Consider the following 55,316-nt stretch of genomic DNA (forward strand, 5'->3'; position numbering starts at 1 on the left):
TCCTGAGCGACCTGCGCTATGGCGAGGGCCCCCTGTACGTCCGCTACGGCGGGTTCGCCGCACGGCGGACGCTGGGCGAGAACGGCAGGCTCGTCCTGGCCATCGAGGACGGCGAGGGAAAGCTCGTCCCCGACGTGCGCGGCACCGGATTCGCGCTGCCGTCCTGGGTGGAGCTACCGGCGTTCCTGCAGCCGCACCTCGACGCGCGTAACGCCGTCACCACCCTCGACCTGCCCTACCGCATCGAGAGCGTGCTGGCCTTCTCCAACGGCGGCGGCGTCTACCTCGCCACGGACACCCGGAACGGCGAGAGCGTCGTGCTCAAGGAGGCTCGCCCGCACGCCGGGCTCGACGCCGCCGAGCGCGACGCCGTCACCCGGCTCGCGCACGAGCGCACCATCCTCGAACGGCTCGCCGGCCTCGACGCCGTGCCCGCCTTACGCGACTCCTTCACGCTCGGCGACCACCACTTCCTGGCCATGGAGTTCGTCGACGGCAACCCGTTACAACGCAAGATCGTCCAGACCTACCCGCTGACCACCGGGGAGGACCTCACCGCCTACACCGCGTGGGCGCTGGACATGGTGGAGCGTGTCGACGCGGCCGTCGAGGCCCTGCACGGACGCGGAGTCGTCTTCGGCGACCTGCACCCCAACAACATCCTGGTCACCGCCGAGGGTCGCGTGGTCCTCATCGACTTCGAGGTCTCCACGCTGGTGGCCGACGACGCGGCGCTCATGCTGGGAAACCCCGCCTACGCGGCGCCGCGCGACTGGCGCGGCATCGACGTCGACAGGTACGCCCAGGCCTGCCTGCGGCTCAACCTCTTCGCCCCGCAGGCCACCATCATGCTGCCGCTCGACAAGGCCAAGGTGTTCCACCTGGCCGAGATGGTCAGCGACGTCTTCCCCCTCCCCGAGGGCTACCTGCGTGGGGCGGTGCGGACCATCGCCGGACAGCACTCGACGACCGGCCACTGGCCGTCCGTCCGCGCGGCGATGGTCCGCTCTCTCGCGGCGAGCGCGACGCCCGACCGCGACGACCGGCTCTACCCCGGCGACCCGGCCCAGTTCCAGCCCGGCGGCAGCCTCAATCTCGCGTACGGCGCGGCCGGCGTGCTCTTCGCGCTCGAAGCCTCCGGCGCGCCACGCCGTCCCGACCACGAGGACTGGCTGCGCAAGCACCTCACCGACGTAGGACCAGGCATCGGCTTCTACGACGGCGCGCACGGCGTCGCCTACGTGCTCGACCTGCTCGGCCACCGGCAGGACGCGCTCGACCTGGTCGAGGCGAGCCTGTGGGAGCAGTGGGAACTGCTGGAGCTCGGCCTGTTCTCCGGCCTGGCCGGGGTGGGGCTCAACCTGTTGCACCTGGCCGGCCGTACCGGAGAGAACGGGCTCGCCGACGCGGCCGCCCGCATCGTGGACGTCTGCGCCGACCGCCTCGGCGGCCCCGGCGACGTGCCCGAGATCAGCGGCGGCGACCACCCCAGGGCCGGGCTCATGTACGGCTCCGCCGGGGTCGCCCTGCTCTTCCTCCACGCCTACGAGCGCACCGGCGACAGCGGGCTGCTCGACAGGGCGGCCGACGCGCTCCGCCAGGACCTGCGCCGATGCGTCCTGGCCTCGGACGGCTCGCTCCAGGTCAACCAGGGCTGGCGCACGCTGCCCTACCTGGACGAGGGGTCCGTCGGCATCGCGCTCGTGCTCGCGAGATATCTGGAGCACCGGGCGGACGCGGAGTTCTCGACCGCGCTCGCCGACGCCAGGCGGGTCACCGACGGCGAGTATTTCGTCCAGTCCGGACTGTTCACCGGCCGCGCCGGCATGATCGCCGCGCTGGCGGCGCTGGGCGGCGGGCGGGACGACCTGGACCGGCTGGCGCGCGGGCTCGACTGGCACGCGCTGCCGTACGCGGGAGGCCTGGCCTTCCCCGGCAACCAGCTACTGAGACTTTCCATGGACCTGGCAACAGGAACAGCAGGGGTGATGTTCGCGCTGGCACGGGCCCGCGGCGAGCACACGGCGACCCTGCCCTTCATCGAGCCGCCCGGCGGCGGTCCAAGGCAAGGAACCGCCGGACGGCTTCGCGCCCACCAGCCACGAAAGGAGGTGTAACGACATGGTACTTCTCGACCTGCAGACCCTGGAAGCCCCCGGCGGCGGAGGGGGCGGCGGAGGCGGCAGCACCCTGACGGTGCTCGGCTGCGAGTCCCACCACCCCAGCAACCTGAGCTTGCTCCTGTGCCACTAGGCGCAGTCAACGCAACGTCCCGAAAAGCCACCAGTGGAAGGTAAGACGACATGGTACTTCTCGACCTGCAGACCCTGGAAGCTCCCGGCGGCGGTGGCGGCGGCGGTGGCGGCAGCACCCTGACGGTGCTCGGCTGCGAGTCCCACCACCCCAGCAACCTGAGCCTGCTGCTCTGCCACTAGCGGGTGCCTGAAGCCCGGGACCCACAGGTGATGGGTCCCGGGCCTTCGCACAGCACCCCCGGTCGGCCTTGCGGGGTTCGTCCCGGCGATCCGTACGGCCGGCACACCCGGACGACACCCGCCACCTCTGCCCTGGCGGAAGATGCGCGCGGCATCACCGCAGGCGAACCACCCACAAAGGGAGCCCCTTTGGGGGTGACTCCCCTTGGGGGTTGTTCCCTCTGTAAGAGGCTGTCCCCCTGTTAAGGGGTTGCTCTCGCCGAAGGGTTGGCTCGCTCCAACAGGGCGGGTGGTGGGTTGTCGGACGGGTGGTTGATCGCTGAGCTAGCCGGGTCGGAAAGGGGGAGCCGTGCGAGCGGCTGATCGGTTGGTGGTGCGCACGTTGCGCCAGGCAGGCGCCTGGCCCGCCGTACTCGCCATCGCCTCCGTGGCCGCCTCGGCGGCGGTGCTGGCGCTCCCGGCCCTCGTGGGGCGGGCCGTGGACAGCCTCATCGCCGGACCACCCACCCAGACCACCTGGATCATCCTCACCGCCGCCACAGCGGCAACGCTCGTCGTCTGCGATGGCCTGGCGGCCTGGGCCTCGGGCGCGGGCGGCGCGCGAGCCACCGCCTGGGTACGGCGGCGCGCGATCCACCACGTCCTCGGCATCGGCCCCCGCATGACGCGCCGCTTCACCGAGGGCGACCTGACCACCCGCATAGGACTCAACGCCGACGAGGCGGGCCGCGCCCCCGACGCGATCGTCACCGGGGTGAGCATGGTGCTCCCATCGGCCGGTGCGCTCGTGATGCTCGTCCTCATCGACCCGTGGCTGGCGCTGACGCTGGTCGCGGGCCTCGTGGTGATCGCGCTCCTGCTGCGCGCCTTCCTCAGGACCTCGACCGCGATCGCGAGCGGCTACCAGGAGGCGCAGGCGGACCTGGTGAGCAGGCTCCTCGACGCCCTGTCCGGAGCCCGCACCATCGCCGCGGCGGGAACCGCCGACCGCGAGGCCGACCGGGTGCTCGGAGTGCTCCCCCGGCTGCGCGTGCACGCCTTCGGCCTCTGGCGCGCCAACGCCGACGCGGGTGTGCGCGCCGGGCTCGTGGTGCCGGTCCTGGAGATCGCGGTGTTGTGCGCCGGTGGGCTGCGGCTCGCCTCGGGCGAACTCACCGTGGGCGAGCTGTACGCCGCCGCCCGCTATGTCGTGCTCGGCGCCGGGCTGGGCGCCGCGATCGGCCAGGTCGCCGGTCTCGCCCGCGCCCGCGCCGCCGCCGCCCGCGTGGTGGAACTGGCCACGGAACCCGTCCTCAGGTACGGCACGCAGCCCCTGCCCCCGGGCCCTGGGCGCCTGGACCTGCGCGGGGTACGCGCCCCCGGCCTCGACGGCATCGACCTCTCGGTGCCGGGCGGCGCGTGCGTCGCGGTGGTGGGCCGCTCGGGAGCGGGCAAGTCGCGGCTGGCGGCGGTGCTCGGCCGGTTGGCGGACCCGGACGAGGGCGAGGTGCGCCTGGACGGCACGCCGCTGAGGGTGCTGCACCGCGACGCCCTGCGCACCGCCGTGGCGTACGCCTTCGAACGGCCGGCCCTGCTCGGCCACACCATCACCGACACCCTCACCCTCGGCCTCCCCACCCCACCCCCAACCCCGAAGACCCCTCACCGCCAGAAAACCCCGAAGACTCCGAAGGACCCAAAGGACCCCAGGAGACCGGAAGCCCTCGAGACCCTCCCACCGCTGACCCCCGCAGCCCGCGTGGGCGGGGCCCGGCGTGCTGGGGATCGTGGGGCGGGCCGTACCGCACAGGAGGAAAAGGGCGGGCGGCACGCGGTGAAGCCCTCGGGCCCCAAGCAGTGGGTCGAGGCGGCGGCCAAGGCCGCGTGTGTGGACACGTTCGTCAGGCGGTTACCGCAGGGCTACGACACCCCCCTCGACGACGCGCCGATGTCCGGCGGCGAGCGCCAGCGCCTGGGCCTCGCCAGGGCGTTCGCGCACGGCGAGCGGGTGCTGATCCTCGACGACGCCACCTCCAGCCTCGACACCGTGACCGAGCGCGAGGTGAGCGCCGCCCTGACCGGCGAGCTGGCCGGCCGTACCAGGATCGTCGTCACCCACCGCGTGGCCACGGCCGCCGCAGCCGACCGGGTGGTCTGGCTGCAGGACGGCCGGGTGCGCGGCCACGACACGCACGGCGTGCTGTGGACGGACCCCGACTACCGCGCGGTGTTCCAGGCGGAGACCCCATGAAGAAACGTTCGCGCAGGGCCCATATGCGCCGCCGTACCTTCCAGAAGCCACCCCAGAAGCCGATGCCGATGCCGATCCAGCGACCCCCCAGGCGCAGGGAGCGCTGGGTGGAGTTCGTGTGGGAGTCGATCGCCCGCCGCCCGCACCTGCTGTCCACGCTGGCCGTCTGGTCGCTGGCCGAGTCGCTGCCCGGCTTCCTGCTCGGCCACGCCATCGCCCGCGCCGTCGACGACGGCTTCGCCGCGCACGACCCCCGCGCCGGGATGGTCTGGCTCGGGGTGCTCGGCGCCGCGTGGCTGGTCGGGGCGTGGGGCGCCAGGCAGACGGTCATGACGGTGGCCGCGATCGTGGAACCGTTCAGGGAGGAGCTGCTGACCCGGGTGGTCACCGGCGCCCTGTACGGCAGAGCGGACACAACGGCGGTGACCCGGTCGAACCTCCAGGTCGAGCTAGCCCGAGACGCCCTGGCCACGGTGATCACGGTGGTCAGGACGTTCCTGTTCGCCATGGTGAGCGTCGTGCTCGGGCTGGCGACGCTGATCCCCCAGCTGCTCGTGCTCGTGGTGCCGCCGCTGCTGATCGGGCTCGGCCTGTTCGCCGCCTCGCTGCCCGCGCTGGCCCGCCGCCAGCGCGACTACCTGCTGGCCGACGAGCGCACCACCCAGGCGGTCACCGCGATGACCGCCGGGCTGCGCGACATCACCGCGGCCGGGGCGGAGGAGCGCGTCGGGGCCGGGATCGCCGAGCGCGTCGACGGCCAGGCCGACGCGGGGACGCGCCTGGCCAGGATGACCGGGGTCAGGACGCTGGCGCTCGGCGTGGGCGGCTGGCTGCCGGTGATCCTGGTGCTGGTCGCGACGCCATGGCTGGTGGAGGGCGGCGCGACGGCCGGGGTGATCCTGGGCGCGCTCGCGTACGTGTCCCAGTCGCTGGTCCCGGCGCTGAACAACCTGTTCGAGAGCCTCGGGGTGAGCGGGGTACGGCTGGGCGTCTCGCTGGGCCGGGTGCTTGAGTCGTCGCCGCTTCCCGGGCCGCGTGCCGTACGGGAGCGTGGGCGTGGCGGCGGGGTGCGGCTGCGCGGGCTGCGTTTCGCGTACGGCGAGCGGGCGGAACCGGTGATCGACGCCCTCGACCTCGACGTGCGCGACGGCGAGCACCTGGCGGTCGTGGGGCCGAGCGGCATCGGCAAGTCGACGCTGGCCTCGCTGATCGCCGGGGTGCTGACCCCGCAGCGCGGCTGGGTGCTGGTCGGCGGGGTGCGCGCAGACCTGGCCGACCCGCGCGAGCGCACGCTGGTGCCGCAGGAGGCGTACGTCTTCAAGGGCACGCTGATGGAGAACCTCACCTACCTGGGCGACGGCGACGTGGCCGCCGCGGTGCGCGCCGTGGGCGCCGAGGCGCTGGTGGAGCGGCTGGGCGCCGAGGTCGACCCGGCCGAGCTGTCGCCGTCGGAGCGCCAGCTGCTCACCCTGGTGCGCGCCTACCTGTCCCCGGCCAGGCTGGTGATCCTCGACGAGGCGACCTGCCACCTGGACCCGGCGGCCGAGGCCCGCGCCGAGGCGGCCTTCGCCCGGCGCGGCGGCACGCTCGTGGTGATCGCGCACCGGCTCAGCTCCGCGCTGCGCGCCCAGCGGGTGCTGGTCATGGACGGCACGGGCGTCACCTTCGGCACCCACGACGAGCTGCTGGAACGTTCGGCGCTCTACGCAGACCTGGTCGGCCGGTGGAGTCCCGCGGAGACAAGGGAGCCTGTCCCGTGATCTACCCACCGGCCGACCGGCACAACGGCGACGACCCGTACCAGTGGCTGGAGGACGCCCACGCCCCGGCCACGCACGTCTGGTCGGACGCCCAGGACGAGCTGTGGGACACCTACGCGGAGACCCTGCCCGGCAGGGAGGCGGCGCTGGCCCGCGTGCGCGAGCTGTCGTCAGCCGGGATGGTCGGCGCGCCGGTGTGGCGGGGCTCGCACTCCTTCCACGTGCGCCGCGGGACCAGGGAGAACCACGCGGTGCTGCACCGCGACAACGCGCCACTGCTCGACCCCAACCTGCTCGACCCGACGGGGGCGACCGTGCTCGACGACTGGCAGCCCGACCTGGAGGGCCGGCTGATGGCCGTCCAGCTCTCGCGCGGCGGCAGCGAGCGCTCGGTGATGTACGTCGTGGACACCGGCTCGGGCGGGCTGGTCGAGGGGCCGATCGAGGGGTGCCGCTACTCGCCGGTGGTGTGGCTGCCCGGCGGTGGCGCGTTCTACTACGTGCGCTCGCGTGAGGTGTGGCTGCACCGGGTGGGCACGCCGGTGGCCGAGGACCTCTCGATCATGGCGGGCGACGCCTCCTACGGGCTGGCCTCCAGCGCGGACGGCCGCTGGCTGGTGGTCTCCGCCGCCTACGCCACGCGCAACGACGTGTGGCTGGCCGACCTCGACGAGTCCGGGCCTGAGCGGCCCCGGCTGCGTGCCGTACTCGAGAGCGGGACGCCGGCCAGGACGGCGCCCTGCGTCGGCAGGGACGGGCGGCTCTACGTGGTCACCGACCTGGAGGCGCCGTGCGTGCGGCTGTGCGTGGCCGACCCGGCCACCCCCGGCGACTGGCACGAGCTCGTGCCCGAGGACCCGGAGGCGGTGCTGTCGGGTTACGCGGTGCTCGACGGCCCGGCGCTGGAGCGGCCGCTGCTGCTGGTGTCGCGGCTGCGCGACGCGGTGGCCGAGCTCGCGCTGCACGACCTGGCCACCGGCGTACGGCTGCGCGAGGTGGATCTGCCGGGTCTCGGCTCGATCGGGAACCTCGGCACCAGGCCGGAGGGCGGGCACGAGGCGTGGTTCACCTACACCGACCACGTGACGCCCTCGACGGTGTTGCGGTTCGACGCGGCCGACGGCTCGCTCACCGTGTGGGAGGAGCCGCCCGGCGCGGTCAAACCACCGGACATCGTGACGACCAGGATGGAGTACGCGTCGGCGGACGGCACGTCCGTCCCGATGGTCGTCCTGTCCCGCTCCGGCGACACCGGCCCGCGGCCTGCGATCCTGTACGGCTACGGCGGTTTCGGGAAGTCGCTCGCCCCGGCGTACTCGACCTACATCCTGCCCTGGCTGGCGGCGGGCGGCGTGTTCGCGCTGGCCGGGGTGCGCGGCGGCGGCGAGCGCGGCGAGAGCTGGCACCAGGCGGGACGCCGCGAGCTCAAGCAGAACAGCTTCGACGACTTCCTGGCAGCCGCCGAGACGCTGATCGAGCGGGGCTGGACGACGTCCGAGCAGCTCGGGGCGTGCGGCGAGTCGAACGGCGGCCTGCTCGTGGCCGCCGCGATCACGCAGCGGCCCTCGCTGTTCGCGGCCGCGGTCTGCTCGGCGCCGCTGACGGACATGGCCAGGTACGAGCTGTCGGGGATGGGCGCGTCGTGGCGCGCCGAATACGGCACCGCTGCCGACCCGGTGGACCTGCGGCGGCTCATGGCCTACTCGCCGTACCACCGGGTGCGTGCGGGCGCGCGCTACCCGGCCACGCTGCTGACCGTCTTCGACGGCGACACCCGGGTGGACCCGATGCACGCGCGCAAGATGTGCGCGGCGCTGCAGTGGGCCACCTCGGGACCCGGCCCCGTGGTCCTCCGCCGCGAGGAGCACGTCGGGCACGGCGAGCGGTCGGTGAGCAGCGGCGTCAGGCTGGCGGCCGATCTTCTGGCCTTCCTCGCCGCCCACACCGGCCTACGGCTTTCTTGAGCGCCACCGGTCGAGCGCCGCCGGCCAGAGCCACCCCGCCTCCCTGGCGATCTCGATCGCCTCGATGCGGGTTCTGGCGCCGACCTTGGTGAGGATCCGCGCCATGTAGTTGCGGACCGTTCCACCGGAAAGGCAGAGCCGCTCAGCGACATCCTCAACGGTCGCCCCCTCTGCGACCACGCCGAGCACGTCCAGCTCGCGCGGCGTCAGCGGGTTCTCCGGCGCTTTGAGCGCGGCGACCGCCAGCTCCTGGTCGATGACGCGCTCGCCGGAGCTCACCCGCCTGATGCCGTCGACGAGCTCGGCAGGGCTGATGTCCTTGACGATGAATCCGCTGGCGTTGGCCGCCAGAGCGCGGCGCAGCGCCGTCGGGGTGGCCATTCCGGTGAGGATGACCGTGCGGCAGGAGGGTAGCTCCCTGTGCAGGTCGGCTGTGGCGGTGAGCCCGTCTGTGCCCGGCAGTCCGATGTCGACGAGGGCGACGTCCGGGCGGTGACGTAAGGCGGCTTCGACGAGATCGTCGCCGTTGGCCACCTCCTCCACCACGCGCATGTCGTCCTCGCGGGACAGCAGAGCGTTGAGCGCACCCCTGATGAGATGCATATCCTCGGCGATCAAGATGCTGATGTCCGGCAACCTGTCCCCCTTGTCCCGTAGGCCCTACAAGAATGCAGGCCTACGGGGGCTCTTGGGAACACACAGCGCCCAACTGGTGACTATCAGCTATTTTCGGCGGCAATAACGGCGTTCCGGAACAGCATCGCGACCGTAGTCGGCCCGACCCCGCCGACGCGCGGCGTGATCGCCCCGGCGACCTGCTCGACGGACTCGTCGACGTCCGGGAGAAGCTTTCGTCCCTCGTAGCGCACGCCGCCGCCGATGACGACCGCGCCCGGCTTGACATGCTCTGGCTGGATGATTCCTGGAACTCCAGCCGCCGCGATGAGGATGTCGGCGCGTTGCGTATAACGGGCCCAGTCGGGGACGCCGGTGTGCACGACGGTCACGGCCGCGTTAGCGGTGGGTCGCTTCTGGCTCAGCATCATGGCCAGCGGACGTCCCAAAGTCGCCCCGCGGCCCAGGATGACCACCTCGCGACCGGACACCGGGATCTCGTAATGGGCCAGCAGCGCCTCGATGCCGGCCGGGGTGCACGGCAGCGGGCCGGGCATGCCGAGGGCGAGGCGGCCCATGTTGAGCGGGTGCATGCCGTCGACGTCCTTGTCGGGGTCGACGGCCTGCAGGGCGGCGTCGTAGTCGAGGTGGCCGGGCACCGGGTACTGCACGAGCAGCCCGTGCACGGCCGGGTCGTCGTTGAAGGCGGCGATGGCCTGGTGCAGGTCGTCCTGGGTGGCGTCGGCGGGCAGGTGGGCGTGCGGGGAGACGAAGCCCAGCTCGGCGGCCTGCCGCTGCTTGATCCTGATATATCCGGCGCTGGCGTCGTCGTCGCCGACCAGGATCGTGGCCAGCGACGGGCTGACGCCCTTGTCCTTGAGTACGGCGACGCGGGTGGAGACCTCGGCGAGGATGCGCTCGGCGACGGGGCCACCGGGCAGGAGTCTGGCGGGCATGCGACTACCTCACCGCGGAGCCCAGGCGGTCGGCTCGCACGGCAAGCTCCCCGATGGTCGATTCCATCCTCTGGCCGCCAGTCACGCTCCCTTCCAGGATGCCAGAACCTGAAACGAAAGCAGCCGTCAGGGCGACAGAGCGGATATGAGCACGCCGCAGGACGACCCGTTGACCGCCGAGCTCCGCGGCCTGCTACCTGGGCTTTTCGACACGGCTTGGGCGGAGCTGTCGCAGGTCCAGCCGCGGATGACGGCGTGGCTGCGCGACACGGTGCGTGCGGAGGTCGACACCCACGCCGACGCGTGGCTGCGCGCGACGTCGACGCAGATCGCACGGTTGCGCGAGGCCAGAGCCCTCCAGCCCGCCATGTCCGTGGCGTACGACGACGGCTCGGGGTACGAGGCGGAGCTGTCTCCCTACGGCTCCTACCTCGCGAGAGCGCTGACCGGAGCCCTGCCCGCCGCCCTCGCGCTCGGGATGGTCTTCCTGTGGGACTGGCTGTCCGGCATGAGCGTCCTGTGGACCGTGGTCGGATACTGCGTGGCCGCGTTGCTCGTGCTGGCCGGCGTCTGGATCGTCAACGACGTGCTGCACGACACGCTCGACGGTCTCATGGTGCTGCTCGTCGTCCTCATCGCGGTGATCACCGGCTATGGCGTGCTGATGTGGCGGTATTCGCCGACGACCTTCTGGGCGTGGGTCGGCTGGCTCTCCGTCGGGCTGGTCATCCTGGCGGCGACGGTCTGGTTGATGACGCCGTTCGCCGACAACGGCGATCTCGAGGAGTTCGGGCTGGTCTCCCTCTGGGCGGCGCTCACCGTGGGAACGGCCCTGGTGATCCCGGATCTCCGTCTCGGCCTCCCCGTGGCCGGGCTGCTGGTCGTCGTCGCCCTCCCCCTGCTCGGATACGCCCGCTGGAAGCGGCGGCAGCCGCCCGATGTGCCCGCCGAGCCGCAGCCCCCACGCAGCACCGAGCAGGAGCTGAGCCGTGTCCGCCAGGCGCGGACCGAGGCGGCGGCGATGCTGGAGAGCTGGAAGGAAGCGATCCTGCAAACCGCCATAGGCCCGCACGTCAGGCGGCGCATAGGCGAGACCCTCGAACCGCCCTTCAACCAGCCGCTCGCCATCCCCATCGCCCCGGGACTCGGCCAGCTCAGAGCCGGTGACTTCCTCATCGCCACCGACCACTTCACCGGCATCCGCGACTCCGTCCGCCTCATGACCGGCGGCGCGCTCGGCGTAGCGGGCCCGCGCGGCGTAGGCAAGTCCACCCTCATGGAGGCCTACCAGATCGGCGCCCTCGCCGAAGCCCCCAGGGACCAGATCGTGGTCCTGGAGAGCGTCCCCGTCCGCTACGAGGCGCGCGAGTTCGCCCTGCACCTCTACGCCCGCCTCTGCGAGGAGATCATGTCCTTCGCCGAGCGCCGCGGCGCGCACCGCCTCTCGTCCGCCCCGCCCCCGCCGTCGCGCGCCTGGGCCTGGCTGATGCGCGGCAGCGTCGCGCTGGCGACGGCCGTCCTGCTCTACGTGACGTGGGTGCTGGGCGTCACCGCGATGAACAAGCAGGACCTCCCGGCCTGGCTGCCGCCCGCCGGGTATCCCGTGGTGGTCCTGCTGGCCGCGGTGGTCGCGGCCGGGCTGGCGACCTTCCGCCTGCGCAGGCGCCCGGCGCCGATACAGCGGCCGGTCGTCGAAGCGGCCCAGGTGGACGGCCTCCAGGGGCTGCGCGCCCTCGCCGAGCAGCGGCTGCGCAGGATCCGGTTCCAGCAGCACTTCACCGAGGGCTGGTCGGGCAAGCTGGCTCTGCCCGGCGGCCCCGAGCTGAGCCGTACCGAGACCACGCAGTGGGCCGAGCAGGCGATGACCTACCCCGACGTCATCCACGACTTCAGGAAATTTCTCGGTACGGCGGTGCGGGTGCTCTCCCGCATGGAGTCCATGGACAGCCCGCCCGTGGCGATCCTCATCGACGAGCTCGACAAGATCTCCACCCCGGGCAAGGCCAGCGAGTTCATCAACGAGATCAAGGCGCTGTTCTCCCCCTCGGTCGAGGGCTGCCTGTTCGTGGTCGCCGTCTCCGAGGACGCACTCGCCTCCTTCCAGCGCCGCGGCCTGCCGGTGCGCGACGAGTTCGACAGCGCCTTCGACACGATCGTCCGGGTCAACTACCTGTCGCGCGCCGACTCCTTCGGCATCCTGCGCAGCCGCGTGCTCGGGCTCGGCACCGAGCACTGCAGCCTCATCTACTGCCTGGCCGGCGGCCTGCCCAGGGACCTCATCAGGGTCACCAGGTCGATCGCCCACCGCCAGGGCGCCGACCTGCCCAGCCTGGCCAGGGCGCTCGTCGCCGAGGACGTCAGAGACAAGGCGGACGCGCTGCGCACGGTCATCGTGCAGCGCTCCCAGCCGGAACCGCACGCGGGCGACCTGATCCACCGCCTCGACCGCCTGGCCGGTACGCCGGAGGAGTCGCTGGCGGCCGGGATCAGGACCGCGCTCCTCGCCCCGCCGGCGCCCTCGGGCTCGGCGGAGTTCGACAGCCTGTGCCTGGAGACGCTCTGCCACCTGTACTTCTCGCTCACGCTGCTGGAGGTCTTCTCCAGCACGCTCACCGAGGAAAGGCTCAAGGCGGGTACGGCGGGCTTCGACGACCTCGCCAGGGCCAAGCAGCTGTTCGCGGTGAACTCCAGGGCGAGCTGGCTCACCATCAGCGCGTTCCGCCTGACGTGGGGGCTGCCCGAGATCGCTATGCCAGGAAGCCCCTGAGCAGCGCGGCCGTACCCTCCAGGTGCTCGGCGACAGCCCGGCGGGCGCCGTCAGGGTCGCCGTCCAGGATGGCGGCGACGATGGCCTCGTGCTGCATGGCCGCGTGGTCGAGGTTCACCTGGAGCATGGGGATCGCGTTGAGCAGGTCGGTGACGCGCAGCCGGGCGTCGGCGCAGGTGGCGGCGAGCAGCGGCGAGCCGGTGAGCTCGGCGATCGACAGGTGGAAGGCGGTGTCGAGGCGGCGGTAGTCCTCGGGGCACGAGCCGTCGAGGTCGCGCAGCCGCCTGCGCAGCGCCTCGCGCTGCTCCTCGCCCAGGGCCATCGTGGCCAGCACCTGGGCGGCGCCGCACTCGACCGCCATGCGGAAGGTCAGCGCGTCGGACAGGTCGTCGCTGCCCATGTCGGTCACCACCCGGCGCAGGTCGCCCGTCTCGGGGCGTGGCGGGACGTAGGTGACGAAGGCTCCGCCGTACCGGCCTCTTCTGACGTCGAGGTAACCGGCCTCCTGCAGCGCCCTGATCGCCTCGCGCAGGGTGACGCGGCTGATGCCGAGCTGGACGGCGAGCTCACGCTCCGGCGGCAGCTTCTCGCCCGGCGCGACCACGCCGAGCTTGATCGCCTGAAGGAGCCGCTCCACGGTCTCCTCGAAAGCGTTCCCCGCCCGCACAGGGCGCAGCACCGTCATCAATCGCGCCGACTCGTCCGTGCCCATGGGGCCGCTCACCACTCCTCACTCACTGCGCGGAGTCGCTCGTTCCTCACGCCTCCACTCCGTTCGCTGCGTCGGGTTCGCGCCCACGTCGTCCTCAGGGTCTTGACAACCGATCCCGCCATGCACATCAATGGTCTGACACTAGCCCAATAAACGCCAGGCCGGAGGCTTCAGGTGGACCCAGGATTTCTCTCCGTCGAGGAGTTGCGCACCGAGGTCGCGGCCGGGCGGATCGACACGGTGCTCCTGGCCCTGGCCGACATGCAGGGCAGGCTGCAGGGCAAACGGCTGTCCGCACGCTACTTCCTGGAAGAGGTCGTCGCGCACGGCTCGGAGGGCTGCAACTATCTGCTGGCCGTGGACGTCGACATGAACACGGTCGAGGGTTACGCGATGTCGTCGTGGTCCCGTGGCTATGGCGACTTCATGATGAAACCTGATCTTTCCACGCTGCGCCGTGTGCCCTGGCAGGAGGGTACGGCGATGCTGATGGCCGACCTGGTCTGGGCCGACGGCGAGGACGTGGTGGCCTCGCCGCGGCAGATCCTGCGCAGGCAGATCGCCCGCCTGGAGGAGCGCGGCCTGGCCGCCTTCGTCGGCACCGAGCTGGAGTTCGTCGTCTACGACACCAGCTACGAGGACGCCTGGAACCAGGCCTACCGCGACCTGACCCCGGCGAACCAGTACAACGTCGACTACTCCCTCCTGGGTACGGCCCGCGTCGAGCCGCTGCTGCGCCGGATCCGGCGCGAGATGGACGGCGCCGGCATGTACGTCGAGTCCGCCAAGGGCGAGTGCAACCTGGGCCAGCACGAGATCGCGTTCCGCTACGACGAGGCGCTGAAGACGTGCGACAACCACTCGATCTACAAGAACGGCGCGAAGGAGATCGCCGCCCAGGAGGGCAAGTCGATCACTTTCATGGCCAAGCCGAACCAGCGCGAAGGCAATTCCTGTCATATCCACATATCTCTGAGGTCTGTGGACAACTCCCCCATTATGGCCGGGGACGGCCCGTACGGACTGTCGAAACTCGGCGAGCACTTCATCGCCGGGCAGCTCTCCTGCCTGCGGGAACTCACCCTTTTCTACGCGCCGAACATCAATTCCTACAAGCGCTACGTACCCGGTAGTTTCGCACCGACCGCAATTAAATGGGGTGTGGACAACCGCACCTGCTCGCTGCGCCTGGTGGGCCACGGGCACGGCCTGCGCATCGAGAACCGGGTGCCGGGCGGCGACGTCAATCCGTACCTCGCGGTGGCCGCGCTGATCGCCGCAGGACTGCACGGGATCGACAACGAGCTCCCCCTCGAAGAGGCGTTCGGCGGCAACGCCTACACCTCGGAGGCAGAGACCGTCCCGCACACGCTGCGCGACGCGCTCGCCCTCTTCGAGGGGTCGAAGCTGGCACGAGAGACGTTCGGCGACGAGGTGGTGGCGCACTACGCCAACAACGCGCGCGTCGAGCTGACCGCCTTCGACGCGGCGGTCACCGACTGGGAACTCTTCAGAAGCTTCGAACGGATGTAGTGGTGAAAATAGTCAATCCGGCCACCGAGGCCGTGATCGCCGAGGTCGAGCTCGCGGACGCGGCGGAGGTCGACCGCGCTGTGGAGCGTGCCAGGCGCGCGTTCCCTGCGTGGCGCGACGTCTCCCCCGGCGACCGCGCCCGCCTGATCCGGAAATTTGCCGAAAAGGTGGATCAGCACGGCGAGGAGCTCGCCCAGCTGGAGATCGCCAACGCCGGGCACACCGTGGGCAACGCGCGCTGGGAGGCGGGCAACGTCCGCGACGTGCTGCACTTCTACGCGGGAGCGCCCGAGCGCAACCACGGCAGGCAGATCCCGGTGCCCGGCGGCCTCGACGTCACGATCCAGGAGCCCCTGGGCGTCGTCGGCGTCATCGTGCCGTGGAACTTCCCCATGGTCATCATGACGTGGGGCGTGGCACCCGCGCTCGCGGCGGGCAACACGGTGATCGTGAAGCCGGCCGAGTGGACCCCGCTGACCGCCCTGCGCCTGGCCGAGCTGGCGCTGGAGGCGGGCCTCCCCGAGGGGGTGCTCCAGGTTCTGCCTGGGGCAGGGGAGGTGGCGGGCGCCAGGCTCGTCGAGCACCCGTCCGTCGCCAAGATCGTGTTCACCGGGTCGACCGAGGTGGGCAAGGAGATAGCGGCGAAGGCGGGGCACCAGGTCAAGCGGCTCACGCTGGAGCTGGGCGGCAAGTCGGCGAACATCGTCTTCGCCGACTCCGACCTGGACAGGGCGGCGGCGACCGCGCCCTACGCGGTGTTCGACAACTCGGGGCAGGACTGCTGCGCCCGTTCGCGCATCCTGGTCGAGCGGTCGGTGTACGACGCGTTCATGGAACGGCTCGCGGTAGCCGTACAGGGCGTGAAGGTCGGCGACCCGCGCGACGAGAGCACCGAGATGGGGCCGCTGATCAGCGCCGAGCACCTGGACCGGGTGCGGGGCTTCGTGTCCGGGACGCCGTACTTGCAGGGCTCGTGCCCGTCCGGCCCCGGTTACTGGTTCCCTCCGACCGTCCTCACGTCGCAGGAGACCGACCGGGCGTTCACCGAGGAGATCTTCGGTCCCGTGGTGTCGGTGGTGCCGTTCGACGGCGAGGCGGAAGCCGTACGGATCGCCAACGACACCCCTTACGGGCTGAGCGGCTCCATCTGGACCCGCGACGTCGGCCGGGCGCTGCGGGTGGCGCGCGCGGTAGAGGCGGGCAACCTCTCGGTGAACTCGCACTCCTCGGTGCGTTACTGGACCCCGTTCGGCGGCTTCAAGCAGTCGGGCCTGGGCAGGGAGCTCGGCCCCGACGCGCTCCACGCCTTCACCGAAACCAAGAACATCTTCATCTCGTCGGAGTGACCCAACCAGCCCGTCAACCCACCACCACGATCCTCCCCAGCCCCCGCGTGGGGACTCTCCCGTGAGGCTGCGGAAGATCGAGGGTGGATGGGTTGTGGCAAGGAGTGAGAAATATGCAGCGTTTGCAGGACCGCGTAGCCGTCGTCACGGGTGCGGGTAGCGGGATCGGGCTGGCCACCGCGCGCAGGTTCGCCGAAGAGGGCGCGAAGGTCGTCTGCGTCGACCTCGACGAGGCCAGTGGCAAGAAGGCGGCGGACGAGGTCGGCGGGCTGTTCGTCAAGGCGGACGTCACCAGCGAGGCCGACGTCATCCGCATGTACCAGACGGCGTTCGACACCTACGGCAGCGTCGACATCGCCTTCAACAACGCGGGCATCTCGCCGCCGGACGACGACTCGATCCTGGAGACCGGGATCGACGCCTGGCGCCGGGTCCAGGAGGTCAACCTCACCAGCGTCTACCTGTGCTGCAAGTACGCCATCCCGTACATGCAGCGCCAGGGCAAGGGGTCGATCATCAACACCGCGTCGTTCGTCGCGGTGATGGGGTCGGCGACGTCGCAGATCTCCTACACCGCCTCCAAGGGCGGCGTGCTGGCGATGTCGCGCGAGCTCGGCGTGCAGTTCGCCCGCGAGGGCATCCGCGTCAACGCCCTGTGCCCGGGACCGGTGAACACCCCGCTGTTGCAGGAGCTCTTCGCCAAGGACCCCGAGCGCGCGCAGCGCCGCCTGGTGCACATCCCGGTCGGGCGGTTCGCCGAGGCGACCGAGATCGCCGCCGCGGTCGCGTTCCTGGCCAGTGACGACGCGTCGTTCATCACCGGATCCGAGTTCCTGGTCGACGGCGGCATCTCCGGCGCCTACGTCACCCCGCTGTAAGGGCACCTCACGGAATGGCCTCTTCCCTCGCGAGGGAAGAGGATCTCCCCACTGGGGATTCCGGCCGCTCCCGAGGGAAGGGCCATCTTTGGGAGGGCCGCTCCACGCGGAGCGACATCCCCAGGGGGCGCCCCCTCACGCGGGCGGGCTCGCAAGAGACGCCCCTCACGGGAGATGCCCCGGGGTCGCCCCTCACGGGAGATGCCCCCGTGGGTCGCCCCTCACGGGAGGCGTCCCCGCCGGGGTGCCCCTCACGGGAGGCGTCCCGCGGGGGTCCCCCTCACGGGGAGACGTCCCGCAGGGGTCCCCCTCACGGGGGATCACCCCCGCAAGGGGTTACTTCTCCCGCGAAGGGTTGCTCCTCCCGCGAAGGGTTGCTCCTCCCGCTAGGGGTAGTGCTCGTCGTTAGGGGTTGCGTTCTTCGTTAGAGGTTGCTCTCCCCGTTAGAAGTTCTTTCAAAGGTCCTCACGCAGGTGAGGGACTCGGTGTTGCAAGGAGAGGTCATGCGGAGGCCCGTCATCGGGATCACCTGTTACGTCGAGCCCGCCCGGTTCACCGTGTGGGAGATGACGGCGGCCCTCCTGCCGCACATGTACGTGGAACAGGTCGTCAAGGCGGGCGGCCAGCCGGTGATCATCCCGCCCGCCGGCGACCCTGGCCCCCTGGTGTCCAGGCTCGACGGCCTGATCCTGGCCGGCGGCGGCGACATCAACCCGGACCGGTACGGCGAAGCCGCCCACGAAAAGACCGGCTACATCCGGAAATTTCGGGACAACGCGGAGTTTTCGCTCATGACAGCGGCCCTGGAGCAGCAGGTCCCTTATCTCGGCATCTGCCGGGGGCTCCAGGTGCTCAACGTCCACCTCGGCGGCACGCTCCACCAACACCTGCCCGACGTCGTCGGCCACCAGGGCCACTCCCCCGCCCCCGGCCAGTTCGGCCACCTCCCCGTGAAGGTCCAGCCGGGCACCCGGCTGAGCACGATCCTCCAGGAGGTCGAGGAGGTCCCGCACTACCACCACCAGGCCATCGACCGCCTGGCGAACGGTCTCACCGTCAGCGCGCTGGCCGACGACGGCACGATCGAGGCGGTGGAGCTCGACGGGCATCCCTTCGCGCTCGCCGTACAGTGGCACCCGGAAGCCGCCGACGACAGTCACCTCTTCGAGGCACTTGTCGCCGCCTGCCGATTTGGGCCTTACTGGAAAGCTTCTTTACTTTTACTCTGGGGAGTGTGGAGCTCGAAGTCCGTCACCTGAGGGTGCTGTGCGCGATCGCTGAGACCGGCAGCATCTCCAGGGCGGCTGCGACGCTGAAGATGTCCCAACCGGCGCTGGCCGCCCAGTTACGCCGCATCGAGCGGCTGTTCGGCGGCGCGCTGTTCGAACGCGGGCCCGAGGGCACCAGCCCGACCCCGCTCGGCGTCTGGCTGCTGTCCCGATCCCGGTCGGTGCTGCCCGCCTTCGACGAGCTGGAACGTGCCGCCAAGCGTTACACCAGCGACCCCGGCGCGCCCATCCGGGTGGGTTGCGCGATGACCCGCCTGGCCACCTACCTGGCCAAGAGCCTCAGCACGCTGCTGCCGGACGCCGAGATCACCCTGCGCACCGAGGAGACCACCGAGGTGCTGCCCGGCCTGCTGGAGTCGGGGCGCATCGAGCTGGCGACGCTCGACGACTACCCGGGCCACGAGCTGACCCCGCCGCACGGCACCGTCTACCAGCCCGTCGCGATCGAGCCGGTCTTCGTGGGGATGTCCACCTCCCATCCGCTCACCGCCTGCGAGGAGGTCGACCTGCGCGACCTGGCCGGTGAGGACTGGGCGCAGCCCGCGCTGCTGGAGTCCGGGCCGCGCGCGCACTTCTGGACGACCTGCGCCGACCACGGCTTCGTGCCGAACGTCGCCTACGGCGTGGACCTCAGCGTGGCCCTCGACCTGATCTCCGAGGGCAGGTGCGTGGGGTTGTTCCAGGCCACCAGCCCGGCCAGGGAGGGCATCGCGATCCGCCCGATCATGGACGCGCCGCTGCGTTTCAGGCACCTGGTCGGCTGGACGGAGCAGGGTCCCATCGCCAAGCATGCCGACGATCTGGTGCGTACGCTGACGAAGACGTACTGGGCCGAGGCCATGCGCGCCCCGCACTACCGCACCTGGTTGAAGCGGCACGGGCCCATAGCGTGACGTTATAGGAAATTGTTGGGTTACTTGGGCCTTCACTAACGGTGTGCACTGGGGTCAAAACACCCCCCAGAGGAGCCACAAGAGTGAACCCCAGACTCAAGTTGGGGGCTGCCGCCCTCCTGGCGTTAGTCCTCACCACCACAGGCGCCACCAGCGCCGTAGCACAGACCGACCCGCCCACCCCGCAGGAACACCGGAACGCCGTCTCCGCAGCGGTCGGCGCCCTGGCCGCGAACTCCCAGAGTCTGCTCACCGCCGACCAGGACCAGTACACGCTCACCAACTCCGTCGGCGGCCCGCGCGGGCTGCAGTTCCTCACCTACGCACGCACCCACGCGGGGCTGCCCGTCTACGGTGGTGACGTCGTCGTCGCCACCGACGAGTCCGGCTCGGTCGTGCAGAACATCACCACGGGCCAGCAGGCCAAGCTCCAGGTCGACACCAAGGCCACCGTGTCCTCCGCCGCGGCCACCGCCGTCGCCAAGGCGCAGCTCGCCAGGGTCGACACCGCAGCCGCGCCCACCCTCGTCGTGCACGCGGCCACCGCCAAGCCCCGCCTGGCCTGGGAGGTGCTCGTCACCGGCGCGTCCGCCCACGGGCCGAGCGTCCTGCACGTGTTCGTCGACGCCAAGACCGCCAAGGTCATCGACACCGCCGACGAGGTCCGCGAGGGCACGGGCAACAGCTTCTACAACGGCAACCCGGTGACCATCGACACCACGCCGTCGTACTCGATGCGCGACTCCACGCGGCCCGGCATCCAGTGTGGCGGCCAGGACGGCCAGGTCTACACGGGACCGGACGACAACTGGGGCAACGGCTCCGGCACCAACCTGGAGACCGCCTGCGTCGACGCGCTGTTCGCCGTGCAGAAGGAATGGAACATGCTGCGCGAGTGGCTGAACCGCAACGGCATCAACGGTTCAGGCAGCGGCTTCCCCATCCGCGTCGGCCTGGCCGACGTCAACGCCTACTGGAACGGCAGCTACACCAGCTTCGGCCACAACCAGGCCAACAACCAGCAGGCCACCCCGATGGACGTCGTCGGCCACGAGTTCGGCCACGCCATCTTCCAGACCTCGGGCAGCGGCGGCTCGGGCAGCGGCAACGAGACCGGCGGGCTCAACGAGTCCACCGGTGACATCTTCGGCGCGCTGACCGAGGCCTACGCCAACGAGCCGGCCAACCTCGACCCGCCCGACTATCTCGTCGGTGAAGAGGTCAACCTGGTCGGCCAGGGCCCGATCCGCAACATGTACAACCCGTCGGCGCTCGGCCACCCCAACTGCTACACCGGCAGCTTCCCCGAGGTGCACGCCGGGGCCGGACCGCAGAACCACTGGTTCTACCTGGTCGCCGAGGGCACCAACCCGTCGGGCAAGCCGGCCAGCACCCGCTGCGACAACGGCGCGGCGATCACCGGCATCGGCATCCAGAAGGCCGGACAGGTCTTCCAGACGGCGCTGAACATGAAGACGATCCCCTGGACGCACGGCAAGGCGCGGCTGACCACCCTCCAGGCGGCCAAGCAGCTGTTCCCCGGCTCCTGCGTCGAGTTCAACGTGGTCAAGAACGCGTGGAACGGCGTCAGCGTCCCGGCGCAGGCCAACGAGCCGACCTGCCAGTCGACGGGCAACGACTTCACCGTCGCGCTGGACCCGGCGACGGGCACCGTACAGCCCGGCGGGTCCGCCACCTCGACGGTCAGGACCACGGTCACCAGCGGTAACGCGCAGTCGGTCTCGCTCAGGACCACCGGGACCCTCCCGGCCGGCGTGACCGCGACCTTCAGCCCGCCCACCATCCAGTCCGGGCAGACCTCCACGCTGACCCTCAGCACCACCTCGGCCACGCCGAACGGCAACCACACGATCAACGTGCTGGCCGACGGGGCCGACGTGGACAAGCAGACCGCGTTCTCGCTGACGGTCGGCACCGTGGCAGACGACTACTCGATCTCGGTCAACCCGTCGTCCGCTACGGTCCAGGCGGGCGGGTCGACCAGCGCCACGGTCGGCACCCAGGTCACCTCGGGGCAGGCGCAGCAGGTCGCGCTGAGCGCCACCGGCCAGCCGGCCGGCGTGACCGTGACCTTCTCGCCGCAGACGATCACCGCCGGACAGTCCTCGACGGTGTCGATCGCGACGACGGCCAGTGTCGCCGCAGGTCAGTACCCGATCTCGATCAACGGTGACGGGACGAGCGCCGACCACGCGACGACGTTCACGCTGACGGTCGGGTCCGACCAGGGCACGACCTGGAAGCCGTGGACGGCCTACGCCACCGGGGCCGTGGTGACCTACCAGGGCGTCAGCTACCGCTGCCGCCAGGGACACACCTCACAGCCTGGCTGGGAGCCGCCCAACGTGCTCGCGCTGTGGCTGCCCATCTAAGGAGACCCTGCTAGGGGCGGGCGCCCGGTTCTCACTTCGTGGAGTGGGAACCGGGCGCCCTTAGGTTTTCCCGCATCCTGAGCAGCAGGGCCGTCGCCTGGTCCTTCTCCTCCTCGGTGAAGCCGTCGAGCAGGCGGGCCCCGACCTTGCCGTAGAGCGGCATCACCCAGGGCAGCAGCGCCTTGCCCGCCTCCGTCGGCACGACGACGCTGGAGCGGCGGTCGTCGGGATTCGCCTCCCGCGTCACGAGCCCCTTGGCCACCAGCCGGTCGACGAGCCTGGACATGCCCGCCGTGTCGGTGCCGACGAGCTGGGCGAGCTGGATCTGGGTGTTCTCCCCCAGCGCGACCCGCATCAGCACCGCCCCCTGCTGGGTCGTGAGCCCGAGCTCGTCGAGCTCCGCCTCCAGTGCCGTACGCAGCAGCCGGGCGAGCTGCGGGATCAGGGAAGGAGCTGCCTCACCAAACATGTCTAGACAATAATTGTCATGACAGCTAATCTCAAGCATATGCGGATTTCGATCATCGGAGGTGGCATCGGCGGACTCTGCCTGGCGCAGGGCCTTCGCGCCAAGGGCATCGACGCCACCGTGTACGAGACCTCCCCGCGCCCCCTCGACCAGGGATGGCGCCTCACGCTCAAGGAAGAGGGCACCAGGGCGCTGCGCGCCTGCCTGCCCGGCGACCTCTACGCCCGCGTCCTGGACAGCGCGATCCGGCCGGCGACACGCATGGCCTTCATGGACCACCGGCTGGTCCCCAAGTTCGTCAAGCCCATACCGCCGGTCGAGGGCCACATCGGCATCAACAGGACCGTGTTGCGCTCGATCCTGGCGACCGGTCTGAACCTCCAGATCCGGACATGCGCCTCATTCGACGGCCCTACAGCTCATTTCACCGACGGGACCTCGGCCACCGCGGACCTGCTGGTCGGCGCGGACGGCACCGACTCCGTCGTACGCCGCCAACTCCTGCCCACCGCCGCCCTGGACGACCTCGGGAGCGCCGTCTACGGGGTGACCCCGTTCGAGACGCTGGACGGCGTGCCCGACCTGCTGGTGGACACGTTCAACCGGATCACGGGGCCGGACGGCTCCGCCGTGTCGATCGCGACGTGCCGCCCCGGCGACTACTTCACCTGGACCCTGACCGGCACCCTCACGGACGACTGGCACCCTGCCGTACGGAAGATCATCGCCGATGCGACGACGACGTTCCCGATCAGGCTCCGCAGCGCGCGGCCCGTTTCCTCGTGGGACGTGGCAGGTGTGACGCTGCTCGGAGATGCGATCCACACCATGTCCCCGGGACGCGGCGAGGGCGCCAACACCGCCCTGCGCGACGCCCGCCTGCTGGTGGAAGCGGTGCTTTCCGGGGATGTGCGAGGGTATGAGGAGGAGATGCTGCGCTACGGCTTCGCCATGGTGGCCGCCTCCCGCGAATCCCCTTTTATGCGCACATGACAGGAGGCCGGGGTGGGCGAGACGACCGTTGACGAGGTGATGGCCGAGCTGGCCGAGCTCGGGGACCCGAGGTCCCGCGAGATCAACGAGAGGCATGGCGACGACCACGCCGTGAACCTCGGCAACTTGCGCGCCCTCGCCAAGCGCCTGAAGACCCAGCAGGATCTCGCCCGCGAGCTCTGGGCGACCGGCGACAGCGCGGCCAGGCTCCTGTCCCTTCTCATCTGCCGCCCCAAGTCCTTCGACCGCGACGAGCTGGACACCATGCTGCGCCAGGCCCGCACCCCCAAGGTGCAGGACTGGCTGGTGAACTACGTGGTGAAGAAGCACCCGGCGGTGGAGGAGCTACGCCTGGCGTGGTTCGCCGACCCGGATCCCGTGGTCGCCAGCGCCGGTTGGGCCCTGACCACGGAACGCGTCACTAAGCGGCCCGAGGGCCTGGACCTCCCGGCGCTGCTCGACATCATCGAGGCCCGGATGAAGGACGCCCCTGACCGCCTGCAGTGGGCGATGAACCACTGCCTGGCCCAGATCGGCATCGACCACCCCGCGCAGCGCAGCCGGGCGATGGACATCGGCGAGCGGCTGGAGGTCCTCAAGGACTATCCGACGCCCCCGGGCTGCACGTCCCCGTACGCCCCGATCTGGATCACCGAGCTGGTCCGCCGCCAACTCCCGGATAAATCGCGATAAAGGGCAAGGAAGGGACACGCGGGACGGGCGAACTTCTCGGCAAACAGTGCCCTCTCTGCGAGGCAATGCCCGAAATAGGCGGATGAATCCCCTTTAGGCTCCCCGGAAGCCAACAAGGAGGTGCTCACCCGCGTGTCGTCCGACCCCGTTCTCATCGCCGCACTCGTCGCCGTCTGCATCGTGGCAGCCCGCCTGCTGACCCGCCGTCTCCGCCTCCCGCCCACCGTCCCGCTCGTCCTGCTGGGCCTCGTCATCGGCGCGCTCCCCTGGGTCCCGCGGGTGGAGCTCGACCCGCAGTTCGTGCTCGCCGTACTCATCCCGCCGATCATCTACCACCACGCGGCCCACAGGAGCGCCCCTAGGGAGGCCCGAGCCGTCCTCGGTCCCATCACGGCGGCCGGGATCGGCCTCACCCTGGTCACCGCGGCAGCCGTCGCCGCCGTCGCGCGCCTCCTGCTCCCCGAAGTTCCCTGGGGCGCCGCCCTGGCGCTCGGCGCAGCCGTGGCCCCCACCGACGGCCACGCGCTCGTCCGGCTCGGCCACCGGCCCCTGCTGCGCGGCGAGAGCCTGATCGGCGAGGGCGTCGCGCTGGTGTTGTTCGCTGTGGCGCTGGAGCAGATGGAGCAGGGCGTCGACGTCTGGCACGCCACCGCCCAGCTCGCCGGCGCGATCGCAGGAGGGGCCGCGCTCGGCGTGGCGTTCGGCTGGCTGGTCGTACGGATGCGCCGCTTCGCCAAGGACCCCGGCACGCTCCTGGTCCTCTCCCTGGCCACGCCGTACGCTGCGCACTTCAGCGCCGAGCACCTCGGCCTGTCCGCCCCGCTGGCCACCGTGGCCGCCGGGTTCTACGTCGGCGCACGCGGCCGCGACCTGCACACCCCGGCTCGGGCGACCGAGCGGATCAGCTGGCAGGTGCTGGTGTTCCTGCTCGGCGGCGCGATAGCCGTACTCCTCGGCCTCGAACTGCGCGACCTGCTCGCACCCACCTCGGGACTCCCGCTCGGCGCGGTCGCCCTGGCCACGGCGGCCGTGCTGGTGATCGCGCTGGCGCTGCGCTGGGTGGCCGGGCTGGCGATCTGCCGCGACATGCTGGCCGGGTTCACGCTGGGCGGCTCGCGCGGCGCGGTCACGCTGGCCCTGGCGCTGGCGATCCCGGCGGTGACCGGGCGTTCTGCGCTGGTGTTCGTGGCCGCCGCCGTCGTGCTGTGCAGCGGCCTGGCCCTGCTCGCGCTGAGCCCGGCGGCAGAGGAGCGGCCGGTCGAGGAGGAGCGACGGGCCAGGCAGTCCGCGGTGTCCGCCGCGATCAGGCGGCTCGACCAGGTGGCCGGACGGCTGGGTTTGGACCGCGGCACGATCTGGGCGCAACGCCAGGTGCTCACCCTGGAGGCGAACTGCGGCGAGCTGCGCGACCTGCGCAGCGAGCTGGCGATGGCCCAGCGGGAGACGCTGGGTCAGTTGTACGCCGAGGGCACGATCGGCGCAGGCACCCTGCACACGCTCACCGAGGAGATCGATCTGCGTGATCCGCACTCGACGACTTCACCTTGACCCGCCGTGACGGCTAGGCTTGCCGTGACACCGATGAACCCGTGCGGGAGAGTGTCCTGGCATCCGGCCAGGACCCCTGAAGGAGCAAGCCCTCCCCGCAAACCTCTCAAGGCAAAGGACCGTACGGGCCAGGGTGACCTCTGGAAAGCAGGCCTTGAGGGTCTCGCCGAAGGTGAAAGTCCGGCCAAAACTCCGGGCGAAACTCTCAGGCATCATGACAGAGGGGGAGGATCCTGGCATCCGACCCTGCCTCTGAGGTGCGAACACATGGCACGACCGACACCGCTGCGAGACGTACACGAGAGTCTCGGCGCGACCCTGACCGACTTCGCCGGCTGGCTGATGCCGCTGCGCTACGGGAGCGAGTCAGCCGAGCACAACGCCGTCCGCACCGCGGCCGGGCTGTTCGACCTCTCGCACATGGGCGAGATCTTCGTGACCGGGCCGCAGGCGGGCGAGGCGCTCGACTACGCGCTGGTCGGCCACCTGTCGGCGCTGGCGCCCGGCCGCGCCCGCTACACCATGATCGTGAACGAGGCCGGCGGGGTGCTGGACGACCTGATCGTCTACCGCCTGGCCGACGAGGAGTTCATGGTCGTCGCCAACGCCTCCAACTACGAGCTCGTCGCTTCCGAGCTGCTCGAGCGGGCGAAGCCGTACGACGCGGTGGTCGATGACCGCTCGGAGCAGTACGCGCTGATCGCCGTGCAGGGGCCGCGCGCCCAGGAGATCCTGGAGACGCTGACCGACGCCGACCTGGCGGGGCTCAAGTACTACGCCGGGCTGCCGGGCCTGGTCGACGGGCGCGAGGCGCTGATCGCGCGCACCGGATACACCGGTGAGGATGGGTTCGAGCTGTTCGTCGCCAACCAGGACGCCGTTCCGCTGTGGAACGCGCTGCTCGCTGCGGGCTCGGGTTTCGGCCTGATTCCGGCAGGTCTGTCCTCCAGGGACACGCTCAGGCTGGAGGCGGGCATGCCGCTGTACGGCAACGAGCTCAGCACCAGCCTGACCCCGTTCGACGCGGGGCTGGGGCGAGTGGTGAAATTCGACAAGCCAGGCGACTTCGTGGGCAGGGCGGCCCTTGAGCCTCTCAAGGACATCCCGCCCACGCGCCGCCGGGTGGGTCTCGTCGCGCGGGGCCGCAGGGTTCCGCGCCACGGATACCCGGTTGTCGCTGATGGTCAGGTGGTCGGCGAGGTCACCAGCGGTGCGCCTTCCCAGAGCCTGGGCAAGCCCATCGCGATGGCGTATGTCGACAATGGGGTAAATGAAGGTCTGGCCGTGGACATCCGGGGCAGCCATGAGGCAATGGACCTGGTTGAGCTGCCTTTCTACAGGAGGAAGTAAGTGAGCAACATCCCTGACGACCTGAGCTACACCAAGGAGCACGAGTGGGTCGCCGGCATCGACGACGGCCTGACCGTGACGGTGGGCATCACCGCCTACGCCGCTGAGGCGCTGGGCGACGTCGTCTACGTGCAGCTTCCCGAGGTCGGCGCCACCGTCGAGGCGGGCGACTCGATCGGCGAGGTCGAGTCGACCAAGTCGGTGAGCGAGATCTACGCCCCGGTCGGCGGCGAGATCGTCGAGGTCAACCAGACCGTCGTGGACACGCCTGACCTGGTCAACAACGACCCGTACGGCGAGGGCTGGATGTTCCGCGTCCGGATGACGGGCGACCCCGAGGACCTGCTGTCCGCCGAGGAGTACAACGCCCTCACCTCCGGCGAGTCGTAGAATTACGGCCGGGGCCGTTATAAGGCCCCGGCTTCCCCCATAGCGCGAAGGGCGCACATCAATGGCGATCAGCGTCTTCGATCTCTTCAAGATCGGCATCGGACCGTCGAGCTCGCACACCGGCGGCCCGATGGCGGCCGCCCACAAGTTCGCCCGCGGCCTGTCCGACGACAACCTCCTTTCCGGGGTGGCTCGCGTCGAGGCCATCCTGTACGGCTCGCTGGGCCTGACCGGCAAGGGCCACGGCAGCGACAAGGCCGTCCTGCTCGGCCTGTCCGGCGAGAAGCCCGAGCTGGTCGACGTCGACAGCATCGACGGCAGGCTCGCCGAGATGCGCGCTTCCGGAACCATCAAGCTGTACGGCACGCACGAGATCCCCTTCGTGGTCGGCGAGGACCTCGTCTTCGAACGCAAGATCTCCCTGCCTGAGCACCCGAACGGGATGCGTTTCACCGCTTTCGCCGCCGACGGGTCGGTCGTGCGGGAGAAGGTGTACTTCTCGGTGGGCGGCGGCTTCGTCGTCGACGAGAACGCCACGGGCGCCGACCGCATCAAGCCGGACGACACGGTCCTGCCGTACCCCTTCGCCTCCGCCGAGGAGCTGCTCAAGCACTGCTCCAACACCGGGCTGTCGATCTCGGGGCTGATGCTGGAGAACGAGAAGGCCTTCGGCCGCACCGAGGCGGAGATCCGCTCCGGCATCTGCGAGCTGTGGGACGTCATGTCGTCCTGCGTGGAGCGCGGGATCGCCAAGGAGGGCGTGCTGCCCGGCGGTCTCAAGGTCCGGCGGCGGGCCCACGGGTTGCACCGGAGGCTGCAGGTGGAGTCGCCGGAGAAGGACCCGCTGCAGACGATGGACTGGGTGTCACTGTTCGCCCTAGCGGTCAACGAGGAGAACGCGGCAGGCGGCCGAATCGTCACCGCCCCGACGAACGGCGCAGCCGGCATCGTGCCCGCCGTACTGACGTATTACAAACGTTTCACCCCAGCACCAACAGACGACGGAATCGTCCGTTTTCTGCTGACAGCAGCCGCCATTGGCGTCCTCTTCAAGGAAAACGCCTCCATTTCCGGCGCCGAGGTGGGCTGCCAGGGCGAAGTGGGCTCAGCCTGCTCGATGGCCGCCGCGGGCCTGACCGAGGTATTGGGCGGCACCCCGGAGCAGGTGGAGAACGCGGCGGAGATCGGCATCGAACACAACCTGGGCCTGACCTGCGACCCGATCGGCGGATTGGTCCAGATCCCGTGCATCGAACGGAACGCGGTGGCGTCCATCAAGGCCATTACCGCGGCGAGAATCGCGTTGCGGGGGGACGGCAAGCATTTCGTCTCGCTGGACAAGGCGATTCATACAGTCCGCACTACTGGTGCGGACATGTCCAGCCGCTACAAGGAGACCGCCCGTGGCGGCCTCGCCGTCAACGTCATCGAGTCTGACGCCTTTGAGGAGCTAGAGATCGGCGTGAACGTCGTCGAGTGCTGATGCTACTTGGGAGGCGCTGAAAGCTTCCCAATCCGCACCAATACCGGAACCGCTTCAGACCGGGGCTCTTGCTGCAAGCTTTGACCGCCCAGCGCTAGCGCTAGAGCCTCCGGGTCTCGAATCTCATCCGAGAGCCCTATCGCCAAGTCATACGCCTGCCGAAGACTCCCCAGGAAGAGCCTCAGCTTTGGCTCCTTCGTCTTCCGCTCGACCACGGTAACCCTGATGGTCACCGAGTGCTCCCGCAGGAACTGCCCACGCTCATCCACCGTCCACGACTCATAGACAGACCTGAGAGTCTCGTCGGAGGCGACGAACCGCACCTCAGAGGGCCGCGACGGCATCTCCTCCAGAACCTCCTTGCGAGCCTCTCGATCCTCAAGCTGCTCAAGGGTGATCTGGGCCGCTAGAGAGCCTGGCTTCACCCTTGCCAGGTTCCCAGCAAGATTGAGAATCTCCTCCTCGATGATCGCCAACTCTTCAGAGTGATCTTCACCGGGGACCAACTGCCGACGCATGCGGGGCCTGTCCCCGAACAGGCCCAGCAAGATCTTCCAAATCTCCTCCTCAAGGACCTCAGCATTGACCATCGAGTTCGCGCAACGCCCCTCCTTGTTCTCGTAGGAGGAGCATCGGTAGTAGCGGCGTGGACCCGACTGGAAGTGATGCAGTTTGAGCCCGCACACGTCGCACCAAGCCACATCATGCAGCTCAGACACACCGCTGCGGTTTTGAAGCTTCTTCCGAGAAACCTGGTCAAGGCGCTCTTGAAGTTCCAGCCACTCCGCCCTCGTCATGAGCGGCTCGGCCTTGGCAATCACCAGACCGGTCTGTTCGCTTCGGAGCGTGCCGTTGCCCACTGTCTGATACTCGCCCAGCAGTGTTCGGGAGCGGAGGAGTTGGATCAGGTTGGCGGTGGCCCATTTGGTGCCCTTCAGCGGTTTCATAGTGCGGAGACGATGCGCGTCCGCAGGAGAAGGGATGCCTGCCTCGTTGAGCGATTCTGCGATGCGCCCAAGGGCTTCCTTCTTCACGACGACTCTGGACACGATGTCGCGGATGACTGCCGAGGTCTCCGGGTCGATTTCCAGGTACGTCCCATAGATCCCGTTCCGGACCTCTTTGATCGGACGGTATCCGTATGGGGCGATACTGCCTCTCCATCGGCCTTCCTGAATGGCTTGGCGCTGCCCGTCCAGGGTCTTGGATCGAGTCAGAGTCCATTCCCACTCGGCGACGACAGCTAGGATCTTCGCCGCGACCACGCCAGCCGGGGTAGTGAGGTCAAAGCCTTCGTCGATGAAGACCAGGGCAATGCTTTGAGCCTCTGACCACCTGATCAGGGCGAAGAAGTCCTCAGCGTTCCGGCAGATGCGGTCGAGCCGCGACACCACGAGGATGTCGAACTTGTGTGGCTGGGCGAGCCACTTCCCAAGCTCTGGGCGATCCCAAGGTGAAACGGTCTTCCCGGAGACATCACGATCAACCGCGATGTCGATAACGTCGGCGTCGTAAAGCTCCGCCCACCCATGGATCTTCTTGGTCTGGATCTTCGGGGATGTGCTTTCGTCCCGCTCTCTCGACTCTCGAACGCCACCAACCACTCGCTTCCGACGCTTGGCCGCTTGAGGCCCAAGCGAGACTCGGGTCTCACTACGCATGCGAACCTTTCTGCTGATGTCTGCCAACGCGAAAGGGCCCCGGCATGGCCAGGACCCTTTCGCGCACAAGTGAGTGGTCGGGGCTAGAGCACAGCGTCTGCTAGGCCGATCTCGACCCCGGCATCCACCAAGAGCACGGCCCACTCGATCTCATCGACGTGGACGCGGATCTTGCCCGTAGGGGCCACTTCCACACGGCGGACTAACGCGCTGACTTCACCGAGGCTTGGCCCCGCCCACAGGACGATGTCGTCGCCAGGTTTTAGGTCTTCCGCCTTCATTGGCCTTCTTCCTTCTTCCTCTTGATGGGTCCGGCTGTCGTCAGACTGGCTGGGAATAGGGCTTGGGAGAGCTTCCTCAGCACGGTGCGCGGCTCTCCTCGTACCTGGCGTTGACCAGGCCCTCGAAGGCTCGGGTGGCACGGAGATAGCGGGCGGCCGACAGGGCGTCATCGATGGCCTTGCCCCAGGCGCGGACGGCCTGTCGCCGCCGCTCGATCGACTGCTCGAAGTGGTCGCCGTACCGCAGGATGTCGCCGTGGAAGATGTAGACCTCCGAACCCAGGTTCCAGACCAGGGCGTTGACGGCTGCGCAGGCGCAGGCGATGGCGTCGATGTCGGCCATGTGCCAGACGTAGTCAGCCGGATCGCCGCCCAGCCGCTTGATCTGCCGGGCGGTGGCCCGGATCATGCCGCCGCTTCCAGCGGTGGGCTCGCCCAGCGTGGAGCCCTTGTCGGGCAGCTCCCTCATCTTCATCTGTGCCATGAGCTCGCACACATCGTGAGGGGTGTGATACTCGCCGAGTCCCTTGCGTGCACCACGCGAGCGCAGCTCGGTGATGACGAAGCTCAGAATGTCGGTGTCGAGCCCCTGGAAGGACTTGAGCCGGGAGCGCACTGCGGCGCGGGCCACGGCCTTGGCAGCCTTCATCACCTCCGGGCTGGGGTCGTCCAGCCAGCTCGTGATGGGGCGAGCGACGTCGGCCAGGTGCGGGTGCTGAAGCCACCAGTGCCCCCACACCCTTCGCAGCAGCTTGACGAACTCCTCGTCGCTCATGTCGGGCAGCTCTTTGAGCACGACGGGGCTGGTAACCAGGAGCGAAGCAACCACGCCGATCGGGATCTCGATCCCGCCCGTGCCGTGGTAGCCGTACCAGGTCTCACTGACCGCTTCCGCGATCGTGTACTCGGGTCTCATATGACCTTCCGTGCCGTAGAAAGAGCAAAGCCCCGGCCGGATGGCTCGGGGCGGAAAGGCTTAGCTGGAGTTACTCGTAGGCCAGGTGCACGAAGCACTCCACAGCCGTGCGGCGATTCGGGAAGTAGCGGGTGCGGTGCGGGTCGGGGCTCGCCCCGAAGTGGGAGCGCTGGACGAACCAGCGCCCGGAGCCTCCGGCCACAATGAAGGTCACCGTTCCCGCTCCCCGGATGTCGCGGTCGGCCTGCTCGAAGTACCGGACTCTCGCGCCCTTACGGTCCTGGGGGATGTTCGGCTTCCAGGCCAGCCCATCGGGCGTATAACTCACAGTCGGTACTTCTCGGTATCGGCTTGGCCGTCGTCGACGAGCCGGTTGTAGCGGGTCGCCAGGAGGTCGATCAGCTCGGTGAGCTGTTCGGGCGATACCTGGATGGTGGTCTTGGCGTAGAAGCCCAGGCCGAAGTTCTTGACCTCGATCTCAGTGATGCGCGAGTCGTAGTCCCAGATCTGGATGGCTTGGGTGATCTCCTCACCGGTCAACTGGTTGCGTTCCATGCGTCGTCCTTCTTTCTTCTTTCTGGGGGTGTCCTCTACGCGGTCGCGAGCAGTCCGTCCCGGACTTCAAGCTCGACCACCGCGTGATCAGCGGCTTCGACGAACTCGGCGGGCAGCGCCTCTGGCTCCTGCTTGGGCTTACGAGTACGGCTGCGCCGCTTGGGCTGCTGGGGCTGAGCTGGGACTCCGTCGGCGGCCGGCAAACCCTCGGTCTCCACCCGAGGCTCATCTGACTCCGCTGGCTCAACCCAGGTGTAGAGCGTGGCCGGACGTCCTCCCTCGGAGCGCATCTTGGTCTCGACCACGAACGGGCTGGCCTCGGTGATGGCACGCAGCTCGGCCGCACGCACCCTCTGGAACCTGCGCTGGACCTCCGACGAGGTCGCGCCCTCCTCTCCGGCCTCCTGGATGAAGGCCAGGACGCGGGCCGGGATGTCGTTCCCGGACGCTTCGGCCTCGGGCAGGGTGTAGGTGACCGTCTCAACCATGTAGGTGATCAGAGCCAGAGCCGCGTCGAAGTCGGCGACCGTGACCTCGGTCCGCGTCTCGGCCAGGGCATACAGCCCCGCCAGGCGGATCATGTAGGCCATCGCTCGCTCGGTGTATTGGCCTAGCTGCTCGTTGCCGGTCGTGAGGGCATCGCAGATCTCGCGGTGCTTGGACTCGAAGACCCTGGCCACCTTGTCAGGAACCTTGATCTCGGTGACCTCCTGCGCGAAGTTCACGATGCGTCGGAGCTTCGCGCCAAGGCGCTCGATCGCCTGATCGGCGTTCTTCTCACCGAAGACAGGCAGCTTCTTCGACTGGATGACCCAGACCGGGAAGAAGCGGTTGTACGTGCCACCCGTGGCATCCTTACTGCCGGAGATCGCACCCCAGTTGCGCGGTTGGATGTGTCCAACCACGGCCACGTGCGGCTTCTTGATGACCAGATCCGTCTGGCTGGTCTTGTGGCTGATGCCCGCGCCGTCCCATGCCTTACGCAGGTAGGTGCCGATCTTTGTGTCTCGGCGGGCGTTGGCGATGAAGGTGTCCATCTCTTCTTCGATGAACATCACCGGAGCGGTGACACCACGGATCGACCTCTCGGTCAGCTCGGCCGCGAACCCCAGGCCGGTCGCGGGGCAGCCGTACACGACGCAGGCGTCAGCGAAGCCGCCCAGACCAGACTCAATGACCTTCATTGCCATGCCGGTCGCGGTGCCCTTACGGCCCGCGCCGGTCGGGCCGACCAGGATGGGCCAGAAGGACAGGGGCATGGCCCCCTTGCCGGTCCCTACGGTGGGGATGCTGCCGATTGAGGCGCTGAAGCCGGACAGCAAGGTGACGAGGACTCCGACCTTCGAGCCCTCGGTGTAGTTGTCCAGCTCGTTGACGATGTCGCCGAGTGGGCCGGTGAACATCGCCGCGTCCGCTTGGGGCATCTCGTTGGTGAGCATGCCGATGTCTCCTTAGGGGTTTCAGGTGATCTCTTTTGAGATGAGCTGATAGAGGTTCGGCAAGAGATCCCCACGCTGGGCGGGGGGTCTCAAGCCCAGCCACTAGCGCTCGACGGGCAACAGGGGCATGACCTTGACTTCGGCGATGTCCCGCTCGTGACAGCAGTCGAAGTTGCTGTCGTTGCACTCGTCGATCCAGAGGTCTTCGTTGTCGATGAGGTAGTCGAGGAGCGCGTTGCTGTCACCCAGCACCTCGGGCATGAGCTCGTCCAGGTCCTCGGGATCAAGGCAGAACTCGTAGGTCACGGTCTCTGTGACGCGCATCTTGATGCGCTGCTCGATCACGCGATCACCTCGAAGTCCTGGCTCAAGTTCGAGATGTCGCTCTTGAAGCTGCCGACGTGGTAGACGAGATCGTCGGCCTTGCCAGGGCTTTTGATCTCCTCGAAGGCGCTTACGCAGTAGTCACCGACCTTGCGCATGGCGGCCTCGTAGGATGCGGCAACCACGGCCAAAGGGGTGCAGCCGTCGTAGGGCGCTGACCAGTCGAAGATGTACGTATCCACACGCTTCCAATCTCTGTTTTGGGTGCTTGGCTAAGTGGTCAGTAGGAGCTGAAGACGTGTCCGTTGGAGGAGATCCAGTGGTCGCTCTCCCAAGCGACGGCGTCCACCTCCAGGCAGAACCCGGACGGGACCTCGAAGCTCTCGTCCTGCTCTTCGAGGAAATGCCAGGCGTAGTCCTCGATCGAGTTGAACTCTCCGCAGTAGACGTCACGGAAGTGCTTGGCAGCCTCCTCGATGTGGTCCACTCCCCCGACGTAGGCGAGGAAGTCTCCGAACGCCTGGCGCTCGCTCTCGTGGACCTCGACGAGCAGCTCGTGAACCTTCCAAACCGTGTCGAGGCCCACGTACTCCCAGAACGTGATCCCGAACTCCGACTCGACATCGCCCAGGATCAGCTCTTCGGCGTCGCCGGTCGCCTTGCGCACCTTGGCGCAGAAGTCGTCGTAATTCACGCAGGCATCAAGGTCGGTCCAGTCCCCTACGAGGTTGCCGCCGACGTACTCGGCGAGGTTCCAGAAGTGGATGGAGATGGTCGACCTGTTGAGCGTCGTCAGCATGGTGCTGGCCTTTCCGTATCAGGTTGGGGTACGTGCCCAGGCCGGGAATCGAACCCGGCCTGCGATCACCAGATCTGGGCTGCCTTACTCGGGGCAGACGTGGTCCAAGGCATTGCTGACCAGACACTCCAGCCAGTCGCCGTCTTCGATCTCGTAGAGAACGGCGGCGCAGGTGGCGCACTTCATCTGAAGGCCCCCGTCGCCGACAAGGGGAGACTCCTCGAAGACCATGTCCTTGATCTGGTCGAAGATCTCGGATCTGGCCCCTTCACTGAGGGCCGTCACTCCTCGTACCTCCATCGCGTCACCATGAGCCCGTATCGCCCCTTCTGGTCGAAGACCTCTTGGGCGTGCACGGCTGATTCCACGGCCTCGAAGCTGTGGCGCTGGTGATGGTCAGTGAAGGTCACGTAGCCCTCGAAGTCACCGTCTTCCCGACCGATCACAACCACTCGTACATCGACGTACGGATTGACCAGCCGATGCGTCACCGCCGATAGGTCAATCTGGTTGAGCACCGAACAGCCGGTGATCTGGAAGTGTCGTTCGGCGTGGCTCCGCTCAGCGTGGATGACCAACGTGGGCGTTGAGCCGTTCGGCTTGTGAAGCACACCGAAACCCCGCAATCCGCCGTACGTCAGCTCGGCGGCGAAGACTTGTCTGCCGGGGAGGTCGAGGTGGGAGATCTCCCGCTCGACCTTGATCAGGCGCTCGAAGCCGTCTCGTACGACGGGTCGTTCCCCGTCGTAGTAGGTGACGCGAAGATCAGTCATCAGGCTCCCCACCTGCTGGTTCGGTTGCCGTCCTCATCGAAGGCCAGCTTGGTGCTGCCGTAATGAACTGCTTCACGCCACCGGTCGGGCGTGTCAGCCCATCCGTGCTTGGTGAGCGTGTAGACCCCGCCTGCTGGCGAGAGGATTACAAGGTCGCCCATACGGGCCTCCCTAGCTGTAGAAGTGCTCCTCGGCGTAGGCGACGACCTCGGTCTCCGCGTCATCGCGGGTCTCCTGGTCGGCGCACAGAACCTTGTGGCCGTCCCAGGCGTAGGCCCACCACATCTCGTTGCCTTGGCTGTCGATGAACCAGCGGACCCAGCCGACGCGGTCAGCACCCAGGAAGACGGGCTCACGGGGACCGCGCTCTTCGATCACGGTCAGTCCTCGGGCCGGTTGTTGCGGATGTAGTCGGCGAGCGTGCCGTAGGTGAGGCCCTTGATGGTCACCTCAACCTCGACTCCGCCCGGCCCCCAGGTGCACACCCACAGGCCGTCGCCGTCCAGCTCTCGGATCTCCTTCAGAAGGAAGTCCTTGCTGTGCTCGGTGTCCCACAGCTTGGCCATCTGGCCGGGATAGAAGATCTCGTATTCCTTGCCGTGCATCCCATGACCTCCTGGTCTGTTGGGGATGGATGCGTGCCTCTGGCCTGGTCGTGAACCATCGCCATCCGAGATGGCGCCAGGGCTGGTGCGCCTAGAACAGAGGAAGCTGGTCGGGGTGGACCCACGTGCGGGGCTCGTCCGGGTAGTCGGCGGCCATCCACACGCCCAAGATCTCCCTGCCGAATTCCACATCCAGCTCGGAGAACTCGACATCCACGTGACCGGCCGATACCGCCTTGCGGGCCATGACTTCCAGGAACGGCATGTCGAAGATGCCGGGCATGGTCACGTCCCGATGGCCTTCGGCCTCAACCCAGATGTCGGCCTCGCGGAGGGCGTCCCAGAAGTCGTCCCGGTGCTCGGACAGATCAACATCCAGCCCGAGCTTCTTCTGGATCTCAGCCTCGATGTCGGATCGAATCCAGGAGTCCCATCCGGCCACTGCCCTCTCCTGGATGAGGGCGCTGTTGTCTTCCTCGTCGTACAGCGGGTACTCGTACTTCAGGCCGGCGAGGGTCTTGGCCAAATCCACCGCGGCTTCACGGTTCTCGCCGTTGCCGAACGTTCGGGCATCGATGCACAGCCCGTAGGGGCTGTGCCACGAGTAGTGGGTGTAGTCCTCCAAGAGCTGGAGGTAGTCCCGAGCCAGCGACCGCTGGTTCGACTCGGTGACGTCACTTCCGGAGTAGTCCGACCCCTGCCACGGGCCGTGAAGTTCCAGGAGCGTGTCCGCCTCCAGGGCCGTCATCAGCCGGTCGAAGCTGATGATCTCGGCGTCCATCAGGAGCGTGAATGCTTCGTTGTGCTCAAACCAGTTCGGGACCACGGTGAAACCCGAGTGGGAGATCTTGGGCATGGTGAACCTCCTCATGCAGGGGGAAGGGTGAGTGCGACTGCGCAACTCAGGGCAGGAGCCCCGGCAAGGCGGGGCGCGAGCCGCAATCGGCAGGCGTTATCGGGCACCGACGAGAGAGGCGAACACGTCGCCCTCGATCGCAGTTATGGCCTGCTTGTGGGTGCGTGGCTTCTCGTCCAGGTGCACATATCCCCTGGCTCGTACGACCAGGGCGTACCAATGACCGTCATCCCCCACGTAGGCCATCCCGGCAGGGTGGCCGTCGTAACGGACCTTGACGGAGACGAACGGCTCGACCTCGTAGACGAACATGGGCCTCACACCCTGGCCAGGGACACAGCGCCCCTGATCTGGTTGGCAGCCCGAGCGAGTCGTCCCGCCGTGTTGGCAGCCTGCTCGCCCTTCTCGGGCATCCGGCGCTCGGCGTAGTCCACGGACTCGAACATCTTGATCTCGGCCTCTTGCATGATGATGCGATCAAGCTCGTCATAGGTGCTCTCATCGAGCGTGATCGTGACAGTTACCCATGCCATGTTTCTACCAATCTATGTTTTCGGGTCAAAAAAAGACCCTAGATCACGAACCCCATGCCATGCTCCTGGAGGAGCTGCTTCGCAAGCTCTTCCATCTCCCCATTCCTCACACCCCGAGCCCGAATGAGCTGGTCGAAGAGCTTTGACGCATAGACGCACTGCAAGCCGTATCCGGTGACTCGCTCATCACGGATATCGACCCTGCACCCGCAGGTCAGATCGCGGGTCACCTTCTGATACTTCTGCCGCACCGCCATTACTGGCCTCCTTCGTTACGATCCAAGGGCCACACCTATGTGTGACCCCAAGACCGCCGCCGAAGCGACGAATTCGGATCAGTAGGCCATCAAGCCCGTGCACTCTCGCGGTCTACCCACGCAAGAGTGATCAGATCGAATGCCGCATAGGCATTTTCACGAGTTCCCACATAAGTTACCTCACCCTCCGGCCCCGCAAACAGGGCGTATCCGTGGAACTCGTTCTCAACCAGTCCGTGAATGGTCAGGCCCTTGACTTCACCAATCCCGTTCATCATGACGAGATTGCCATTGTCGACGGGGTAGGCGCACGGGTCGAATGAGAGCATGATGCTCACCCTCTCGGGTCTTGCGGCTCATCCTGCATGAACCGCTTGGCGCGTCTCCCGGATTCGCACCGGGCGAGAGCCCCTTTGTCGGGCTAGACGCTGACTGGCTTACTCGCTGTACTTCAGGTACGCCGCGTAGGCGGACTTACAACCCCGGTCATACGACGGGAGGCGCTTGCCTACCCTGCCGTCCCCAAGGACGGCCTTCATGTACTTGGCGGCTGTCTTGCGGTCATACCCGCAGGCCACGTCCCCGTCGTTCCACGACGCGTTCGTATCTCCCTGCCACAGCACCGCATACGCCTTCAACGTCGGCTTGGCCGACTCCGCAAACGCGCCCCCGGTCATCCACGCTCCGTAGAGCGCAATGAACGCAACCGCGATGGAAAGCTTGCGGATCATGTGCACCATTCCAGTTGTGAGAGAGGAACCGCGCCATTCACGATTCCACCCCCACCGCCGAAGCGATGGTTCGGATGCGGGAAACCACTCCCGCACCACGTTTTCGTACTCTCCGCCGTATCAGGTACGGAGAGGCCACCCCTCGCATGGGGTGGGTTGCACTTTCTAGCGTCTCTAGTGCTAACGACATTGCGCACGCTTTGGACGACTTGCCGGACTCTGCCTAGGTCGGGTCGTCCGCCTAGGGCCATGAAGCGACTCTCGTCTCTCGCGTCGCGGAGGCATTAATCACCCCGCCGCGCCCTCTATGAAGTTCTCAAGTGCGGTCCCCGTAGGGTCCGTTAGCCGGTAATGGGCGGCGGTTTCTCCGGACTGCCCCGGAGAAACAGGGTCCTGATGCTGTGTCGCGTCAGTGACCGTGAAGGGTCTTTGTGCGTCCCGCCTTTCGGCGTTTCGCTTGCCGCAACTCTAGTGACTGATTCCCGTTTCTACAACTCTCGGTTTTCAGGGCCTAGAGTTGGCCGCTTGCTTCACACTCCCCCACACTCTGGCGGGTTCGTCGTGCTCGGCTTGCGGCCCAGGCCACTGTAACCGAGATTGGCAGTTGCTGGCAACTGCCCACCTCTTGCGGCATCCGGTTCACATTCGCCCTGGTCACTTGCATGACCGGGGCTAGCGCTGCCCGGTGTCGCCAGCGTTGCTGGCGACGGGGCAAACTCTGCCCGAGATTGGTAGCTACGTCAACACCGAGATTGGAAGTCGGACGCTAGCAGGGGAAATGTCATTCAGAAGGCGCATACCCCATGCGCCTAGAGCGGGCTTGGTGGGTCACTGTGCCCGACTCACAGCGCCACGCACACAAGGCCAGCCATGGGCACAGCGCAGCGCCACGGCCACGCACACAAGGCGTGGCAGGCAAGGCACTCAAGCCGTGGCGCGACTGCGAGCGTGCGAGCACAGGACGCAAGGGTGAGAGCGGAGCGTGTGCGTGAACTGTGTTCACAAGTGAGATGAGGGTATGTGGTCATGCGAGAAAGAAGTAAGAAGGGCTTGACCTGCGACTTCCTTCTTTCTGCACATGGCATCGAATCGTGGTCTGCCCCCGTTCGCACTGCTCACATGGAGTGGGGGGGTACCTACGTTCACGCTCGCGTGAGCCCGGTGGTCCTGCCTCGCCCGATCAAGTACAGGTCTGAGAACGGGTCCGGAGGGACCTGACAGCCTCCTGCAGTCCCATCCGAGAAATGGGCTAGCAGCATGCCCTATCGCAGCTCAGGAGGCACGTCAGGGCCTCCCGCCGGGTACCGGCGGATGGACCTATGGGCCTCGCGGCTGGACCCCGAAACTGCTCCTGGAAAGCCAAAAACCCGCAGCTCGCCGGCTGCGGGTCAGGTGTTGGGAGCCGCACCCAGATGGGGCACAGAAAGGCAGAAGTTGCTACATGCTGGGCCTGGGCGCCTCTCGCTCGCCACTCAGCACGGCGTAGACGTCGTTTGCGACATCATCTACCAGGTGGTGCAGTTCGCTCGGCACCCAGTAGGCAATGGTGATCACCTCGTCATCGAAGTCAGTGATCGCATAGAGGATCGTGCAGGCCGTAAGCCAGCGCAGCATCAGCTCGGGGTGCGGGGCCAGTTTCATCTCCGCCCCGATCTTGACCTCAGTTACATAGACGTAGCCGTCCTCGAACTGTTCCCGCAGGGCGTACCCAGAGTATGCGAGTGCGCAGGGCGTCTCAACGGGGTCACGCATTGAGCTCTGGAGGCCCCTAGCGGGCCCCACGGTCAGCTTCAGCAGATCCTTCACACAGCTGTTTTACAGGAAAGTATGTTACCTAATGTCCCTTGCGCCCGATTCAGGGGTAACGGACAGGTAGATCTTTTAATTCTCATCTAATTGACGCGAAGCATCTGAGGGCTCAGTTATCCCCGTCCTCCAGGACGTTGGGCGAGCCGGCCTTCTTCCACTGCTGCTCCACGGTGAAGCTGATCCGGCCCGTTTCGGGCACCTCGATGCCCTCTCTCACGGCCCAAGCGCGCATCTGTGCGGCCTTTCCGCTCCCCGAACGGTCTCGCTGGCGCCTGGCAGGCTCGATCTTGGGGGTCGTCGGGGCACTGAGCAGGTCAGCACCCTGGTTGATCGTCTCCCAAGCCTTCAGGAACGCCTTCTGGTCCTTCTCGCAGAGGTCGTTCTCGCGTTTCTTGCCGTCGAGGCCCGTCCACTCGTTGTGGTGAACGGGTTCCCCATGGGTCGGCGGGGCTGCATCGTCCCAATTGCACACGATGAAGGTCCGCCTGGCCACTGTTCCTCCAGCGATGGGGGTGAGGAAGAAGAAAGAAGGCCCTTCCCTGGGGCCTTCGGGCAGAAGGTTACCAAGAAGGGCCATCAAAGGCTCTTCGGAGCACTTCATGTGCGCAGGCCCCCGCCGACCTACCCATAGGGACGACGGGGACCGCGCCATCCGCGACCAATGGTCCTCGGGGGAAGGGTTCCGAAGGCCCTCACCTGGTCGCGTGTCCTCAGGTGAGCCTGCTCTGACGCTCCAGGCCGGGGACAAGGCTGTCCAAGGTGCTTCCCACCAGGCCCAGAACTCTGCCCTTGTCGTATTGCGCCTGGGTGAGGTGGAAGTCCTTGCGGACGGCGGCAACGCCGATGGCGAGCCTGGGCAGGAACTCCCAGGCCGGGTACTTCGCCTGAAGCTCTTCAAGCGTCATGTGTCAGCCCGCTCTACGTGTGGTGGCACCAGGCCGGCGATTGCGCCGCTGCCTGGTTGCCTGCTCGATTGGGGTAACCCCGTCTGCCTGCGCAATCCGCTTGCGTACGTCGGGCGCCTCCTTGCCGCACACCACGTTCACCTTGTCGGCCTGTGCGACCAGCCTGAGGGCGATGAAGCCCCCGCCCGCACCGTCAATCACGATCCAGCCCTGGATTTCAAACGGTTGGGGAGCGTCCCAGGTCATGCCTCATCACTCCACGGCGATGGCTTCAACGAACTGTCCGTTCCGGTAGATCCACCGCTCAACCCGAAGGAACTCGGGCACCAGGGGTTGCCCGTTCCGCAGCGTTAAGTGGACGTACTGGACCGTTGTGACTCTTGCGGTTGCCGAGGTCATGAATCGAACGTAGGGCGGCTCTCACCTGGGGCTCAACGAACCTGTACGAACTTGTACGCCAATCTCAGTACAGGGCTTCGATGGCGTTCGTGATGAGGGTTCGAGCGGCCTTGCCGTGCACGGCAGACGAGACCAGCTCGTTGAACGCCTTCACGTACAGCGCGATCTCGCGCGGCTGGGTGATGGTGACGATTGCCGTGGTCAGCTCGATGGAGACGTTCACGTCGCCGTACATATGGAAGGTCTCTGAAGCGTGCTGTGACCGGCTGGCCATCCAAGGAATGATCCCGAGCGAGATGTTCGGCTGGCGCATGACGGTCAGGATGTAGCGGAGCTGCTCGCGCATGATGTCGTTGGAGAAGATCCGGTTCCTCAGCACCGATTCCTCCATGACCATGACGCAGGTTCGTCGACCGTCAGCCAGGTACTGGCGACGGGCCACTCGCATCTTCACGCCTTCCTCGATGTCGGTGTTTCCGGCCTCGTGGAACTCGTTGAAGTAGGTCATGACGGCCCGCATGTAGTCGGGCGTCTGGAGGGGCCAGAGCATGAAGTTGGAGCTGTAGAAGCGGTACAGGGTGTTGTTCTCGTACAGCTCCAGGCCCAGCTCCTGAAGCCTTCTCTGGCTGCGCTGGACCCGGCGCCATTCGACGTAGGCGTCGGCGGCGTTGCGGCTGGCGGCGATCAGGTTGGGGATTTCCTCGGGGACTCCGCAGATCGTGCACCAAGTGCGGATGTCGGCGTCGGAAGGCGGCGTGCGGCCTCCGGTGAGGCGCGAGCATTTGGTCTCGTCCCAACCAGCTTCCCGTGCCAGCGCCCGAGCGGTCAGGCCAGAGTCACGCAGGATCTCGCGCAGCCGGTGTGCGATTGCCTGGCGTGCTTGCTGGGCGCTGGAGGACGGTGATGTGGCCACGTGCGATCGAGCGGTCTGCTAGGCGGGCTTGTACTCCGAGTGGTCAATGCCGCGTTCCCATACGGCCTCGAATGCCGCCGCGCACAGCGCGACTTCAGCCGGTTCCTGGGAAAGCTCGAAGCCCGCGGGGTCCCCGTCACCGGTCTGGAACACCCAGCAGACCTGGCCGTCGTCGATCTGCCAGAAGTCGCATCCAGGAAGCGCGATGTCTCGCGCCTTCGGACGGGGGAGCCAGCGGACCAGCTCGCCTCCTGCGATGTTGGAGTAGCCGGTCACGGCATGCTCGAAGGCGATGTAGTCGCTGTGCGGCTCGGAGATAACCCGAGCGCGGCGGAAGGTAACGCCCCGGCTGACGTTGGAGGAGATGAGTTCGACCCAGCCGTCCATGTTTCCGAGCTTCTCCAGCTCGTCCACGGTCGTTCCCGCGAGCCACGCCTGGAAGTCGGGTTCGCTGCTGCCGTAGGTGTCGCGCATCTCCAGGTGAGTCACCGAGTGCTGTGCCTGGCTGAACAGCTCAATCAAAGTCTGGATCAAGGCCACCACACGCCTCCCATAGAGCCTTCTTCACCGTCTTCGGCACCCGGATAGCGCGCTCGTAGTCCTCGATGTGGGCGACCTGCCGGATCGTGTCGAGCACTTCGGGGTCGTCTTCTTTGCTGCCGACGATCACGAGGCTGCCGTCGCTGTCGTCCAGATGCACCGAAGCGCAACTGCCGCTCTGGCTCAGAGTGTCCTTGCCGTAGAACCGTAGTGCCATGGGAGGCTCCTGGGGTCTGGGTCTGTACGAACTGGTACACGCCTCTGCGAGCTTGACCCTCCGTCGCGGGCGAGTCAAGGCGCATGTTGGTGGCCAGAATCCCGTACGAACGAGCTAACTAGCCCAGATGCGCAAAAGGCTGGCCGGTGCGCCTACACGGCCCAGGGCATGTGACATACAATCAAAGCCTCAGCTGAGTTTCCGTCGCGAGTCGCAAGGAGACGCGAAGATGTCGGAGGATGACAGGGCGTCTGAGCTAAGTATCTCCGTGACAACTCTTGCACGTGGCGTTGTGTTCCACCTGACTGGGCCGCTAGGCAATGGTGCGGCTTCGCGTCTACGCGATGAATTACTAGCGGCCGAGGGGCACGATGCATCCTATGCGATCCTCGATCTTGAGAATGTTTCAAGCTGCGATGATCAGGGGGTTGGGGCAATCATCGCGGCCGCGAAGCGCGCAATACGCACTGGGATGCGCCTAGTTATAACTGCTCCCAGTTCAGCGGTATATGATGCTATGGAAGGCCGCGGACTTGAGGCCCGAATCGAATTTCGCAACACTCTGCACGAAGTAATCAATGAGCTCGAAGGATAGACCTACTCTCGTTTGTCAGATCAATAACGTCCCTTCGAGAGATCTCAAAACGCTCGCTCCACCTCTTTTTCAGAGGCAGAACGAGCGTTTTTCTCACGATCGCACTCCCGTGACTTACTTGGCTACTTTTCCTCTGAGGAGGTCAGCGGGGGCTTAACCTTGTTGGGCTGCCCTGGCTGCGCATCGCAGGGGACGAAACTTCCCCCACCGTACAGGTAGCCGTCATAGACCCAGCCGAGGGTCTGCGATTCGACATGGTAGACGTGCGTCCACGTGTTGCCGGACTCGTTTTCCACGTAGCAGTGGTACGTGAAGGTAGATGGCTGGTTAGTCGTGTGGAGACGTGCACAGATGTCATGCGGTCCCGTGCGGATAGGAATCCCGCTGTCTGCGAGACCTTCCCCGATGGTTCCATCGAGAGGGAACCAGTCATGACTCATACAGGACAGTGCGGGCTGAGGGTCATTCGCTGCGAGAGCCGAGGATGCCATTGGCGTGATGAACAGAATGGCCGCACTCAGGATCGTCAGGACTCTTCTAACCACTAGCCTTCCCTTCCATAGGTGGATCTCTATAGACTTCACGACGTCGGCTCGACGTCATGAGCTAGATGATTTCTACGGGGAATGCGCAAAGAAAGCATGCGAAATTACATGCTTATTGAAGTGGGCGGGGCGCCATCAGAAGAATTCGAAGTCATTGCGGATACCCAACCCGCGGTTGTCGACTCTTGTTTACATGACGGTAAGCGATGAAAAGAAGCGATGCAATAGGCGGAATGTCAATTTCTAGATGCAGTCAGTAGTCACGAGTTTTCCTTAGCGCGGCGGTTCTGGTCATTGCCGTAGGCGGCATCAGGAACGTCGGCGAAGGCGTTGGGTGCGATCTTGCACAGGTGCACGAGCAGCTCTGTGGCGAGGTTCTGTGCCTCCTGGTCGGCGGAGGTGTGGTGGCGCTTGGTCAGTACTTCGTGCCAGGCGCGCATGTTGCCGGTGACGACGAGCCTGACGGGTGCCGCTTCGGGCGGGACGGCTCTGGCTGCTTCGCGGGCCTGCTTACGGGTGAAGCCCTGGCGGTTCAGCTGTATGACGATGTAGTCGTACAGCGCGAGAAGGTCGTCGTATGCCTCCTGGACGAGGTAGTCGAGCCCTGCTTGTTCGATCGCCTGCGGGATGACGGGCTTGGTGCCGGTGTGGTCCACGTAGCGCTGGCTGATGACACTGAAACTGAGCATTCGGTGGCGGGTGAGCTGGGCAAGCCCGGCCCGACTCAGTCCGCGGATGAGGAAGGTTGCGCTGGCATGCTCGGCGATGCTCCAGTGCTGGTGTTCGTGGATGGCCTGGGTGATGTAGCCCTGGTTGGTGCTGGTCTTGGGGTTGGGCCTGTCCCACGACTGGTAGCAGTTGCGGCCAGCCGCCTCGGCGAGGGCGTCGGCGTCTTTGGCTCCGATGTCGGACAGGAAGCCGGTGAGGCCCTGGAAGGTGTTGCGGTCGAACGTGGTCTTGGCGATGAGGTGGACTTCGGGGGTCAAGGTTCTCCTAGTAGTCGGCTCCGTAGGCGCTCCCCCAGGAGCGGCCTGCGATCTCGGGGTCGGTGATGAAGTCCACGCCTCGGATCTGGGTCCGTAGGCATTGGCCGATTTCGTGTGCCAGCTCGGGGGCGTTGGCCTTGGGGAGGCTGGCGACGACTTCGTCATGGATGGGGAGGCGGAGGTATTCGGTGAGCCCGGCCTTGTCGCACTTGATGAGGCCACGCGCGGTGACGTCGCGGGCCGTGGACTGAATCCGGTAGTTGATCGCGCTGTATGCGCGCTCGGCATCTACGTATAGGCGGCGGCCGGTGAGCGTGGTGATGTAGCCCTGCCGACCGGCTTCCTTGGTGAGCTGCTTGGCCAGCGCGGCGACGCCGGGGTACGCCTTGTTGAAGCCGGCGATGGTGCGCTTGGCGATCGACTCCGACACCTTGGCCTGTTCGACGAGGGCTTTCCAGCCCCCTCCGTAGCAGACCAGGAAGTTGGCCATCTTGCCGATCTTGCGGTCTACGCCTGCGGCGTCTGCGGTGATCTGGTGGAGGTCTTCGCCGTTGATGAACGCGTTGAACATGCGCTCGTCGCCGGACAGGGCTGCGGCCATGCGTAGCTCTTGGGCTTGGTAGTCGATGCTCGCGATGACGTGGCCTTCGTCGGCGAGGAAGCATCGGCGCACCATCCAGTCTCCGGAGGGGAGGGTCTGGGCGGGGATGCCGGTGATCGACATGCGGCCAGTGCGGGCTTGGAGGGTGTTGATGTTGGCGTGGCAGCGGCCTTCGGCGTCCATGTTGGTCAGGAAGGATTCGGGCCAGGTGCCTGCCCATTTCCCGGCCTTCTTGTACTCCTTGATCGTTCGGGCGAAGTACAGGCCGCTGGTGGCCAGGTGTTCAAGGAGGTCGTCGTCCACCTGGAGTTTGCCGGTCTTGGTCTGCTTGAACTCTGTGTGGCCCATGTACAGGAGGGCTTCAGCGACCTGGTCTGTGCTGCCGGGGTTGAACTCCTCGGAGTCGAGGAAGCCGAGTTTGTCGATCTCGGTCTCGATTTCCATGAGCCAATAGGTCTCCTCCTGGCGGAGGCGGGTTGCTAGTTCGCGGGTGTAGGTCTCGTCGAGTTGGAAGCCACGGCGGGAGATCTTCGTGCAGATCTCGGCGACCTTGTGCTCGTAGGGGATGAGGTGGGTTGCGCTGGCGGGGACCTTCGGGCAGAGGGTCTTGTTGAGGACCCAGGCGAGGATGGGGTCCATCAGGGCGTACATCTGGAAGATGTCGTCGTCGAGAGGGACGTCTCGGAAGTAGTCGTCTCGCTTGATCTTGAGTTCTTTGCAGATCTGGGCGACGCTGCCTTTGATCTCCCTGGCGGCCACGGGGTCTACGTAGTGCTCGACCAGTTCTTCGAGCTTGTGGCCGGTGCCGCCTTCCTTCCGGCTTCTGGAGTCGACCAGCCGGGACAGGATGCCGGTGTCGGTGGTCTTGGGGAAGAGGGTTTCGAGGGGAACCCCCAGGTGGCGGTCAGCCACCTGGAGGTCGTAGGGCGCGTTGTGGATGTACAGGCGCTGGGCGCGTTCCAGCGTCCGGGCGGTGTACCAGGCGAAGCGTGGGTGTTGCTCGACTGGTAGGAGCCAGGCTGTGTCTCCGGCTGAGAACTGGGCGGTGCGGCACCTGAAGTCGGTGGCGTAGACGTCCAGTCCGGTGTTCTCGGTGTCGAAGCCGAAGTGGGTGTGCTGTTTGGTCCAAGCGGCGAAGGCCGCCAGGTCCTCCTGGGTTTCTACGACGTGGCCGGTGACGGGCCAGCCTGCGAGCTTCATGTGGTGGGTTCTCATGGCGACCTCCTTCCAATCTTGGTTTTCAGGGCATGGGTCAGCGGTTGCGGATGAAGATGGCCTTGCACTGGTCGGGGTTGCCCCTCTCCAGCGGGCAGAAGTGGCCTGCCCACGGACCCTTCGCGCCGGTACCGGTGCGGTAGGTCATCTCGCCGTGCGGGCAGGTCTTGGTCTCGACGCCGGGGGGCGGGCTCTGCTGCTGGCGGGTCTGCCCACCACCACCGGCAGGGCGGTTGCCGCTGTTGCCCTCCGGGCCCCAGAGGGCCTGGACGCCCTTGGCGACCTTGACGACCAGCTCGGCGTGCGCCTTGAACTCGGCGCTGGCCAGGATGGCGTCCGCTTCGGCGAGGTTCTCGGTGTGGAGGACGTCCCAGGGGGCCCCGTAGCCCGCGCCGTACTTGATGGTGGTGACGAGCTTGCCTTCAGTGGTGGGGGTGTGGGTCACAGCGGTCTCCTTGGAGGTGGGGGTTGCGGTCTGGGCTTCGTCGGCAGGCTGATCGGCCTGCCTGTACTCGATGGGCTCCTCGCCTGCGGCGGGGGTAGCCCAGGGGTCTTCGTCGAAGTAGTCGCTCACGGAGCTTCCAATCTCTGGTTTGAGGGCATGGAGAAAGAAGAAGGGTCAGCGGATGGGGCATGCGCCGTTGGCGCAGTCCTCGTCGGTGCCGTCTTCGACGTGAGCCAAGCCCGTCGAGGCGATCCAGGACTCGTAGTCGGCCTTGTCGATCCGCTCGTACGGGGCCAGCTCGAAGCCTCGCTCGGGGAAGATCGTGGTCCCCTTGAGTGTGTCGGCGTATTCGCGAATCAGCGCGCCGATGTACTGGGCGCTGTACCTGGCAGCGTCCACGTTGGCGGTGAAGGACACCGCGTTGTCGGCGTACTCCTCCTGGACCATCTCCTGGAAGGCGAGGAGCTGGTTGAGGGTCAGTTCGTCGGCGGACTCAACGACGCTGCCCGGCCAGCCAGCCTTTTCAACTCGCTCGACGACGGCTTCCTTGGAGGGGATCTCGACGACGACGGTGTTGGCCGCGTACGGGTCGGGCACCACGTTGTATCCCTGGACCCGGTAAGCCTCCACCTGTGCTCGCTGGCCTTCGTCCAGCGTGGAGAAGCGGATGCGGCGGATGTAGTAGCGGCTGAAGATGGGGTGGATGCCCTCGGTGGTGCCGGGCAGTTTGGCGATGCTGCCGGTGGGGGCGATGGTGGTCACCTTGACCGGCTCGGGGATGCGGAGGCGGAAGGCGTAGTCGCGGGCCTCCTGCCGTACGGCCAGCTTGAGGGATCGCAGCATGGATCGTACGTAGGAGCTGTTGGGAGCGGTTGAGTACCGCTGCCCCATGAGGGCCAGGGCCTCCTGGACGCCGAACAGGCCGACGCCGATCCTGCGGTTCCTGGCGAGGATCGCGGCCTGCTGGGGTGACTCGACATCACCGAAGGTGGCCCGAACGAGGAAACGGGTCATCAGCCGCGCGGCCTTGCTCGCCTTCCCGAAGTCGAAGGTGTGGTCGCTGGGGTCGACGAATGCGGCCAGGTTGAGGTGGCCCAGGTTGCAGTTCTCAAACGGCTCCAGGGCGATCTCGCCGCAGGGGTTGGTGGCGAACACCTGGCCGGTTTCCCCTACCTGGGACAGGGACCTGTTCCAGATGCCCGGCTCGCCGTTCTTGAGCATGCCTGCGGTGATGCCGTCCAGGATGTCCTTGGCGCGGGGGTCTTCCTCGTCGAGCGCCCTGTAGAAGTCGCTGTCGGTGATGACGCTGATGTTGGTCGACCAGTGCGACTTCCCGTCTTCCTTGCAGTGCAGGAAGTCGAAGATGTACGGGTCATCCCAGTGCAGCATCGCCATGCGGGCGCTGCGGCGGTTGCCTCCGGCGACGACGCATTGGGCCACGGCATGGTCGATCTCCATCGCTTCGAGAGGTGTGACGCCGCCGCGCAGCTCGCTGCCCTTGCGCCAGTCCTCGGAGCCGTTCATCACCGCGCCCACGTCGAGCAGCATCTTGGCCAAGGGCGCCGGGCCTGACGCGGTGCCTCCGAAGGTCTTGAGCCGGGAGCCTTGGGCGCGGACGTTGGAGACGTCGAAGACGCGGTCGTGGTGGATGGTGAGGGGGCTGGTGTAGGCGTCGAGCAGCTCCACGAGCGCGCTGGCCCAGCCTTCGCGGCTGTCGTTGACGACGCGCGGCCAGTCCCACTCGTGGCTGTAGGTGGAGGTGAGGAGCCCTGCGTCCTTCATGGCCTGGTAGTCGGGGTGGCCGGGGTCGCACACGATGTGGATGTTGAGGGGCCGCAGGATGCGGTACTTGCCGAGATGGCTGGTGGAGTAGTCGCTGCCTACTCCCCCGCCCTCCATGAGCCGGAGGAAGGTGAACTCGAAGTGCTCGGAGAAGCGGTCGGTCCATCCGCTGGTGTGGCAGTTGAAGAGGTACTGCCTGCCGCGGACTCCGCTGGCCCATAGGTGTCGGCCGGCCGGGAGGACGGCGAAGTCCTGCATGAGGGTGGACAGCTCGACGCTTTCGCGGAAGTAGGCGGTGGGCGAACTCCAGCGGACGAGGTCCAGGTTGCCGTGGACGACGCGATCCACGGTCTCCGGCCAGGTCTCCTTGGTGCCGTCTGCCTTGGTTCGGGAGTAGGTGCGCTCGTAGACGGTCTGGCCGGTGGGTCCGAAGTTGGTCAAGCTCAGTGCTCCTGGCTGTTGGTGAGGTAGTTGGCTTCGGCGTTGCTCATCGCTCGCCGGGAGCCTGGGCCTTGGTGCTTGTTGCCCAAGGTGTTGAGGTGGCGGTTTAGCTCGCGGGTCAGTACGTCGATGGCGTCGCTGACGCGCCGCTTGTCCGGGGTGGGTAGTCCCAGGTCGATGGGGCCGTAGGCGGCGAGGATGATGTCGTGGGCCTTGGCGCTGACGCGTGCGAGTGCCGCTTTGATGTCGGCGTGGTTGGCCCACACACTGCGGAGTTCGAGTGCCTGCCCGAGCTGGGTGTCTTTGCTCGGGGTGTCCCAGGTGTCGGGGTTGAAGTAGGTCTCGCGCAGGATGGCGCGCACTTCCTTGGGGGTGTAGATCACGTGGGAGGTGTTGACGATGTAGGCGTAGTGCTCCGCGCCGCAATATGTGCTGGCCCGCTGAGAAAGAAAGAAGCGCAGGGTGTCCTTGGGCTGCTTGCCGTACTCGCGAGCGCGGGCCATGGCGCGCTCGAAGCTGCCCCAGTTGTCCAGGGCGTAGCGAGTGATCTCTGCGGCGATGTCGTCGGCGTCGATGCTTGGGTACTGGCGGGCGAAGCGGCGGCCGACGCTGGCGGCCTGGTCGAGGAGGAGTTGCGCGAGGTCGTCTTCGATCAACGAGTTACCAATCTATGTTTTGCTGGCATGGCTTTAGGCGGTGCGAGTGAACTTGCCGCCGCCGTCACGCTTGAGCGCTCCGTAGCGCGTGCCTTCGACGACGAAGCTGCCGTCCGGCCAGATGTCGATCTCGACGGGGCTGACGTCGTAGTGGCCGACGTAGAGCAGGCCGAAGCCCTGCTGCCAGTTGGCGACGCCTCCGGCACCCAGATATCCGGCCTTGCGGACGTCCATGATGTTGCCGGTCTCGAAGCCCCACCTGCGGGTGGGCTTGCCGCCCCGGTACTGGGCGGTGTGGCGGCGCACGCCGAGTCGGCGGGTGTGCCCCATCACGATGTTGGCTCCGGCCTTGGCGGCGTGGTTGTAGGCGCTGGTGCCTGCGATCTGGGACATGCCCTTGATCTCGTGGCCGTGGACCAGGACGGTGTCCGGGCCGACCTTCGTGAACGGCTTGATCAGGTCTACGCCGAAGCCGTCGAAGTCGAGGAGCTTGGCGAAGTGGAAGGTGTCGGAGAACTCGGCCAGGGCGGGTGCCTGCTGCTCCAGGTACACCCTGGGGCGCTCGTCGTGGTTTCCTTCCAGGACTCCGACCGGGCCTGAGTAGAGCTTGCGCAGGGGCTCGAAGAAGTTCTTCTTGCCGTAGTCGGAGTGGCGGACGACGAGCTGTTCGTACTCCCCCTTGGTGCCTCGGTTCCACCTGCTCGGGGTGGGGTAGTCCATGAGGTCGCCGATCTGGTAGACGGCGTCGGGCTGGTAGTCGCCGATGAAGGCGGTGACGTTGCGCAGGGCGCGCTTGTCCTCGTACGGCAGTTGGGTATCGGAGATAACGACGACGCGCTTCAGTCCCAAAGTCCCTCCTTGGCCAGGCGATCGACGGTGTCCACGTAGAGGAAGGTCCAGCCTCCGATGTGGGTCTTCCAGACCTGTTCGGCCGTGACGGTCCGGTGAAAGGTGCATTCCGGTTCGCACCACAGGCCATTTGTCTGGCGGCGCTTGTGCCGTTTGAGTAGTGCGTGCCTTGCTCGGTGAGCGAGGATCACTCGTCGTCCTCCCGGAAGATGTCGTCGATGATGGTCCGCTCGTCCTCGTCGAGGGCTTCGTCGTCCCAGATGAAGCCCAGATGGAGCCATAGGTCGTAGCTGTCGGGCAGCTCAGGGTCCTTCCAGAGCAGGAAGCGTCCCGCCTGCGCTTGGTCGCCCTGGGAGTTGAGCACTGTGCTGATGAGGCGGGCTAGTTGGTGCTCGATCTCTTCGGCGGTGGGGATGGCGAGCCCCTTGCTGGTGTGGTAGCACCAGCCCTTGGCCTTGAAGAGTGCGGCGATCTCGTGGGGGTTCAGCTCCCACTCGCCGGTGACCTTCACGGTTGGCTGCTCCTTCGGTGTGCTTGCAGGGGGGCGATGGGGATGAGCTTGAGCAGCTCCTCGCCCTCCCAGCCGTCGGCCAGGAGGGCGATGTGGGCGGTCTCGATGTCGTCCACGGCCTGGAGGATGTGGCCTAGATTCATGGAGGTCACTGGTTGCCCCAGATGGTTCCTGCGAAGGGCTCCCCCGCTGCGGGGGTGGGGGCGGCATAGCCCCGGAAGGCGGAGTCGAGGGCCTGGTCGAGCAGGTTGAGCTTGTAGCGGAGCATGACGTTGTAGGCGATGCCGTCCTCCACCTCTTCGCGGGCGTAGGAGACGAGTTCCTTCAGGCTCATGCGCTCGAACTGCTGGGTGCTTCCCTCGCTGTACTGCTGCTGGCCGACACTGAGGATTCGGCCCTGGACAGCGGTAACGGCGGACATGATCTCGCGAGCTAGGTCTTCGCTGGTCACAAACTTCCAATCTATGTTTTACGGGCGTGAGACAAGGATGGAGATCTACGCGCCGAGCTTGGCGCGAAGTCCATCTCTGCCATGAGTTGCGTAGAAGGAAGTCACATCTCCCCCGCTCATTGGGATTGGGCGAACGGCGTCCAACCCAGAGTTGGAGATCTTGGTCACCAGTTCCCTGCCAGCATCGTCGTCATCGTGCAAAACGAAGATCCCGTCGAACTGGACGAGCAGGCGTCGCCACACCTTCTCCCAGACGTTCGCGCCTGGGATGCCGATGGCGGGCAGGTCGCACTGGTTGGACACGGCCCGGTCAAACTCCCCCTCGGTGAGCACGATGTTGCGTGTGCCTCGTTGGAGGGCCTCGGTGCCGTAGGGCCGGGGAATGTCCCCCGGCATTGAGCGGTACTTGGGGGTCCGCTTGGGCAGTTCCACGCTGCCCGTCAGGTCGAGGTCCTGGGCGTCCAGCCGCCTGAAGCGGATGGACAGAACCGTGCCGTCAGGGGCGAGGTACGGGATCGCGATGTAGTCCCGAACCGCCTCATGGCCGGGCTCAGGAGAACGGACGACGCCGAACCTGTGCTCGGCGATGGTCTGTTCGGTCAGGAGCCGCTTGGGGCCCGTCAGATATTCCAAAGCCTCTTCGTCGAGCTGGTCGACGTAGGTCTCCATAGCCTTCGCCATAAAGCTCAGCGAGGAGCTGCTTGGCACTACCGCCTTCATCTACCACCCGCCGGGCGAGGGTGACGGCGTTGCCCTTGATGCCACAGCCGTTGCAGTTGAACGCCTCATAGCGGACGCTCGCGGATGCCTGGTTGTCATCATGGAAAGGGGCAGCGCATCGAGCGCCACCGTCCTCCTTCCTCCACAGGGGGCACGCTTGCTCCGAAGTGCTCCAGGAGCGGGGTGATCGGGATCAACGACTACCATTCTTGGTTTTGATGGCATGCGAAAAGACGGCTCGGGCCAGCGCTTCGACGATGGCCGGGTTGCTCAGGGGCACCTTCTTGTCGGGTCGACGAAGGTCTGTGGGTGGGGTGGATCGGCAGTAGCGCGTCTTCATCGTCGTCTCCTGGATCGTCCAGGCCGATCGGCCTCAGGGGATGCATAGCGCCGTCCGATGACGGCGGGTGCGGGCGGGAATTCCAGATAGTCGGCGGCAGCCCGGAGGATCTCCGGCTGGTCGCGGGCAGCGGTCAGCAGCCGGCCATTACACATGCGGCACAGCAGACCGCGAACGAGCATGTCGGAGTGGTCGTGGTCCACCGACAGTCGTTGGCGTCGCACGCCCTTGCATATGGCGCAGGCGCCATCCTGGGCGGCGAGCATTGTGTCGTAGTCGCCGGGCTCAAGCCCATAGACGCGGCCGACACGGGATCGGTGATGGGTCTGGCTGCGAGACTTGCGCTGGCAGTCCGTACAGATACGCCCTCGGGGGCCTGAGAAGAATTGTGGGGCGCGATTCTTGTCGCACCGCTCACATCTCCTCGTGGATGCGGCGCTCGTCCTCACGGGGAGTTTCCCAGACGCTGGCAGGTAGCTCACCTCCTGGCTTGTCGGGGTCGGTGATGAGCATGCGCTCCAGGTCGGCCTGAAGCTCAACCGACAGGTCCCCTGCTGCGGAGGCACGACCCGAGCGGTTCTTCAGCACATACACGCCGAGTGCCCGGCCGTACGGGGTGAAGGTCTCGGTGTAGGCCAGTCCCAGCACCAGGGTTTGGAGCTTGGTGATCTTTCCTCGGATGTCCTTGAGCTTGAGTGCCTGATCACCCGACTCAGCCTCGCCGACCACGTGGTGCAGCACGACGACGGCGGCCTCGGTCTTGCGGGCGAGGTCTACCAGGAAGCTCATGGTGGCTTCCAGGCTGGTGAACCCCTCTCCCCCGGATTCGTCGAAGACGTTGGCGAGGTTGTCCAGGACAAGCAGTTCGGGCCACGTGCCGTACATGTAGGCGTAGGCAAGGACCTCCTCCTCGACCTGGGCGAGGGAAGGCGCGGCGTCGAAGTCGAACCAGACGCGGGTGAAGTCGCGCAGGGCCTTCTCGTACTTATCGGCCTTGCCTGAGCGGTAGGCGTCCTCGATCTCCTCAACGCGATCCCCGCTGAGGATCGCTGCAGCTCGGATGGCTTGGGTGACTTCGTCGGAGTCGGCGGACATGTAGATGCCGTGGCAGCCGGATCGGATGGCCAGGTTGAGGGTGAAGGCGCTCTTGCCTACGCCGGGCGCCGCGGCCACCATCGCGACCTGGGAACGGCGGAAGTGCGCGGTGACATCGGCCAGGGATGTCCATACGACCGGGATAGGCGCACCTGCTGCTTTGGCTTTTCGCCTGGCATGAGAAAGAAGAAGTATGGGGTCCTCCTACAGGTTCATGAGGGGGCAGTGAGGGCTGACGGAGCAGGTCCGGCATGCGTCGCCGGGGTTGGGCAGGAAGAGGCCCTGCTGCTCGATGAGCACCTGGCGCTCGAACCAGCGCTCGATCCACGCCTCGTCGAGCGTGGCCAGGTTGGTGGGGGGCGTCGGCTTGCGGTGCTTGGTCATGAAGAAGTGACCCCAGGCAACCTCTTCGTCGAGCAGGCGCGTAAGTGCGCGGGCGTAGACGATGAGCTGGAAGGGGACGGCGGGGGGCTTGGAGCCGCTCTTGATGTCACGGACGGAGATCCGGCCTGTGGCGGGGTCTTGCATGACGAGGTCGATGTAGCCACGCACGAGGGCTCCGCCAAAGGGTTCCTCGAAGCCAATCTCGGAGGCGATGGTGCCGTCTGGCCACACGTAGGGGATGAGCGTGGGGTCGGCGAGGTTGTAGTCGATGTAGTCGGCTACTTGGCTGAGGCCATCGGTGAACCGGTCACGCAGATCGGTGAGAACCTTCTTACGACCTCCCACGAGCCATTGGTCGCGGTCGGGCCAACGCTCGTCAGCCTTGCTCAGTTCGGCTCGCCACGTAGCGGAGAAGATCTCCTGGGCTTCGACGGTGGGCATGGTCCTTCCGGACTTCTCCCAGGCGTCGCACGCTTCGTGGATGGCGATG

Annotated in this window: 63 protein-coding genes and 2 riboswitches (2 of these 65 only partly in view); of the genes, 20 read left to right on the forward strand and 43 right to left on the reverse strand. The window is 66.9% G+C overall.

Annotated features, from left to right (window positions below; all coding sequences use genetic code 11):
* From lanKC to ACIBG8_RS19250, 6 genes are all read left to right on the forward strand, one after another.
* Positions 1 to 2,117: the 3' portion of a class III lanthionine synthetase LanKC gene (lanKC, locus tag ACIBG8_RS19225; protein ID WP_397344185.1), read on the forward strand. The gene continues 370 nt to the left of window position 1, outside the view; 2,117 of the gene's 2,487 nt are visible here — the last part of the coding sequence; the start codon falls outside the window, past its left edge; its stop codon occupies positions 2,115 to 2,117.
* Positions 2,118 to 2,121: 4 nt separating this feature from the next.
* Positions 2,122 to 2,253 (forward strand): SapB/AmfS family lanthipeptide, encoded by a 132-nt coding sequence (locus ACIBG8_RS19230; RefSeq protein ID WP_397344186.1) that lies wholly within the window; start codon positions 2,122 to 2,124, stop codon positions 2,251 to 2,253.
* A gap of 50 nt (positions 2,254 to 2,303) precedes the next feature.
* Positions 2,304 to 2,435, forward strand: coding sequence for a SapB/AmfS family lanthipeptide (locus ACIBG8_RS19235; protein ID WP_397344186.1), 132 nt, complete (start codon positions 2,304 to 2,306; stop codon positions 2,433 to 2,435).
* A 349-nt stretch (positions 2,436 to 2,784) separates the two neighbouring features.
* Positions 2,785 to 4,665, forward strand: a complete 1,881-nt coding sequence (locus ACIBG8_RS19240; protein ID WP_397344187.1) for an ABC transporter ATP-binding protein — start codon at positions 2,785 to 2,787, stop codon at positions 4,663 to 4,665.
* On the forward strand, positions 4,662 to 6,425 hold the full coding sequence (locus tag ACIBG8_RS19245) for an ATP-binding cassette domain-containing protein (RefSeq protein ID WP_397344188.1): 1,764 nt from the start codon (positions 4,662 to 4,664) through the stop codon (positions 6,423 to 6,425). The genes ACIBG8_RS19240 and ACIBG8_RS19245 overlap by 4 nt, the downstream gene beginning before the upstream one ends.
* The gene (locus ACIBG8_RS19250) at positions 6,422 to 8,389 is read left to right on the forward strand and encodes a prolyl oligopeptidase family protein (protein WP_397344189.1); all 1,968 of its coding nucleotides are present in this window, start codon (positions 6,422 to 6,424) and stop codon (positions 8,387 to 8,389) included. The genes ACIBG8_RS19245 and ACIBG8_RS19250 overlap by 4 nt, the downstream gene beginning before the upstream one ends.
* On the opposite strand, the gene ACIBG8_RS19255 is transcribed toward ACIBG8_RS19250, so the two are convergent.
* Entirely contained in the window at positions 8,375 to 9,025 is a 651-nt protein-coding gene (locus ACIBG8_RS19255; RefSeq protein WP_397344190.1) for a response regulator, read from the reverse strand. The genes ACIBG8_RS19250 and ACIBG8_RS19255 overlap by 15 nt on opposite strands.
* Before the next feature lie 83 nt (positions 9,026 to 9,108).
* Complete coding sequence (locus ACIBG8_RS19260) at positions 9,109 to 9,960, reverse strand: bifunctional 5,10-methylenetetrahydrofolate dehydrogenase/5,10-methenyltetrahydrofolate cyclohydrolase (protein WP_397344191.1); 852 nt, start codon at positions 9,958 to 9,960, stop codon at positions 9,109 to 9,111.
* Positions 9,961 to 9,972: 12 nt separating this feature from the next.
* Positions 9,973 to 10,055: riboswitch (ZMP/ZTP riboswitch) on the reverse strand.
* Positions 10,056 to 10,105: 50 nt separating this feature from the next.
* Here ACIBG8_RS19260 and ACIBG8_RS19265 point away from each other — a divergent pair.
* Positions 10,106 to 12,727 carry a hypothetical protein gene (locus ACIBG8_RS19265; protein WP_397344192.1) on the forward strand — a complete coding sequence of 874 codons (2,622 nt, stop codon included), beginning with the start codon at positions 10,106 to 10,108 and terminating at the stop codon, positions 12,725 to 12,727.
* Here the strand turns inward: ACIBG8_RS19265 and ACIBG8_RS19270 are convergent.
* Positions 12,708 to 13,412 carry a FadR/GntR family transcriptional regulator gene (locus ACIBG8_RS19270; protein ID WP_397346143.1) on the reverse strand — a complete coding sequence of 235 codons (705 nt, stop codon included), beginning with the start codon at positions 13,410 to 13,412 and terminating at the stop codon, positions 12,708 to 12,710. The genes ACIBG8_RS19265 and ACIBG8_RS19270 overlap by 20 nt on opposite strands.
* 201 nt (positions 13,413 to 13,613) lie before the next feature.
* Here ACIBG8_RS19270 and ACIBG8_RS19275 point away from each other — a divergent pair, with 201 nt between their 5' ends.
* The 6 genes from ACIBG8_RS19275 (at position 13,614) to ACIBG8_RS19300 (ending at position 21,771) form a co-directional block, all read left to right on the forward strand.
* A complete protein-coding gene (locus ACIBG8_RS19275) occupies positions 13,614 to 14,972 on the forward strand; it encodes a glutamine synthetase family protein (protein WP_397344194.1) in 1,359 nt (452 codons plus the stop codon).
* A 2-nt stretch (positions 14,973 to 14,974) separates the two neighbouring features.
* Entirely contained in the window at positions 14,975 to 16,318 is a 1,344-nt protein-coding gene (locus tag ACIBG8_RS19280) for an aldehyde dehydrogenase family protein (protein WP_397344195.1), read from the forward strand.
* Between the two features lie 113 nt (positions 16,319 to 16,431).
* Positions 16,432 to 17,196, forward strand: coding sequence for a 3-oxoacyl-ACP reductase (locus ACIBG8_RS19285; protein WP_397344196.1), 765 nt, complete (start codon positions 16,432 to 16,434; stop codon positions 17,194 to 17,196).
* Between the two features lie 503 nt (positions 17,197 to 17,699).
* Positions 17,700 to 18,455, forward strand: coding sequence for a gamma-glutamyl-gamma-aminobutyrate hydrolase family protein (locus ACIBG8_RS19290; RefSeq protein WP_397344197.1), 756 nt, complete (start codon positions 17,700 to 17,702; stop codon positions 18,453 to 18,455).
* Positions 18,431 to 19,378, forward strand: coding sequence for a LysR family transcriptional regulator (locus ACIBG8_RS19295; protein WP_397344198.1), 948 nt, complete (start codon positions 18,431 to 18,433; stop codon positions 19,376 to 19,378). The genes ACIBG8_RS19290 and ACIBG8_RS19295 overlap by 25 nt, the downstream gene beginning before the upstream one ends.
* 83 nt (positions 19,379 to 19,461) lie before the next feature.
* The gene (locus tag ACIBG8_RS19300) at positions 19,462 to 21,771 is read left to right on the forward strand and encodes a M4 family metallopeptidase (RefSeq protein ID WP_397344199.1); all 2,310 of its coding nucleotides are present in this window, start codon (positions 19,462 to 19,464) and stop codon (positions 21,769 to 21,771) included.
* Between the two features lie 31 nt (positions 21,772 to 21,802).
* Here the strand turns inward: ACIBG8_RS19300 and ACIBG8_RS19305 are convergent, their stop codons facing one another.
* The gene (locus ACIBG8_RS19305) at positions 21,803 to 22,240 is read right to left on the reverse strand and encodes a MarR family winged helix-turn-helix transcriptional regulator (RefSeq protein ID WP_397344200.1); all 438 of its coding nucleotides are present in this window, start codon (positions 22,238 to 22,240) and stop codon (positions 21,803 to 21,805) included.
* 39 nt (positions 22,241 to 22,279) lie between these two features.
* Here ACIBG8_RS19305 and ACIBG8_RS19310 point away from each other — a divergent pair, with 39 nt between their 5' ends.
* From ACIBG8_RS19310 to ACIBG8_RS19335, 6 genes are all read left to right on the forward strand, one after another.
* Complete coding sequence (locus tag ACIBG8_RS19310; RefSeq protein ID WP_397344201.1) at positions 22,280 to 23,233, forward strand: FAD-dependent oxidoreductase; 954 nt, start codon at positions 22,280 to 22,282, stop codon at positions 23,231 to 23,233.
* Between the two features lie 39 nt (positions 23,234 to 23,272).
* Positions 23,273 to 23,926, forward strand: a complete 654-nt coding sequence (locus ACIBG8_RS19315) for a DNA alkylation repair protein (protein ID WP_397346144.1) — start codon at positions 23,273 to 23,275, stop codon at positions 23,924 to 23,926.
* Between the two features lie 132 nt (positions 23,927 to 24,058).
* Complete coding sequence (locus tag ACIBG8_RS19320; RefSeq protein ID WP_397344202.1) at positions 24,059 to 25,474, forward strand: cation:proton antiporter; 1,416 nt, start codon at positions 24,059 to 24,061, stop codon at positions 25,472 to 25,474.
* 34 nt (positions 25,475 to 25,508) lie between these two features.
* A riboswitch (glycine riboswitch) is annotated at positions 25,509 to 25,606 on the forward strand.
* A 135-nt stretch (positions 25,607 to 25,741) separates the two neighbouring features.
* A complete protein-coding gene (gene gcvT, locus ACIBG8_RS19325; protein ID WP_397344203.1) occupies positions 25,742 to 26,824 on the forward strand; it encodes a glycine cleavage system aminomethyltransferase GcvT in 1,083 nt (360 codons plus the stop codon).
* A complete protein-coding gene (gene gcvH, locus ACIBG8_RS19330; protein ID WP_397344204.1) occupies positions 26,825 to 27,214 on the forward strand; it encodes a glycine cleavage system protein GcvH in 390 nt (129 codons plus the stop codon). It begins immediately after the preceding gene.
* Positions 27,215 to 27,275: 61 nt separating this feature from the next.
* Positions 27,276 to 28,697, forward strand: a complete 1,422-nt coding sequence (locus tag ACIBG8_RS19335) for an L-serine ammonia-lyase (protein ID WP_397344205.1) — start codon at positions 27,276 to 27,278, stop codon at positions 28,695 to 28,697.
* Between the two features lie 2 nt (positions 28,698 to 28,699).
* On the opposite strand, the gene ACIBG8_RS19340 is transcribed toward ACIBG8_RS19335, so the two are convergent.
* The 27 genes from ACIBG8_RS19340 to ACIBG8_RS19470 form a co-directional block, all read right to left on the reverse strand.
* Positions 28,700 to 30,358 carry a recombinase family protein gene (locus tag ACIBG8_RS19340; RefSeq protein ID WP_397344206.1) on the reverse strand — a complete coding sequence of 553 codons (1,659 nt, stop codon included), beginning with the start codon at positions 30,356 to 30,358 and terminating at the stop codon, positions 28,700 to 28,702.
* Between the two features lie 83 nt (positions 30,359 to 30,441).
* Positions 30,442 to 30,639 (reverse strand): hypothetical protein, encoded by a 198-nt coding sequence (locus tag ACIBG8_RS19345; protein WP_397344207.1) that lies wholly within the window; start codon positions 30,637 to 30,639, stop codon positions 30,442 to 30,444.
* Positions 30,640 to 30,715: 76 nt separating this feature from the next.
* Positions 30,716 to 31,555 carry an N-6 DNA methylase gene (locus ACIBG8_RS19350; RefSeq protein ID WP_397344208.1) on the reverse strand — a complete coding sequence of 280 codons (840 nt, stop codon included), beginning with the start codon at positions 31,553 to 31,555 and terminating at the stop codon, positions 30,716 to 30,718.
* A 70-nt stretch (positions 31,556 to 31,625) separates the two neighbouring features.
* The gene (locus ACIBG8_RS19355; protein WP_397344209.1) at positions 31,626 to 31,883 is read right to left on the reverse strand and encodes a hypothetical protein; all 258 of its coding nucleotides are present in this window, start codon (positions 31,881 to 31,883) and stop codon (positions 31,626 to 31,628) included.
* On the reverse strand, positions 31,880 to 32,110 hold the full coding sequence (locus ACIBG8_RS19360) for a hypothetical protein (protein ID WP_397344210.1): 231 nt from the start codon (positions 32,108 to 32,110) through the stop codon (positions 31,880 to 31,882). The genes ACIBG8_RS19355 and ACIBG8_RS19360 overlap by 4 nt, the downstream gene beginning before the upstream one ends.
* A gap of 35 nt (positions 32,111 to 32,145) precedes the next feature.
* Positions 32,146 to 33,549, reverse strand: a complete 1,404-nt coding sequence (locus ACIBG8_RS19365; protein WP_397344211.1) for a DUF3987 domain-containing protein — start codon at positions 33,547 to 33,549, stop codon at positions 32,146 to 32,148.
* A gap of 102 nt (positions 33,550 to 33,651) precedes the next feature.
* Positions 33,652 to 33,894 carry a hypothetical protein gene (locus ACIBG8_RS19370; protein ID WP_397344212.1) on the reverse strand — a complete coding sequence of 81 codons (243 nt, stop codon included), beginning with the start codon at positions 33,892 to 33,894 and terminating at the stop codon, positions 33,652 to 33,654.
* Complete coding sequence (locus ACIBG8_RS19375) at positions 33,891 to 34,115, reverse strand: hypothetical protein (RefSeq protein WP_397344213.1); 225 nt, start codon at positions 34,113 to 34,115, stop codon at positions 33,891 to 33,893. The genes ACIBG8_RS19370 and ACIBG8_RS19375 overlap by 4 nt, the downstream gene beginning before the upstream one ends.
* Before the next feature lie 38 nt (positions 34,116 to 34,153).
* Positions 34,154 to 34,672, reverse strand: coding sequence for an antirestriction protein ArdA (locus ACIBG8_RS19380; protein ID WP_397344214.1), 519 nt, complete (start codon positions 34,670 to 34,672; stop codon positions 34,154 to 34,156).
* 84 nt (positions 34,673 to 34,756) lie between these two features.
* Complete coding sequence (locus ACIBG8_RS19385; RefSeq protein ID WP_397344215.1) at positions 34,757 to 34,972, reverse strand: hypothetical protein; 216 nt, start codon at positions 34,970 to 34,972, stop codon at positions 34,757 to 34,759.
* A complete protein-coding gene (locus ACIBG8_RS19390; RefSeq protein WP_397344216.1) occupies positions 34,954 to 35,457 on the reverse strand; it encodes a hypothetical protein in 504 nt (167 codons plus the stop codon). Before ACIBG8_RS19390 ends, ACIBG8_RS19385 begins: the two co-directional genes overlap by 19 nt.
* Positions 35,445 to 35,606: a hypothetical protein gene (locus ACIBG8_RS19395; RefSeq protein ID WP_397344217.1), complete on the reverse strand. Its 162-nt coding sequence runs from the start codon at positions 35,604 to 35,606 to the stop codon at positions 35,445 to 35,447. The genes ACIBG8_RS19390 and ACIBG8_RS19395 overlap by 13 nt, the downstream gene beginning before the upstream one ends.
* 10 nt (positions 35,607 to 35,616) lie before the next feature.
* Positions 35,617 to 35,823 (reverse strand): hypothetical protein, encoded by a 207-nt coding sequence (locus ACIBG8_RS19400; protein WP_397344218.1) that lies wholly within the window; start codon positions 35,821 to 35,823, stop codon positions 35,617 to 35,619.
* A gap of 2 nt (positions 35,824 to 35,825) precedes the next feature.
* Complete coding sequence (locus ACIBG8_RS19405; RefSeq protein ID WP_397344219.1) at positions 35,826 to 36,050, reverse strand: hypothetical protein; 225 nt, start codon at positions 36,048 to 36,050, stop codon at positions 35,826 to 35,828.
* Positions 36,051 to 36,141: 91 nt separating this feature from the next.
* Entirely contained in the window at positions 36,142 to 36,906 is a 765-nt protein-coding gene (locus ACIBG8_RS19410) for a hypothetical protein (RefSeq protein ID WP_397344220.1), read from the reverse strand.
* A 96-nt stretch (positions 36,907 to 37,002) separates the two neighbouring features.
* A complete protein-coding gene (locus ACIBG8_RS19415; RefSeq protein ID WP_397344221.1) occupies positions 37,003 to 37,218 on the reverse strand; it encodes a hypothetical protein in 216 nt (71 codons plus the stop codon).
* Positions 37,219 to 37,223: 5 nt separating this feature from the next.
* Positions 37,224 to 37,439, reverse strand: coding sequence for a hypothetical protein (locus ACIBG8_RS19420; RefSeq protein ID WP_397344222.1), 216 nt, complete (start codon positions 37,437 to 37,439; stop codon positions 37,224 to 37,226).
* Positions 37,440 to 37,477: 38 nt separating this feature from the next.
* The gene (locus ACIBG8_RS19425; RefSeq protein ID WP_397344223.1) at positions 37,478 to 37,696 is read right to left on the reverse strand and encodes a hypothetical protein; all 219 of its coding nucleotides are present in this window, start codon (positions 37,694 to 37,696) and stop codon (positions 37,478 to 37,480) included.
* Positions 37,697 to 37,785: 89 nt separating this feature from the next.
* Positions 37,786 to 38,025, reverse strand: coding sequence for a hypothetical protein (locus ACIBG8_RS19430; protein WP_397344224.1), 240 nt, complete (start codon positions 38,023 to 38,025; stop codon positions 37,786 to 37,788).
* Between the two features lie 108 nt (positions 38,026 to 38,133).
* A complete protein-coding gene (locus tag ACIBG8_RS19435; RefSeq protein ID WP_397344225.1) occupies positions 38,134 to 38,427 on the reverse strand; it encodes a hypothetical protein in 294 nt (97 codons plus the stop codon).
* 1,437 nt (positions 38,428 to 39,864) lie between these two features.
* On the reverse strand, positions 39,865 to 40,233 hold the full coding sequence (locus ACIBG8_RS19440) for a hypothetical protein (RefSeq protein ID WP_397344226.1): 369 nt from the start codon (positions 40,231 to 40,233) through the stop codon (positions 39,865 to 39,867).
* A 112-nt stretch (positions 40,234 to 40,345) separates the two neighbouring features.
* Positions 40,346 to 40,813 (reverse strand): histone-like nucleoid-structuring protein Lsr2, encoded by a 468-nt coding sequence (locus ACIBG8_RS19445; protein ID WP_397344227.1) that lies wholly within the window; start codon positions 40,811 to 40,813, stop codon positions 40,346 to 40,348.
* 133 nt (positions 40,814 to 40,946) lie between these two features.
* Positions 40,947 to 41,141: a hypothetical protein gene (locus ACIBG8_RS19450; protein WP_397344228.1), complete on the reverse strand. Its 195-nt coding sequence runs from the start codon at positions 41,139 to 41,141 to the stop codon at positions 40,947 to 40,949.
* A gap of 3 nt (positions 41,142 to 41,144) precedes the next feature.
* Positions 41,145 to 41,387, reverse strand: a complete 243-nt coding sequence (locus tag ACIBG8_RS19455) for a hypothetical protein (RefSeq protein WP_397344229.1) — start codon at positions 41,385 to 41,387, stop codon at positions 41,145 to 41,147.
* A 217-nt stretch (positions 41,388 to 41,604) separates the two neighbouring features.
* Positions 41,605 to 42,453, reverse strand: a complete 849-nt coding sequence (locus tag ACIBG8_RS19460) for a helix-turn-helix domain-containing protein (protein ID WP_397344230.1) — start codon at positions 42,451 to 42,453, stop codon at positions 41,605 to 41,607.
* 18 nt (positions 42,454 to 42,471) lie between these two features.
* Complete coding sequence (locus tag ACIBG8_RS19465; RefSeq protein WP_397344231.1) at positions 42,472 to 42,993, reverse strand: DUF6879 family protein; 522 nt, start codon at positions 42,991 to 42,993, stop codon at positions 42,472 to 42,474.
* Positions 42,968 to 43,210, reverse strand: coding sequence for a hypothetical protein (locus ACIBG8_RS19470; protein ID WP_397344232.1), 243 nt, complete (start codon positions 43,208 to 43,210; stop codon positions 42,968 to 42,970). The genes ACIBG8_RS19465 and ACIBG8_RS19470 overlap by 26 nt, the downstream gene beginning before the upstream one ends.
* A 229-nt stretch (positions 43,211 to 43,439) precedes the next feature.
* Here ACIBG8_RS19470 and ACIBG8_RS19475 point away from each other — a divergent pair, with 229 nt between their 5' ends.
* Positions 43,440 to 43,805, forward strand: coding sequence for an STAS domain-containing protein (locus ACIBG8_RS19475; RefSeq protein WP_397344233.1), 366 nt, complete (start codon positions 43,440 to 43,442; stop codon positions 43,803 to 43,805).
* Between the two features lie 805 nt (positions 43,806 to 44,610).
* Here ACIBG8_RS19475 and thyX read toward each other — a convergent pair.
* From thyX to ACIBG8_RS19535, 12 genes are all read right to left on the reverse strand, one after another.
* Complete coding sequence (thyX, locus tag ACIBG8_RS19480) at positions 44,611 to 45,336, reverse strand: FAD-dependent thymidylate synthase (protein WP_397344234.1); 726 nt, start codon at positions 45,334 to 45,336, stop codon at positions 44,611 to 44,613.
* Positions 45,337 to 45,343: 7 nt separating this feature from the next.
* Entirely contained in the window at positions 45,344 to 47,152 is a 1,809-nt protein-coding gene (locus ACIBG8_RS19485) for a DNA polymerase (RefSeq protein ID WP_397344235.1), read from the reverse strand.
* A gap of 37 nt (positions 47,153 to 47,189) precedes the next feature.
* On the reverse strand, positions 47,190 to 47,726 hold the full coding sequence (locus ACIBG8_RS19490) for a hypothetical protein (protein WP_397344236.1): 537 nt from the start codon (positions 47,724 to 47,726) through the stop codon (positions 47,190 to 47,192).
* A gap of 45 nt (positions 47,727 to 47,771) precedes the next feature.
* Positions 47,772 to 49,820 (reverse strand): ribonucleoside-triphosphate reductase, adenosylcobalamin-dependent, encoded by a 2,049-nt coding sequence (nrdJ, locus tag ACIBG8_RS19495; RefSeq protein ID WP_397344237.1) that lies wholly within the window; start codon positions 49,818 to 49,820, stop codon positions 47,772 to 47,774.
* Between the two features lie 2 nt (positions 49,821 to 49,822).
* Positions 49,823 to 50,476 carry a hypothetical protein gene (locus ACIBG8_RS19500; protein WP_397344238.1) on the reverse strand — a complete coding sequence of 218 codons (654 nt, stop codon included), beginning with the start codon at positions 50,474 to 50,476 and terminating at the stop codon, positions 49,823 to 49,825.
* Between the two features lie 33 nt (positions 50,477 to 50,509).
* Positions 50,510 to 51,325 (reverse strand): metallophosphoesterase, encoded by an 816-nt coding sequence (locus tag ACIBG8_RS19505; protein WP_397344239.1) that lies wholly within the window; start codon positions 51,323 to 51,325, stop codon positions 50,510 to 50,512.
* Between the two features lie 187 nt (positions 51,326 to 51,512).
* The gene (locus ACIBG8_RS19510) at positions 51,513 to 51,836 is read right to left on the reverse strand and encodes a hypothetical protein (RefSeq protein ID WP_397344240.1); all 324 of its coding nucleotides are present in this window, start codon (positions 51,834 to 51,836) and stop codon (positions 51,513 to 51,515) included.
* A gap of 148 nt (positions 51,837 to 51,984) precedes the next feature.
* Positions 51,985 to 52,287, reverse strand: a complete 303-nt coding sequence (locus tag ACIBG8_RS19515; protein ID WP_397344241.1) for a hypothetical protein — start codon at positions 52,285 to 52,287, stop codon at positions 51,985 to 51,987.
* A gap of 45 nt (positions 52,288 to 52,332) precedes the next feature.
* The gene (locus ACIBG8_RS19520) at positions 52,333 to 52,956 is read right to left on the reverse strand and encodes a toprim domain-containing protein (RefSeq protein WP_397344242.1); all 624 of its coding nucleotides are present in this window, start codon (positions 52,954 to 52,956) and stop codon (positions 52,333 to 52,335) included.
* Positions 52,957 to 53,343: 387 nt separating this feature from the next.
* On the reverse strand, positions 53,344 to 53,829 hold the full coding sequence (locus ACIBG8_RS19525; protein ID WP_397344243.1) for an endonuclease VII domain-containing protein: 486 nt from the start codon (positions 53,827 to 53,829) through the stop codon (positions 53,344 to 53,346).
* Positions 53,762 to 54,637 carry an AAA family ATPase gene (locus ACIBG8_RS19530; protein WP_397346145.1) on the reverse strand — a complete coding sequence of 292 codons (876 nt, stop codon included), beginning with the start codon at positions 54,635 to 54,637 and terminating at the stop codon, positions 53,762 to 53,764. Before ACIBG8_RS19530 ends, ACIBG8_RS19525 begins: the two co-directional genes overlap by 68 nt.
* A 9-nt stretch (positions 54,638 to 54,646) precedes the next feature.
* A protein-coding gene (locus ACIBG8_RS19535; RefSeq protein ID WP_397344244.1) for a PD-(D/E)XK nuclease family protein crosses the window boundary here: on the reverse strand, positions 54,647 to 55,316 show its 3' portion. Its footprint extends 131 nt past the window's final position; 670 of the gene's 801 nt are visible here — the last part of the coding sequence; its start codon lies off the right edge, out of view — the gene reads right to left on this strand; the stop codon is at positions 54,647 to 54,649.

It is taken from the genome of Nonomuraea sp. NPDC050556, assembly GCF_044457355.1.
Lineage (GTDB): Bacteria > Actinomycetota > Actinomycetes > Streptosporangiales > Streptosporangiaceae > Nonomuraea.

Coding starts and splice junctions, on each gene's coding strand:
- ACIBG8_RS19230 (WP_397344186.1), top strand. CDS start 2,122: ATGGTACTTCTCGACCTGCAGACCCTGGAAGCCCCCGGCGGCGGAGGG.
- ACIBG8_RS19235 (WP_397344186.1), top strand. CDS start 2,304: ATGGTACTTCTCGACCTGCAGACCCTGGAAGCTCCCGGCGGCGGTGGC.
- ACIBG8_RS19245 (WP_397344188.1), top strand. CDS start 4,662: ATGAAGAAACGTTCGCGCAGGGCCCATATGCGCCGCCGTACCTTCCAG.
- ACIBG8_RS19260 (WP_397344191.1), bottom strand. CDS start 9,960: ATGCCCGCCAGACTCCTGCCCGGTGGCCCCGTCGCCGAGCGCATCCTC.
- ACIBG8_RS19265 (WP_397344192.1), top strand. CDS start 10,106: ATGAGCACGCCGCAGGACGACCCGTTGACCGCCGAGCTCCGCGGCCTG.
- ACIBG8_RS19270 (WP_397346143.1), bottom strand. CDS start 13,412: ATGACGGTGCTGCGCCCTGTGCGGGCGGGGAACGCTTTCGAGGAGACC.
- ACIBG8_RS19285 (WP_397344196.1), top strand. CDS start 16,432: ATGCAGCGTTTGCAGGACCGCGTAGCCGTCGTCACGGGTGCGGGTAGC.
- ACIBG8_RS19290 (WP_397344197.1), top strand. CDS start 17,700: ATGCGGAGGCCCGTCATCGGGATCACCTGTTACGTCGAGCCCGCCCGG.
- ACIBG8_RS19305 (WP_397344200.1), bottom strand. CDS start 22,240: ATGTTTGGTGAGGCAGCTCCTTCCCTGATCCCGCAGCTCGCCCGGCTG.
- ACIBG8_RS19310 (WP_397344201.1), top strand. CDS start 22,280: ATGCGGATTTCGATCATCGGAGGTGGCATCGGCGGACTCTGCCTGGCG.
- ACIBG8_RS19315 (WP_397346144.1), top strand. CDS start 23,273: ATGGCCGAGCTGGCCGAGCTCGGGGACCCGAGGTCCCGCGAGATCAAC.
- gcvT (WP_397344203.1), top strand. CDS start 25,742: ATGGCACGACCGACACCGCTGCGAGACGTACACGAGAGTCTCGGCGCG.
- ACIBG8_RS19335 (WP_397344205.1), top strand. CDS start 27,276: ATGGCGATCAGCGTCTTCGATCTCTTCAAGATCGGCATCGGACCGTCG.
- ACIBG8_RS19340 (WP_397344206.1), bottom strand. CDS start 30,358: ATGCGTAGTGAGACCCGAGTCTCGCTTGGGCCTCAAGCGGCCAAGCGT.
- ACIBG8_RS19345 (WP_397344207.1), bottom strand. CDS start 30,639: ATGAAGGCGGAAGACCTAAAACCTGGCGACGACATCGTCCTGTGGGCG.
- ACIBG8_RS19350 (WP_397344208.1), bottom strand. CDS start 31,555: ATGAGACCCGAGTACACGATCGCGGAAGCGGTCAGTGAGACCTGGTAC.
- ACIBG8_RS19360 (WP_397344210.1), bottom strand. CDS start 32,110: ATGGAACGCAACCAGTTGACCGGTGAGGAGATCACCCAAGCCATCCAG.
- ACIBG8_RS19365 (WP_397344211.1), bottom strand. CDS start 33,549: ATGCTCACCAACGAGATGCCCCAAGCGGACGCGGCGATGTTCACCGGC.
- ACIBG8_RS19380 (WP_397344214.1), bottom strand. CDS start 34,672: ATGCTGACGACGCTCAACAGGTCGACCATCTCCATCCACTTCTGGAAC.
- ACIBG8_RS19385 (WP_397344215.1), bottom strand. CDS start 34,972: ATGGAGGTACGAGGAGTGACGGCCCTCAGTGAAGGGGCCAGATCCGAG.
- ACIBG8_RS19395 (WP_397344217.1), bottom strand. CDS start 35,606: ATGGGCGACCTTGTAATCCTCTCGCCAGCAGGCGGGGTCTACACGCTC.
- ACIBG8_RS19405 (WP_397344219.1), bottom strand. CDS start 36,050: ATGCACGGCAAGGAATACGAGATCTTCTATCCCGGCCAGATGGCCAAG.
- ACIBG8_RS19410 (WP_397344220.1), bottom strand. CDS start 36,906: ATGCCCAAGATCTCCCACTCGGGTTTCACCGTGGTCCCGAACTGGTTT.
- ACIBG8_RS19415 (WP_397344221.1), bottom strand. CDS start 37,218: ATGTTCGTCTACGAGGTCGAGCCGTTCGTCTCCGTCAAGGTCCGTTAC.
- ACIBG8_RS19420 (WP_397344222.1), bottom strand. CDS start 37,439: ATGGCATGGGTAACTGTCACGATCACGCTCGATGAGAGCACCTATGAC.
- ACIBG8_RS19425 (WP_397344223.1), bottom strand. CDS start 37,696: ATGGCGGTGCGGCAGAAGTATCAGAAGGTGACCCGCGATCTGACCTGC.
- ACIBG8_RS19430 (WP_397344224.1), bottom strand. CDS start 38,025: ATGCTCTCATTCGACCCGTGCGCCTACCCCGTCGACAATGGCAATCTC.
- ACIBG8_RS19435 (WP_397344225.1), bottom strand. CDS start 38,427: ATGATCCGCAAGCTTTCCATCGCGGTTGCGTTCATTGCGCTCTACGGA.
- ACIBG8_RS19445 (WP_397344227.1), bottom strand. CDS start 40,813: ATGGCCCTTCTTGGTAACCTTCTGCCCGAAGGCCCCAGGGAAGGGCCT.
- ACIBG8_RS19450 (WP_397344228.1), bottom strand. CDS start 41,141: ATGACGCTTGAAGAGCTTCAGGCGAAGTACCCGGCCTGGGAGTTCCTG.
- ACIBG8_RS19455 (WP_397344229.1), bottom strand. CDS start 41,387: ATGACCTGGGACGCTCCCCAACCGTTTGAAATCCAGGGCTGGATCGTG.
- ACIBG8_RS19470 (WP_397344232.1), bottom strand. CDS start 43,210: ATGGCACTACGGTTCTACGGCAAGGACACTCTGAGCCAGAGCGGCAGT.
- ACIBG8_RS19475 (WP_397344233.1), top strand. CDS start 43,440: ATGTCGGAGGATGACAGGGCGTCTGAGCTAAGTATCTCCGTGACAACT.
- ACIBG8_RS19485 (WP_397344235.1), bottom strand. CDS start 47,152: ATGAGAACCCACCACATGAAGCTCGCAGGCTGGCCCGTCACCGGCCAC.
- ACIBG8_RS19520 (WP_397344242.1), bottom strand. CDS start 52,956: ATGGAGACCTACGTCGACCAGCTCGACGAAGAGGCTTTGGAATATCTG.